This window comes from Mycobacterium sp. (genome assembly GCF_049608025.1).
In the GTDB taxonomy this organism is placed as follows: domain Bacteria; phylum Actinomycetota; class Actinomycetes; order Mycobacteriales; family Mycobacteriaceae; genus Mycobacterium.
Map to the genome: position 1 here is coordinate 1 of NZ_JBMYXC010000026.1, position 44,760 is coordinate 44,760.

Below are 44,760 nucleotides of genomic sequence, written 5' to 3' on the forward strand. Positions count from 1 at the left end.
ACAGGCGCAGCGCATTGGCGGCAGACAGCCCAGACGGGCCGATGCCCCGTCCGCCAGCAAGCCGGGCAGCCAGCGTCGCGGGGGAGGGCGATGCCATCCCGAGGGGTGTCTTGATTCCACGCCAGTACAGACCTTTACGGATGTGGCGCAGATCCTCGTTGGCCACCAGCTCAGCGAGCAAACGTTGCGCAGTGGACGGCGGCAGTTTGAGGTCGGAGGGCTTCCAGAACGTGTTCCGTGAACGCAGAATCTCACCGCGAACCTCCCGCGCTGCGGGGCGGTCGCAGTGGGTTGATCGCTGATTCATCGGGGGCCTCCCTTGCTGCAACATGATACGAGAATCTCTCAATTTGTGGCATGGGTGGCGCCGCCGCACCATGCACCTAAGGTCATCTTCGGGGCCCTAGATGCCCGGAATTGAGACACCCGGATATCTCGGGCTGATGGTTGATCGCCGCGTAGCCCAGTGTCCCACCAGTGTCCCAAGGCATGCTCAAACTAGCCGGATAAGGCGACATAGCTGAGACGGGCAAACCGCCCTGACCGGTACTAACGCGACGCGATGCAACAGCGGATCACGTTCTTGAGCTCCCTGGGGGTCAAGTGGTCGCAGGTTCAAATCCTGTCAGCCTGACAAGTAAACCAGCAGGTCAGAGTCGGTTTCGGAGGAATCCGGAGCCGCTTTTTTCATACCCCCCGGGGGTACGTACCACAACGCCATACCCCAACCAGCTCGAACGTGCGTTCTCACAGGCCGAGCGCCGAACCGTAGCCATTGACCGCGGCTCGTGTGGTGTCCACACGGTGCCCCACAGCGACCCGTCCCGAAAACACGACTGCCGCGGCTTCGACATCATCAACTGCCTCGACCGGCGCAGCGAGGGTGGAGGGTACCGTGGTCAGCCACCTGAACGCCGGACCTTGGGGCAGGTTGAGTTCGTTAGGGCCAGCAGTCTGATAATTCGATCCTGTCTATCGCGAGGGTGCGCTCCTTAGCCAGTGACTCCCCGGAATGCGCCGGGCTAGGCCGTCGTCGATCATCTGCTGGAAGTGCTCGGTGATGGTCTGTTCGACGGGCCGGTAGGTCAGTCCCAACTCGCTTCGGCTGCGGCTGTTGTCGAACGCGAGGGGGTAACCAACGTTGAGTTCAATGAACTTTCTCGTAAACCCGACTATTGGTGCGATTGCTTTCACCATCGATTTGTTTGCCGTCCCGCGGGGGAAGGGGTAGAGGGGGCCGAACCGGCGGCGCAGGATCTTGCCGATCTCCAGCAGTGTCAGTGATTCAGCGTTGACGATGTAGCGGCCGTGGGCCTCTGGGGTGAACCCGGCGCGCAGGTGGGCCTCGGCGACATCACGCACGTCCACCACACCCATGGTCAACGCGGGCGCTCCGGCCAGCAGGGTGCCGTCGGTGAACTGCTTCATTGTGGCTAGGCTGGCCGATTCGCTGGCACTGGTGAGTGAAGGTCCGAGCACCAGACCGGGGTGGACGGTGACCATGTCCCACCGGTCCTGGGCCTTCTGGTAACGCCAGGCCTCCCGCTCGGCCACGGTCTTGGAATACGGATACGGTTGGTGCTCGACGCTGCTGGTGGTATTCCAGTGCTCGTCGGTGAAGACGCCCCCGGGGACATCCCGAGACTCACAGTTATCGCCGTAGATCGCGACCACGCTGCTCGTCAGCACCACCCGCTTGACGGTTTGTGTACGGCCGACCGAGTCGAGCACGTTTCGGGTGCCCTCCAACGCCGGGCGGACCAGCGCCTCCTGCGCATCCTTGAATCCGGAGAGGATAAACGGCGATGCGGTGTGGATCACGAGTTCGCAACCGCCCATGGCTTTGTCGAAGCTGCCGGGGTCGAGCAGGTCGGCTTTGAATAGGTGGAGCCGACCCGGGTGAGCCTCTGACAGGTGGTGTAGATGCTCCAGCCCAGAAGTCTTTTGTGGGTTGCGCACCGTGCCGTGCACGATGTAGCCCCCCTCAAGGAGCGACCGGACGATCCAGCTGCCGATGTAGCCGCTGGCACCCGTTACAAGCACCGGCGCTACCGGGTCTATCGCCGTCGATGATCTGCTCACGGTAGTTTCTCTCCTTCGGGTCGACTCAGGGCTTGCGCTCAGTCTGGCAGAGCTGGCGGCGACGGTTCCCTCCCGATTCATCCCTTTGCGCCAATAGCCTTTGATCGCCGGCATCCACCCCGATCGGCCATCTCGATGATTCTCCCAACGCACCGCGTAAACATCGGTGCACAACGGAACAGATCGAAGAAGAACCGGACCTTATCGGCAGAGCCGGAGCTCATTGTCACTGGGGCGGTCGGAGCCCCGGTCAGTGTCGCCTGGTCACCGGCGGCCGCACGTGCCTGTTCCTCGCTCAATTGAAGCAGACGACGTAACCGCGCATTGTCGGCACGCAGGGTGTCAAGTTCACCCGGGAAACTCTCGATACCGTTAGCGATCCCTTCTCCCTGAGTGTCAGCTACTCGACGCCGCGGATGAGTTCGACAGCTTCGATCATGCCGTAGCGTGCCATTAAGTGGTCAAGGATCTTTTCGACGCTGGACAGAGGCCGAACAAATCGGGAAGCCATGGCAATCACCGCGTGATGGGCGGCGTCGGGGGAGACCGCGACGGTATCGGCCGCGAACTGCGCAGGTGAGATCACTTTGACTGGATTGGGGATTCGTTGCGGTGGAAAGTCTTTCAAGTTGCTGGTGACGATCACGTCCGCGCCTCCAACCAGTGCAGCCGCCACCACGTGTTCGTCGTCGATGTCGGGCAGCCCGAACGTGCCTTCCAAGCCTTCCCAATTCGCCACGATGGCGTCATCAAAGGCCGTACTCCTCGTGATAACTCAACTCATCGAGGATCGCAGTGGACCACAACGGCCGATACAACCCCTCGACCGCGAGCGAAAGCAGAAAGTCGCGCTGCAGGCTGGGCCACAGCACCGAGGTGTCCAACATCGCGGCGAACATTCGTCGATGTTGTCAGCGCGTTGGCGCCTTGGAACGCCGCCGTTCGGCGACGACCCTACGTGCTTCGCGCAGCCGCTCGCGAACGACTTCCGGATCGTCGTCAGCGTCGATTTCGACCGCTGTGGCCGCCAGCGCCTCGTACTGGCGATTGCGGCGCTGCTCACGGTAGGCGAGAACATCGTCGAGTAATAGTCGGTGACGATTGCCGATCCGCTCCGCCGGCAACGTCCCGTCGGTGATCAGGCGGACCACCGTCGGTCGGCTGACTCCTAACAGATCTGCCGCCTGTTGGGTGGTTAACTTCATCGTCTGCGGGGCGATGGTGACTGCCTTGCCGGCATGCAACGCCGCGACGACCTTGGCCAACGCTTGGTGTACTGAACGCGGCAACTCGATGCGGTCATGTTCACCGATCCCCACGAGGGCATAACTAGGCGATGCCACCGTTCCTCGGAGTCGTTCATGGGTAGCGAGAAACCCGACGACCGAAGCGAGCGCGTCAGGATCCTCGGGGATGAAGGTGGCTGTCTCTGCGGCCTCGGCGCTCATGTCCGCTCCCATCTGAACTATCCGAAATAATGTTTGGAACGTTCGAATAATACCGCAAGATGAGGGCCGCTGCGTTGCCGGTGCTTAACCCGAACACCTTCAAAGTCTGCGAAACCGCGCCATCGCTGGGACCATCCTGGGACCACACGTTATGCGCGATGCTGAACGACCTGCGCGTCCATGAACGTCACACACGGTGCTCTGACCGCGAAAACCAAACGTGAACTGGGAAAACGTCCTACCGCTACTTCCTGGGGGTCAAATGGTCGCGGGGTCAAATCCTTTCAGCCCGACATAGATAAGTGGGCCTTGGCGTGCGATAACACGGATTCTCGGCCCGATTCTTTGCGTGGTGTGTCGATCAATCTGGGACCAAACGGCTGTTGGCGGCGCGTTTACCGGACTCATCCAGAGGAGTTTTCGGCCGGTTCGACTGCACGTCATGCACGCTATGCGCGCCTATGCACTTGCGCGGCGCAGCGGAGGGCGCTGTCTTCGTCCTGTAGTTGAACGCTGGTCAAGTGGGGTAGTCGCAGGTCTATCTGCGCATTGTGCGTGGGTCGGGAACCAGTCCTGAAGTTTTCCAGGCTGTTGGGGCTCGCCGTGCTTCGGGAAGCCGTTGGAGATCGACTTCCGGGTCGTCCGCAGTATGGCAGAGGCGGTCAGCTCCCGCCGAGCGCCCTGCGCGCCAAAGCTGCTGCCGCGGGACTGACGATGTCCCGCCGCGTCCGGGTGACGGGCTGATCGGTCACGTTGATCAGAACGTCGTAGACGGGGAGCTGGCGCACGGCGGACTCCGAGATAGGCCGACCGTCGGAGTAGCGCCAGCCGAGTTCGGCCAGCAACGCAGCTATCGTGTCGAACGGCAGACGGGATCCGGTCGAAGCCGCTGCAAACGCCAGGACAAGCAGTGTTGCCTGCGCCTGAAACGTCTTGTCGGATTTGGGAATCAGCCGTTCGGCCAGATGCTCCCACAGTCTGCCGGTGTCACGTTGAGCCGCTACACCTGCCTTGGTCAGCAACAGGGTGCCCTTGTGTTTGCGCAGCAGCCCTAGTAACTGCATGCCTTCGCGGAACTGCAGCAATGGGTAGCATTGGATCTCACGGTTGTGCTTGCCGATCCAATCATTCATTGTCGGAACGACTTTGGCGGCAGCTTCCACGTCAGCCGGTTTGAGGTATCCGGCAGCCGTCAATGGAATGCCGCTGTCTTTGGCGCGGTCCAACAACCACTGGTAGGCACCAAGGTTGGCACCAACAGTGGCAGTGTTCAGCGGTCGCGAATCGGCCAGCGTGAGTGCTGCCGTCGTCAGGCCGTTGCCGTAGGAGGTGCACGCGAGCCGATGAACCAGGTCGACCAGGCGTAGGTCGATGCCTGCCTCGCGTAGCGCGAAGTACGCGTCGCCGAACCCTTTGTTGATCCGTTCCAGCTCGAAAAGCGCGGGGTCGGGAAGCACCTCGGCGAGGCCGTCGGCGTCGACAAGGTGCCCGCAGTCCTCCGGTGGGGCAGCGCGCTCACCATCGACGACGACCGCTGCAGGACAGTCGGTCTGCGCGGGAAGCACCTCTTCGAGGCGCAGCGTCAACTCCCAATTATCGCCGTAGTCGTAGAGGTAGTGCAGGACGTCGCCGGGCTCACCGAGGGTTTCGTCGAGTCGAGTCTCGGCGGCGGGTATCCCGTCGTCGTCCTCTGGCCACTCTTTGTTGTCCACGTCGTACGCGCAGAGGAACACTTGGCTGTGGTCATCGAAGGCGCCGCCGCCGAGTGAGAACCGATGCAGGTGCGAGTCGGTCCAATCGAACGCCACCTGCAGGACCTGATGCAGAATGTCCAGCGTCAGGTTCGAGCGCAGGTCCAGCCGGCGCCAAATCGTCGGATCGCTGCCATCGAGTTGCACCTGGACCCGGTAGACGACGACATCACCCCGTCGCGCGTGCCGCAGATCCGGGCGCAACTGCGGTTCGGGTACCAGCCGCAGGTATGGGCGAGCACTCATGGGGCCAACCTTAGGGTGTCGGTATGCCGTTGTCGGAGAGGGCGCTGCTGGAGGAGGCCGGTGACCGGAGCTTTGCCCGTGGTCAAGACTACGTCCGATACGTTCGAGGTCTCCGGATCACTGCCGAGAAGGCGTATGCCTCGGTGCAGGCCAAGCGGGTCTACATCGTGGAGCTGGACTGGTCCGGTCCGCAACCCGATGGATCGTGCACGTGCCCGCACCATGCCGACGGCAACTTCTGCAAGCACCTGGTGGCGGTCGGGCTCGCGGTGATCGACAGCGGCGCCATCGACGACGTCCCTCAAGCAGCATCGACGCTGGAAGCGACCGTGCAGGGGATGGACGTCGACGAGCTTCGCGAACTCGTCATGACCCTCGCTCATCGCGACGGCGAAGTGCGCAGGATGCTGGAGGTTCGTGCCACGGCCGCATTCGGCGACGACACGACCGCGAAAGCCGAGTTCGAGGCTCACGTGCGAAACGCCCTGGAGTTCCGCGGATTCGTCGACTATCGCGAGTCCTACGCGGTCGCACAGGAAGCCAGTGAAGTACTCGACGAGCTTGAGAACCATCTGAACTCAGGGGCCGCCGAAATCGTGCGACCGGCCTTGCGATGCGCATTGACCCTGCTGCGCGCGACCACCGAGCAGGCTGACGACTCGTCGGGGGCGATCGGAGTTGAATGCGAGCGGGCCGCTGAGCTGTACGCGCAAGCGTGTCGCCTCGGGGCGCCCGACCCGGCCGAACTCGCCGGGTGGCTGGCGAGTTTTCGTGCCACCTCTCCGGGATGGCCGACGCTGGTGCTCGCGGATTTCGTCGATGTGTTCGACGACCATGCGCTCGCAACCTACCGCGCGGCGGTCGCGGAGTTGGACCGTCAGCACGCCGGTCGCGACCACTTGAGCCGGTTTGAGGTCGACGCCATGTTGCTGGAACTTGCCGATCACGACGGCGACGTCGACCGGGCCGTCGCCCTGCTCAACGACCGGGAGCGCCGGCAATACGGGGCGATCATCGCTCGCTTGCGGGAGGCCGGACGCGACGACGAGGTGGTGGACTGGATCGATCGAGCGGTCGCCGAAGACCGAATCAGCAGCCAGGTCGGCGGAAATGACTATTGGCTGAGCCCATCTGCGGTCGCCGAGGCCTACCGGGAACTCGGCCGCATCGACGATGCGATCGATGTTCTACGTGGCGATTTCGTCCGGCAACCCACGATCCGCGCCTATCGGGCCTTGCTGGATTTCGCCGCCACCATCGATTGCGCCGATACCGAACGCGCCTGGGCGTTCGACCACGCGCGAAAATTGGCTGGTGGCCCCAGCGCCGGGTCGGTCCTGGTTCAGCTTTCACTGAGCGAGGGAGACGTGGACGCTGCCTGGGAGGCGGCCGACCGCTATGGTGCCGGCTGGGCATGGCAGGAACTCGCTACCCAGGGGGCGGAGGTTCGGCCGATAGCCGCTGCCGACCTGTACCGGCCGCAGCTTGAGAATGATCTGCAGCGCCCCAACACCAAGCTCTACCCGGGCATTGCCGCGACGCTGGCAACGATGGCCAAGCTATATGAAAGGGGCGGCCGCAGCTCTGATTTCGCCTCATACATCGCCAAGATTCGGCACGACTACGGCAGGCGCCCCTCGCTGATGAAGGCGCTCCAAGCGAAGGGGCTCTGAGCGACCTCACTCCTGTCAGCGCTCGCCGAGCGCTTTCGCCGCTGTGGACACCTTCATGACCAAACGGCGCTCGCGGTTACGGACGGGGACGAAGTGGTAGTGCTCGTAGAAGGATCGCGCCTCATCGTCTTTGGCATCAACGACGATGAGTCGGCCGCCGCCGATTTCCGATGCGGCGACGGCTTTGCCTAGCGCGTCGAGGAGCAGCTGCTCGCCATATCCCTGACCCCGCAGCGACCTGTCGATGGCCAGGCGGGCGATCAAGTATCCGGGAATGCGGGAGTAGTCGCCGGCCATGGATCCCGAGACGCCGTCGTCGTTGCGTACTACTTCGGTGGGGCAGATCGCGAAATAGGCGCTGGCTTTCTGTTCGCCGAGCGGGGTCCACACGTAGACATGTGCGACTCCGCTGCTATCCGCGCGACGCGCATGGGCGATGAGCCAGGCATTCAGCGTCTGCTTACCGCAGTCGAATCCTTCCAACGTGTGGTCGTCGGTGAGTCGCGTGGACTCGAACATTGTTTAACGCCTAGTGAAGACCGCTGCTTTGCGTGCGGCTGCCGCCAGCCGCGGTGCGTCGTCAGCAACATCGAGCGAGGACATCAATTTGTCGAACTGTTCGGGTTCCATTGCCGTTACCAGCTCCTGACGCAGGATGTCTTCGGCCCGTTGCATCGCCGCTTTTCGTACGAACTCCGATGTCTGCTCGTGGACAAGGTTGGCGGCGCGGTGGATACGATCCAAGGTCGCTTGCTCCGCGCGAAGCTCGATGCGCTTCGTTTTGACTGTCACAACGACGCCGCCTTCTTTCCTCAGTCATCTCTGCTCTGGCTATTGATAGCTTGATTGTACGGTGAATGTACGTACACGGCTAGTGAGGGTTTGTGGCTCGCCGCGGTTGCGGTTCTCATTGTGGTCATCGTCAAGGTAGGTTCTATCGCCCAAGAACGCCACGCTGAAGCCGAGGAGCAGGCGCGTGTGGAGCGGGCAGCACAAGCAGCTGCTGCCAAGCGGCAACGGGAAGAGCGATCTCGTAAGGAAAAGCAACAGCGCGTCGAGAAGCTCGGCGCCAAGAATGCCGCACGGGTCGACTCCGCGCAAGCTGCGGTGAAACAGGTTGTCGCATCAGAGGCTGCCCGCGCAGGATGGCTCGGCGATGTTGACTTCACCGCCGATATCCAGGGGATCACCGACAATTTTCAGAAAGTCCATGCGCTGCGCAAAATCGCTACGGAGTTGTCCACCTTGGACAAGCCCAGTGCTGATGACCGCCGAATCCTCGCAGAAGCCAAGAGCACAGCCACCAATCTGGAACGCACCGCTATCGAACGCGTGCAACTGATCGGCAAGTGTGCAACCGAAGCCCATCTCATCGACAAATCGCTGCGCACCGAACGCAAGGACGCTCGCACTGCCGAGCAACGTGCCGAGTTGCACGGCAAGTTGAGCGCCATGCTCTATGGGATTGAGGCAACCCCGGACACCACGCCGACGGATTCGGCCGCAGACGCGGTGATGGCGCGAGTCCACGCCTACCGCGAGATCAAGAACCAGATTCAGCGAACCCGCGACGGCGGGAACTGATGACGGGCGACAACCTGATGGCTCACCGTCACCCGGAGCCGGCAGCGACATCCAGACTATTGGGCAACGGTAACTACGCTGGCTCGATTCCATGGCCGGTCAGCACACGATAGAGGTGGTATTCATGTCGAAAATAATCGCGATCACGGTGTTGGCCATTTTTCACATTTTTGCCGTGCCAGCAGCAACGACTGCGGCACCGCGAAACTGCACGTCTGCCAATCCGTATCCGCCTTACTATTCTGTCTGCAATGGATACGGACAGTCGTGCTACCTGGCGTTCAGCAACTGTTCGACAGTAAAGGGCACGCCTGGAACATGGAATCCTGGTGGGTACACACCGTGTCAACATCAATACGGCTGTTGATCATCGAAGCGAGAGCCGATTTCGTTGGCAGAGTTGGTCACTCAACCGGTCCGCCCTCTAGATCTCTGCGGCTACAGGCGGCCTAGTGGCCGAGGCCGTGGTGGATCACCCGACGTCCCTGACGGGCGTCTTCTCCACGGTCATTCTGGCTGACCATGATCCTAAATCATTGCACAGCAGAGGAATTAGGCGTCCAACGCGGGGAAGACGACGCGCGATCCGTCGGCGCTACGCGCGATTTCGATCGCGACATCATCGCTAAGTGAATCGATGGTGTCGGACCTTCGGACAAGACAGCAATCCCGGTGCTGGCGCCGGAGTTAGCAGACCAGTGAAGCCGCGGCTCCGCCATTGTGTGCCCTGGCAGTTTCGAGGGCCGGACATCACCCGGCGCGGTTTCCGCGGGGACCATTATGGGAGCAGGATCTCACTGACGCGAACTCGATCCCACATTCGGTTGGCCGTATCGCAGGAATCATCGAGGACGGTAAGTTGCTGAGATGGGCACCGTGCTGCTACCGATCCCCGACCTGGACTTCGACCCGACCGAGGTCGCTGTTAGCTGGCTGGTGTTGACCCGTGACGGTCATCGGGTGATTTTCGCGACGGAGAGCGGCGCGCCGGCGTGTGCAGATGACATCATGCTGACCGGTCGTGGTCTCGATTTTTGGTCTGCCGTGCCGGTAATCGAGCGAGTCGCCGTCGTCGGCCGGATGCTTCGCGCAAACCCGGACGCGCGTCGGGCATATTCGCAGATGCTGCAATCAACCGAGTACCAACACCCGATCGCGTGGATGAACGCGACGCTAGAGGGCATCGACGCGCTGCTGCTGCCGGGCGGCCATCGCGCCCGCGGGATGCGCAGCTACATCGACAGCCCGACCCTTCAACGTCTTGTGGTCGATGCGTTCAAGCGCCAGTTGTTCGTCGCGGCGATCTGTCATGGGGTATTGCTGGCGGCTCGCAGCGTTGATTCGGCGACGGGCCACTCGGTGTTATACGGCCGCAAAACCACCTCACTGACATGGCAACTCGAACGCAGCGCGTGGCGAATCTCGCGCCTCACTCGTTTCTGGGATCCCAACTACTACCGGACCTACACCGAGGAGCCCGGCCAGCCCGCCGGGTACATGTCTGTGCAGGCCGAAGTGACCCGTGCGCTAAAAGATCCCGCCGATTTTAGTGATGTCGTGCGCGGCAGCGAGCAATGGCGGAAGAAGACCTGGGGACTTGCCCGCGACTCGATGACTGACTCACGTCCGGCCTTTGTCGTCGACGACGGAACCTATGTGTCCGGCCGTTGGCCCGGGGACACTCATACGTTCGCGAAAGTGCTGTCCCGCAAGCTCGGCGGGCGAGCGAGTTGAAGACGAATCTTTAGATTCGGGACAGCGCTGAGTCACCTTCAGTGTGCTGGCGCACGGGCACCTGGTTGCCGCCGGCTTGGAACTCGTAGTCGGCTAGAACAATTCGGCCGTCGACGGGTTCGGCCCGCAGGGTGGCGGGGAGGTTATCTTCGGCGGCCGCCCATGCCTCAGAGCACGCCTGGCCGTGAGTCGAGTTGGGCGTTGCCGGGTGTCTCGCACAGCGTGGCAAAGCCGCCCTGCCTTCCGCCGCCTGCTTCGGTGTGGACGCAACTCGGTAGGAGCGACTGTGTGGCGTGCGCAGCGTGCCCGGCATGCGCAGCTGGTGTGGCAGCGAGCGCAACTGGCGCCGCAGCGATCCCGAAAGAAGCGCCGCCAGCGACGAGCAGGGCGGCAAGCATATTGAGCGGAGCCTTCATCTCAATTCCTTTCGGTGTGCTTACGTTCCAAGTTACAGACTTCGCCAGAAATGAGAAGCAAAGGAGACAGCACTCACACTTCTGCGGGGGTGCTCGCTGTGACGCGATGGCTGTCATTGGCGGTCTGGTGGGCCGCTCTATTCACCAACTTTGTGCTCACCGCTAGCGCATGCGGCACACTGTTCGACTATTGACATCACATTGATTGCGCTAGTTGTCATCGCCCTGGTTCTCGGAGGTTTCGCCCTGTTCAGGCGGGGCCGGTTCGCGTTGTTCTTTCTCGCCGCCGGATTGTTCACCGCCCTAGGGGTGCTGGCGGTGGGGATAAACGCCGAGTGGCTGGCGGCGCTCGACGCGTCCGTTGAGACTTGGTTCGAGGCTCACAGATCCCGCAGGGGGCGTGTGGATGCGAGAGGGATCTTCCGTTTCGTGGGTTCACCGATGCACGTTGCGAGTGTCGCTGCGGTGTGCGGCGGGCTGCTCTCGTTTCGGGCGCGTTCGGTGATTCCGGCGTTCCTGGTGGTCGGCGGGGTCGGATTTGGCGTCGTAGCGGAGCACACGTTAAAGGCGATAGTGGGGCGGACGTCCACCGCGGTGGCGGAGTTGCAAGGAAGGTCGTCACCGTCTTACTTCGAGCACTCGTTTCCCTCTGGTCATGTCACGGCTAACGCTGCGCTGCTCGGCCTAATCGCGGTGTGCCTTGGGGTCGGTTGGAGTCGCGCTGCCAAGACAGCGCTAGCGGTGCCGGTGGTTGCCGGCGTTCTGGTCATCGCCTTCGTCGCGGTGTACTGCGGAGCGCACACCTTCAGCGATGTCATCGGCGGGATGATTCTTGGCGGGGCGATAGTGACCCTGGGCGCCGCGACCTTGAGTGCCACGAATCAGCGCCGGTCTGCTGCTGCACAAGGCGGCCAATCGGGACCCACGGGCAAGAATGATGTTCGGCCCGGGCGTTAGGCCCTGCGTACCGGCGGTGGGGTCCAGGCGCCGTCGAGCACCGCACGCGTTGGCGCATAGAGCCGCATCGTCACGCCGAGCGGGCCCCGCGGGGCTGGGAGCCAGTTCGACTCCCGTTCCGGTCCTGGATTGGTGTGCTGCAAGTACAAGTCCAGCGAGCCGTCCGTGTTGTACCTCAGGGCGTCGCGATCACCGATAGCGAATCGATTGATTTCGTTGGCCACCTGGTAACCCTCTTCGTCGTACATCGTCACTGACCAGAACGCATCGACCGGCGGCAGCTTGTCGGCGTCAAAGCGGATGACGTAGTCGTTCTCCCCGGATGGCTGCTGGGCGGTCGTGTCTGTGAACAGCAGCGGGTAGACCGCATCCTCGGGGGGGTTGGCGCCTAGCCCGACCAGCGTGACCTGCGCACGGCGGAAGTAGGAGTTTCCGTAAACCCCCATGTTCTCGGTGACACTGATCCAGCCGTCGATGATGTTGCCCAGCGCTGTCGCGCCGGACTGTAGCGCCGTCAGCGCGTCCTGCTTGCCGGCCTCAATCTCGGTCCGCTCGGCTGCAGTGAATCGCCCTGCGTCGAAGGGCTTACCCGGATAGATGCCGATATTCGCCAGTCGGGCAATGATCGAAAAATCCGTGGTGTGAGGCGGATTCACTGCGAGCAGATCGGCGGCATAGGTCAGGTAGTCCAGCGCAGCCATGCTGTTGACTTTGCGCGGCGGCTCAGTCGATACGTCGAAGCTGTCATCCTTTACGTGAGGCGCCGGCGGCGTCAGCGGAGTGATGGAGTAGCCGTCCTGCACGGCATGCACTGCGGAGTAGTCGTCCGGGCCGTTGGTCTGAGTACGACCGATGATCCACGCGTAGGGCGTCGGAGACTTGATGACCGGGATGCCGTCAGGCAGTGGCCCCGTTGATCCTGGCCCGACCACTACATACTTCTGCTCACCTGTGCCGGAGGTTCGCTTGCCCGGGTTGGCGAAGACATCGGTCCACATATCGAGTAGCGGCAGCATGAAGTACCGATCTCCGGTGTCGGGGACACCAAGGATGACCGGGCCACCAGTCAGGTCCAGCCAAGTCGTGGAGTAGAGGGTGTCAAAGTTAGGTCGCACCACGGCGCGGAAATCAGCGTCTGGGTAGGCACGGATGTGCTGAAACTGGTTCGGGGCGCAGGCCAATGGGCCGTCCGCCCGGTTGATGGCCTGCAGTCGGGTGATGTCCATCGTCACCAGCGGATAGAAGTAGATGAAAGCCTCGTAGCTGAGCGTCCGCAGGTCGGTTGACAACGTGGTCACGACATCGTCCCCTTTTCAATTGACTGACTGTGCAGTGGCGCGGATGTCGAATCGCCCAACGTCCGCCCGCGCCGCCAAGCCTATCCGCACCTCTTGGTGTGATAGCGCGTCAGGAGACATCACCCACAGCGAGGGACAACGGTGGCGAATAGCGCGACAGCAGCAGGTATCGGTAGGCCAAGAAACAAGCCACAGCGCGCCGTGGGCGGGCGGGACTTCGTGCTCTATCAACGCACCTCGGAAAATGATCGGATAGCAGTAGGTCTTTGTGATGTGGGCATCAGATGGAGGCAGGGCAATGAACGTTTCACAACAATCGCAGACCAGGACGCGCATGTTCTGCCGTGTGATCGGTCCCTACATTGTCATTGCCTGCGTGGCGGCGGTGGTGCGCGCCTCGGACATGCAAGCATTGTTTTCCGAGCTTGACGCCAATTCAATGGTGAGCTGGTTGAGCGGCGTATTGGCTCTGCTGTTCGGCCTTGTCGTTGTCGCTTTTCATCCATATTGGCGAGGGGCTGCGGCGATTATCGTGTCCGTGGTGGGCTGGCTTGCCGTACTGGAGGGGCTGTTGTATCTGGTCTTCCCCACGCCCGTCGTTTCACTTGCTGACGGCATGATCGGCGCGCAAGCACTGTGGGTGGCGTTCTGCATCGTTTTCGGCCTGGTCGGGCTGTATCTGACCTACGTTGGCTGGGCCCCTACAGCCACTGAGCCGACATCACCAGACGCCAGCTCAACAAAGGATGATCTGCCCAGTACTGCCTGATCGATGGCTCGACCTCGCTCAATATTTTCCAATCAACGTGACAGTGTCCGCTCGGCGCAGACTCCGACTTGGGCGATGATTGACGTTAGGTCGTCGCGATGAAGTCACGCACCAGGTCGGCGAAGCGGTCCGGTTCATCGAGGTGCGGGAAATGGCCGGCTCCGTCGAACAACTCGATGCGACACCACGGCATCGACCCCTGTGCACTGATCGCGTGCCATGCCGGGATCATCCGGTCCCGGGAGCCCCAGACGATGAGCGTCGGAATCGGCAGGGTGTCGGGCAGGTAGTCGTGGGCGTTGACAGTCTGGCCCCCGGGGTCGATGACGGCGCGGGTCGTGGCAAGGAAGGCGCGCCGGCTCGCCGCATCGCCGAGCGAGGTGAAGCCCCGCCAGATCGCGGTGATGTCCGAGCTGGGTGTCCAGCCCACCTTGGCCAGGGCCCGCCCGACGCCCTCGGCCCGCGAAAGCATCCACCGCGATGCGAGGACGGGCAGGACCCATCCGGCCCCGGGCAGCGTCGCCGATCGCAGGATCGGGTTGACCTCCCGGCCAAGCCCGCCGCTCCCGACAAGCACGATCCGATCGACGCGCTCCGGAAACAGGTAGTAGAACACCATCGCGATCCCCCCGCCGAGGGAGTGTCCGACGAGGTTTACCCGGTCGATGTCGAGGCGGTCCAGCAGGTCGCGCATCGTTGCCGCTTGGGAGCCGAGGGAATAGTCTCCTACCGGCTTGTCTGACTCGCCGTGCCCGAAGAGGTCCGGCACGATCACCCGGTGGCCGTCATCCATCCTGTCGATGAGGTGGCTCCACTGCTGTTGCGAACCGAGGATCCCGTGGATGAACAGCAGCACCGGGCCCGTGCCGCTGTCCAGGTAAGAGAGCTCGTGGCCGCGGAGGGTCAAGGTCCGACTTGTCAGCGGTTCCATGACATCTCCCCAACGGTTGTCGCAGTCCACCTTCACAACCCTGGCTGAATGCTAGGCGATTTGGCGTTTGGTCGGCTAGCGGTTCGGTGGCCTGATATTCGGCGGCGCCGCCGTTTGAGACGCCAGGGCAAGCCTTCGTTCAGGAAGACTCGCGCTCCGGACGTGCCGGCGGCGGTCCCGCCGCTTCCTTGAGATCCTTGTAGGCCTGCAGCGTGTGGTGGGCGAGTTGAGGGAGGTCGTCGATCGTCGCGGCGTTGGCGACGAACCCGAAGTCCATGCAGTCGTGATACGAGGACAATGTGGCGTTGAGCCCAACTGAGGCGGCGAGTGCGGAGACCGGGTAGATGCCGAGGAGGCGTGCACCGTTGAGGTACCGGGTCTCCTTGGCGCCCGCAATGTTGGATATGACGAGGTTGCATGCGGGGTGCCCGACGCGGTCCAGGTGGGTGGAGGCAGCCAGGCCCGCGAGCGCGACGAGTCCGACCGCGTAGGTCATCGCCGCGCCGGTCGACAAGCCGGCCAACTCCTTCTTGGCCGTGGCGACCGAGTCCACCACTTGGTGGATCCGCTCCGTCATGGTCGCGCCAGGCGCGCCGAGTCGTACGAAGATCGCCGACACTCGGGTGCCGATCGCTGTGTCGCCGTCGGCGCGCAGCGACACAGGACACATAGCGATGAACGGGTGTGCGAAGGCGCGGTCGGTCTCGCGCAGGTAGGCATGCAGCCCCGCGTCGATGACGGTGACCGCCACGTCGTTGAGGGTCGCCCCGAAGTGCCGACCGACCTCGTGCATCTCCTCGAGCGGAAGCGAGAGTGTTGCGAAGGTTCGCCCGATTTTCAGCGGCTCGTTGGTCGGGGCGTGCTGCGCCCCGAACGGCAGGCTGCCTTCGAGATGCGATCCCACAAGCCCGCCGAGCACCTTGCGCAGCGCGCCGACCGAAATCTGGTTGAGTGCCTCGACCTGCGTGAGTGCCCCGCGGATGGTGCCGGCGATTCTCTCCGTGAGCGGGGTCGGCGGGTGTGGCGTGGGTGCCGGCACGTCGAGTGCAAAGCCAGGTTTGGGGACGGTGTGCCGATCGGATGTGCTCAGGCCTTCGTATAGCCGTTTCAGGCCGGATTCACCGTCGATGATGGAGTGATGAGTCTTGGTGTAGATCGCGAACATTCGGTCCGGCACTCCATCGATCACCCAGCAGCGAAAGAGCGGCCGGTCGCGATCGAGTTGCGGCTCGTGCAGATCGGCGATGAGCCGCAGCAGGTCGTCGTAGGAGGCTCGGGCGGGGAGTGCCAGGTGCTCGATGTGGTAGCGCGGGTCCCAGTTCGTCACCTCCCGGAAATGGGGCCCGCTGCGACCCAGGAGCTCCGGCACATAGTTGAACGGCGGCGCCGGCGGGTACGCGCGGTACGTCTCCACGATCTCGCGCACGATGGGCGCGTGACTGGTCGGCTTTTTGAACAACAGCATCGCGCCGACGTGCGTCGTGCCGGCTGGTGATTCGATCAGCAGCCAGGAAAGATCAAGCGGTGGAATCGGTTTGGTCATGACCTGTCTCCCATCGGAGGTGCTGGCAACCGCAGACCGACATTTGAGCCGGTCAATCAGGAAATCCTAATAGTGACGCCGAAGGGGGGAGCCACGGCGATGGCCAAACGCATGACGACGGTTATCGGTGCGCGGCAGATGGCAGTGCGCGTGCCACCTAATCGCAGTACCACGCGTAATCTCCTGACGGTTAGCCTCCGTATTGCGACACCCGGCTGGGTTGGGTGCCCAACCGTGACTTCGGTGGCGAATGGCCAAGACGTATAGGGAAAGACGTATAGGGAGTAGTAGACCGATGACGGTATTGATGACTGGTTTCCCTGGATTTCTCGGTAGCGCTCTGTTACCGCATATCTTGCGACGGACGCAGGGCGTCGCGGTGTGTCTGGTGCAAGCCAAGTTCGCCAGCATGGCGCGGCGACGGGTCAGCGAGCTCACCGGGTCGGACCCCTCGTTGGAGGGGCGGATCCGCCTGGTCGAGGGCGACATCACGCAACCCGGGCTGGGTGTTGGCGCAGATGTCATGGACGGCATTACCGAAGCGTGGCACCTGGCCGCGGTCTATGACCTGGCAGTGAGCCGGCCGGTGGGGGAGCGGGTAAACGTCGATGGCACACGCAATGTCCTCGACGCGCTCGAAGGCTGCTCGAGTCTGACGCGGCTGCACTACTTCAGCACTTGCTACGTCAGTGGCCGCTTTTGCGGTCCGTTCGGCGAGGACGACCTCGAGGTCGGGGCACCGTTTAACAACTACTACGAGGAAACCAAGCACCTGGCGGAGGCCGACGTACGGCGAAGGATGGCCGGCGGTATGCCGGCGACGATCTACCGCCCGTCAATCGTGGTCGGTGACAGCCGCACGGGTGAGACGCAGAAGTTCGACGGGCCGTACTTCATAGCGCAGTGGCTGTTGCGGCAGCCGCAGCATGCGGTGGTGCCGGCTGTTGGCGATCCAACGATGACGCGCGTCAACGTCGTGCCGCGGGATTTCGTCGTCGACGCAGCCGCCTACCTCAGCGGCCTGTCGGTTTCGGAGGGCCGGACCTATCAGCTGGCCGATCCGCATCCGCTCACCGCCGACGAGCTGGCAGAGGCACTGGCCGAAGCGACCGACCGCAAGCTGGTCAAGATTCCGCTACCACGGAAACTCGCGAAGGCGGCACTCGTCCGTGTCCCGCCGCTGTATCGGCTGATGCGTATCCCGCCTGAGTCGGTCGACTACTTTGCACATCCCACTCACTACCTCACCGACCACATGCGCGCGGACCTGGCGGGGAGTGGAATAGAGCCGCCCCCGCTACGTGGGTATGTCGATCGGCTGGTGGACTTCATGCGCCGCCATCCGGAGGTGGGCTCAGAGGCGATGGTCTGACCGCACCGACGCGCGCTTCGGCACGGTTCAACTCTGGTGTTCCGATAGTCCGATTCGACCACGAGGTGAGGTCGCGCCGACCAGTTGAGGCCAGGCCTAGCGAGATAAATTCATCGCTAGGACGAAACATTCGCCTGCGGCATTGCGCTGCCCACCTCCGTCAACCGAGCGGAAAGTCCAGCCGCAGAACGAATTTCGGCGAAGGCGCGGATCAGGGCAGCAGTCGCCTCGTGTGGCTCGCTGAGCGTTCGGTCGTCGGCAAGCACCGAGATGTTGAGCTGATCGACATAGCTCCACACCGTGATATTGATGCCTGCTCCGACAGCCACCGGACCTACCGAGTAGATCTCGGTGACGACCGCACCGGCGATGCAGCCGCGTTTCCGCGGACCTGGAACATTCGAGATGGTGAGGTTGAACGAGTTCGCCGTCTCACGCCCTGACATCCACCGCATGATCGCTATCACCGCCACGGCCGGCGAGTACTCGATACTTGTGCTGATCGTCCGTCGCCCCAGCAACTCTTGGTCTTCCTTGGCATTCGTTGTGGACACGTTGATCAGGCGCACTCGTTCAAGAGGATCCGCAACCTGCACCGGCAGCGATACCGACATCATGCTCAGCTCGTTGCCGGCGATGCGATCGGGTGACAGGTCGATACTCGCCGGCACGGTGGCGATGAGCGGCTGGTCTGCCTGCCCGTCATACTTCAGTAGCAGGCCCCGCAGAGCTCCCGAGGCGGTAGCCAGTATGAGGTCGTTGATCTTGATGCCGAGATGCTTGGCCGTTTGTTTGACCTCTGCCAGCGACAGCGTCGCGGTGGCGAACGTGCGCCGCGACGACAGCTTATGGTTCATGAAAGTGGCCGGCGGGCTGAAGTCCCGGGCGAGGTCCGGGTGTTGCCCGCGTTCACGCACTCGCTGCTGAAGGCGCGCGAGGCCGCCGAGGCCGGCCGTCAATGCCTGCGGGAGTCGACGCAATTGGGCCACGTGGTCCACGCCGGCGGCGAGTAGCAACTCGGCCGTCGACGGGGCCGGGTCGGCGACATAGCCAGCCCGGTCGTCGTCGACCGATTCCGGCCATTCCATGGCCAGCGCCATCAGGTTCGCTGACGCGACCCCGTCGGCGAGTGCATGGTGGACCTTGGAGATGATCGCGACCCGATGGTCTGCCAGGCCTTCTGCGTAGTAGATCTCCCAGAGTGGATAGTTGCGGTCCAACGGCGTACTGGCGATCTCGCCAATCACCGCATCGAGTTCCCGGCGCCCCCCGGGTGAGGGCACCTGCACCCGGCGCAGGTGATAACCAAGGTCGAGCTCTACTCGCTCGCGCCACATTGGGCGGTGCAAGTGCAGCGGAATGTCGACGAGTTGGTAGCTCAGTGGTTCCAGTCGATGAAGTCTCTGCTCGAAGGTTTCCACGAACACGTCGAACGTCGCCTCATCTGCGAAGTCCGTCGTGTCCACGACGGCGATCTTCAACGTGTGCTGGTGCACGTTCGGCGTTTCGATGTACAGAAAGAACGCGTCCCAGGCGTTGAGTCGCTTCATCGGCTCCACCCCGCTCCCAGAGGAATTGATGCAAAGCTACGCCTTGAATGGCCGTGCCGGGGCGTTGGCCTAGGTATACCTAGCTGCGACACCGTCCTGGACGACGAAGTCGAGTAGGTTTCGCGACCGCCTGGCGGCGCTGCTCGAGTGCTTGCTTCGGATCGCAAATTGACTGATGGGCCATATCAGCCCTGCGTTGCGGCGAGCTCGCGCTTGAGGATCTTGCCCGACGGGTTTCGTGGCAGATCGTCGAGGAACACCACTTCGCGCGGGGCCTTGTAGCGCGCCAGGTTGTCTTTGACGAACTCCTGTATCTCCTTCGCTGTGATGCTGCCTTCGCCCAGGACGACGAACGCCTTCAACCGCTGGCCGAACTCCGCGTCCTCGACGCCGATCACCGCCACATCATCTATCGCCGAGTGGGTAAGGAGCAGCTCCTCGACCTCACGTGGGAACACGTTTTCGCCCCCGGAGACAATCATCTCGTCGTCGCGGCCGTCGATGTACAGCCGCCCCTCGTCGTCGAAGTGACCAACGTCGCCGGTCGACATCAAGCCGTCGATGACGTCCTTGCCGCCGCCGCCGGTGTAGCCCTCGAACGGCGACGTGGTTCCGACGAAGATGCGTCCAGTCCCACCCTCGGTGACCGCCTTGCCGTGATCGTCGAAAAGTTTGACTTTCACCCCGAGCATCGGTTTGCCGACCGATGTCGGCGCGGCGCGGATATCGGCCGGCGTCGTCATCGTCGCAAGCGAGACTTCGGTTGTCCCGTACATGTTGTAGATCACGTCGCCCAGCACATCCATCGACCTGACCGCAACCTCGGCCGGTAGCTGCGAGCCGGCACAGAAGACGACCCGCAGACTGGACAGGTCCCGGCGGCGGATCTCGTCCTCGCCGAGCGCAAGCACACGTTGCAGCATGATCGGCACGACGCACCAGGTTGTTGCGCCATGCGCGGCCGAATCATCAAGGAAGCGCGCAGCGTCGAACTTGCTGCGCAGGACGAGCTTGGATCCCAGGCCGATCGAGAGCAGCGCGACCGTCAAGCCAGTGCCGTGATACAGGGGTGGGCCGATCATGGAAGCCTCGCGGGCACGCATCGGCATCCGCTCGAGCAACGCACCCGGCAAGGTGAAACCGCGCGGCTCCGACCGCGGCGCTCCCTTCGGCGTTCCCGTCGTTCCGCTCGTCAACAGGACCATCTTGCCCGGATGTCCCGGCGCAGGCGGAGGAGCCGGATCACCACCGGCGATGAGCTGCTCGAGTTGGTCGGCGGCGGGATCCGCCGTAGCAGTCACGACCTTCCCGTGAACAGGCTCGACGCCGGCCGCGGCCTCGGCCAGCGCCTCGTCGTAGACGAGCAGCTCGACGCCTTCGCGTTCGGCGACCTCCTTGGCCTGGCGTGCCGAGAACGCGGTGTTCAGCCAGATCCCCTTCATCCCCATGCGCGAAGCAGCGAAGCCGGCGATCAGCGGAGAGCGATGATTGCGGCACAAGATGCCGAGGCTCGAGCCGGCATCCAACCCTTGGGCGCGCAGTGCGCTGCAGAGCCGATTGACCTGCTCTTCGAGCTCCAGGAAGGTGAGCTCGCCGCGCTCGTCGGCGATCGCAGGATAGTCGCCATGGCGCAACGCGGCGATCCGCGGCGCGGCCCCCATCGGACCGTAATCGTTCACTGCGCTGATGATCCGCAGCAACCTATCGGGCGGCTCGATGCCCACCAAGCCGGCACGCACCATTACCGCCAGCGACCGCGCCTCTAATCCCGCGCGGCGCGCCGGCTCTGCCAGCATCCCGACCAGATCCATGTGCACCTCTTCAGTTGACTGCCTTGAGCTACTAGTACACCCCACCGGTGGCGTCTGCGAAACGTTCCTGTGTATTGAGATCGGCTCGTCGGATGCGGCTCCCTTCTTGCGGCGGGCTGCCGCCGGGTCTTTGAACGAGTTGAATCCACCGCTGCGCACCCCATCTGTGCCATAGGGCTTGTGTCCAGAGGTTATCTGCGGCTTGTGAATCCGAACCTGACGCGCAGCCGAACGGGTCTACAACAGACGCCGACCCCACTCTGAACTGCCCCGGGTTTCGTGCGCACCTTCTCTTGTGGGAAGGCTCTTGTGGGAAGGATGGCTCGATGCCAAGCAAGTACACCCCCGGGGGGATGAGCGCTCCGAGAACCTACTACGCCTGGCGTAACCGGGCTCCGTCGCAACGGGCGCTGTGGGATACGGCGATCACCGAAATCCTGGCCGACTACTAACGAGCCCGACGAACACGGCCGGCGTAAGCCGGAGTCGCTCTACGGCGCCACGAAGATGTGAGCCCACCAGCAGCGGCACCAGAGTTGTTCGACACGCTTTGGTCGAGATCACCTACGCGTCGTTCTCTGAGATACTTAATCCGTCATCGCGACCATGCCCGCAGGGAGGACATACCGAGCTTGTTCGGCAGAATCCGCGTGCTGCTGCTGACAGCACTAGCTCTGGCCGCTCTAGCTTTCGCCGTCCTCACGTTGGTGGTAAGGGCCAACACGGCGTCGAACATGCCCGCCCTGGTCGTTGCCGTCGGATCACCGTATACAGCGGTGGGCGCCCTTGCGGTCCTGGTTCTTTTGGCGCTGCGCCGTCGAATTTTGCTGTCGATTATCGCCGCAGTGGTGGCGACAGCCAGCCTGGCGGTGCAGGTGTCCTGGTACTACTTTGGTGGCCCACCTGAAGTCGGCGACCACGCCACCATTCGGATGCTTTCGTCCAACCTCTTCAAAGGCCGCGCCGACGCGTCGTCACTGGTCAAGGTTGCCGAAGGAAACGCCGATGTCATGACCGTCGCGGAGCTGACGCCAGAAGCGGTCGCACGCCTCTCGCAGGTCGGTATCGACGAAACGTTCGCTCATTCACTTCTGATGCCCTCCTCAGGCGCCGGGGGAATCGGCATATGGAGCAGATATCCCCTGACAGCACTGTCGGCACCCAAACTGTGGCGGGTCCAGATGCCCGGCGCGCGTCTGCGCGTCCCCGGTGTGCGATTCGATCCGCTTGTCGCAAGCGTGCATGTCATGTCCCCGGTGGCGGGAGACCAGAACACTGTCGACGATTGGCGTCTCGGCATGGCCAGCGCCAAGGAGCAGTTGGCCTTCTTCGGTCGCGTCGCCGACCCGGCGGCGGTGATCATCGGCGGCGACTACAACAGCACACCGGACCTGCGTCAGTTCCGGGATCTATTGGCCGATGGCTACCGCGACGCAGTAGAACAGACGGGGGCCGGCTTCGCGCCGACCTATCCCTCCAACAGGTGGTATCCGCCGGTCATAACCATCGACCACGTGCTCACGCGTAACGCCGCCGCCACATCGATCCGAACCGTCGACATCCCCGGCTCCGATCACCGTGCACTGCTGGCAACCATCCAGGTGCCGCTGGACCCAACGGCGTCCTAGCCACCGGCGATATGGTGCGGCACCGGCGCGAACGGAACATGCTTGTCCGAACATGCCTGTTCGGTGAACCCTGATTGCTGCACGTACTCACCGGCAGGTACCGCCTGCCGTGGCAGGTTTGCAGGCGGGATCAGGTACGTCTCGCGCCGGCCAGAGTTTCGCAGCCGTGTCCTGATCATCCGGCTGGGCGCGCACCATGACGCTCCACCGGGTCGAACTGTCGGTGCGGGGGCCGGTAGTCTGACCGTCCATGTTGCTTCTCGCCCTGATCGTCTTTGGTATGTCCATCGGCTGGGTTGCCCAGCTCATCATGGGCCGCCGCTCGACCCAGATCGACTGGACCTTGGCACTCGTCGCAGGGATCCTTGGGTCTTTCGTCGGAGGACTATTGTCCAGCCTGATCGCGGGTGACGGACTGGCCATCAGGCCCAGCGGCGTGATCGGATCGCTGATCGGTGCGCTGATCGTCACGGCCGTGTGGCAGGCGATCGCGAAGAAGAGACGCGATCGCATCGCCGACGCAAAGCCCTGAGAGAAATAGCCGCGGATTCCGCCGTCTCGGTGGCCGCCGCCACCGGCCGCACCGCTAATCGGCGCCGTCCTTGTGCTCTGCCCTTGGTAGGAAACGGTTTGAGAGGCGGCGCATGTTGTAGGCGATGTACGTCGTCAAGATACCGACGCCGGAGAAGATGTAGAAGGTCGTGAAGACCTTCCCAAACGCCGTCTGCGGCGACAGGTCCCCGTATCCGACGGTGGTGAGTGTGACCACGCTCAGGTAGTACGCATCCAGCCAGGACATGTGTTCGACGAGGCGGTAGACCACTGTGCCGATGCCAATCGTGACGGCAGTGATGCCAAGCAGCACCCGATAGATATGGCGATCAAATGTCTGATTCGTATCGCTCATGCGTGTGTTCCTTTCCTGGGCGATGAAATTGGTGTAGCCATCGGCGACATCATGATCCACGAGAAACCGACTTGGGAAGCAACTCCCCATTGCGGCCCCGGCCAACGCAGAAACCGCGCGGTGGTCGGGGCCAACTCAGTGGACAGGCGTTGTGAATCCGACGCTATCAGCGCACCGGCGGAACGAACTTGTGCTGCTTCGCGATCAGCGTCAGTTGAATGCGCCGGGAACCTGGCCGTAACTGCCGCCCTGGCATGGGATCCAGAAGGGCATCGCAATGCATCTCGCGTCGTTCGCATTGTTTGGCGGGTCAGATGTGCCAACGTCTCCCGCGTTGCCTGGATCTACGGGGTTATCGGGTTGAGCCACAGCGGCCGGAGCGGCAAAGATAGCCGACGCCGCGAAGAGGCCGCCGGCGATGAGGTGTCGCAAGCGGGTGGCATTCATCTTCAAATGGTAGCCACTCCCACCCTGTTTCGGTTGCGTTGCCGCACATGTCGTAGTCGACGCCAACACCATCCTTGCTCACGGTTCCGACGACGACCTCCGGACGGACGGAGGGGGCAAGTGGTCGCAGGTTCAGATATTCAGGATGCTGAGCTGCGGTATCACAGGCTCTCGGCTAAAGCAGAAGTTTGGACGCGTCGGCCACTTCGATGTGCTTGGTCCCCTGCGAGCGATACCGGGCCGCTGATCGGCTGTCGCTGGGTTCTTTGGGAGCAGGACGTTACGCACCGCGCCATCGAGACCGGCCCGTAGGACTGTGTAATCTGGCGAATCGTGGCAGCAGACGGGGCGCACATGTGCTGCGGGTTGGGCTCGGCCACCAAAACTCCGGCAACAGCGGTGGCCTTCACGACCGATAACTGCGATCCCCGGACGCGGGTCTCATGAATCCATTCTTGGGTGGAGGAAGGTTCTAGTAGTGACGAAAAGGCGGGCGGGATCGATTTGTTTATTGTCGATGGCAGCCGCTTTCCCGGCGATAACACTTTCAGCGCCAACGGCTAAAGCCGATGAGTGCCAGTATCCCGCTGTCGGCATTGGCGTGAACGCGGTCCTCGGGGGCGGTTTCTTTTGTAACTTCCCCACCGAGATCAACGGGAGTCATCTGCAGTGCGAGGCCGGCAGCAGTGTCGGTTTCGGCCGGGGAGGCTTCGGTGGCGACAGCACGTTCGGCGCGGGCGGAGCGAGTTGCACCTGGAGGTGTCCCGACAACACGTTGGCACCGGCACCGAATCCTCCCGGAGCCTGGAAAACGTATATGACCCCTCAGCCGAATGCCTGCGCGGACCACATGGAACCGATTGGGCCTTTCTCCGAGCCGGTGCGGGCTGACGAGGGGGTCCCCCCCGAGGGCAGCCCTGAAGTTGCGCGACCAATCGAATTACCGAAAAGGACACCATCAGCACCGGGATTTCCTGATGCATTCGACCCGGAGGACCCCAGTCCATGACGTTGTGTGCAGTGTTGCTCCATCGGGGAGTCGGCTCAGCTTCGTAACTCGTCTAATTGCTTGAACACCCGTCTCCTAAGCTTGGGATCGTCGGGCATCTCCAGCATTACCGGTTCGACCGTGATGTCGCCTACTGCCCACCGCACGACGTCGGGGAACTCTTCGACGCGTTTGACGAGTTCGTCGATGAACTCGCGGAACCCGCGCAGCGGAATGGCCAGCAGGAGCGCACAGTCCCGTTGCAGGCCCCTGTATCGCAGCGGGACGTGGCAACTGCGGCATACTTCGGAACACGCCAAGAACTGATCGTGATAGTCCATGAACCGATGCGCAATGTGGACAACATCTTCGGGCCTGCCGTCCTCGTCTGAACCCTGGAGCGCCACCCTGAACACAGCCGAGTCGGCCAGTGTTTGGAGATCACCGAGGGTTTCGGACATCTTGGCGAGCAGAACCGTCAGGGTCACACCTAGCTCATCGGTATCGCAGATATCGTCACCTGTTGGGTCGATGTAACCGAGTTCGGCGTCGAGCAACGCCGATCCACTTATCGCTCGTCGCTGCACCAGCACGGAGGTGAATGCCGCGGCGCGCCATCCGGGCGGCTTGTCCACCAGCATTTGATCGATGTCGTCAGGGTCATCTACGACCGCCGCGGCTGAGACATCATCCTGTGCCTCGACCGCCGCATCGGGTGTGGCCGGTACCGGGAGCCCCAATACCGAACTCATCATTTTCGCTCCTTCGGGGCCGTAAATCCCTCTGCTGTCGCCCCGTAGTACCCACTGATTCTGTTGTTCTGCATGCTGTTTGAGCTCTCGGCGACGTCGCCGAAATTCGGGGCTGCGCTCGCGGAGCAGACGGAGAATTGGCCGACTGCCGAAACCCAGGCCGGCTACCGCCGCGGTGATCATTAGCCACCAAGAAACTGGCGAGTGCCAGGTGAGCACCGCAACCATGACCCCGCAGACAACTCCTCCCACCACGGCGGCCCATAGCCCCGACCGACGCCGATTGCCATCCATGGTGGACAGGCTAGGCCTGGGGTCTGACACCGCTCCTCGGCCGCTACTGGCCTACAAAACCGCCAGCTGTCCCGAACCCGCAGCTTTGGTGTTGCCGACAATCGGCGCGGGCATGGCTCCGCCGTGCGTGATAGTCATGCTTCTGTACGTGATAGTCGTGCTTACCGTCCCGCCGGTGGTCCTGCAACAGTCCCTGTCCCTTTAACGGCCGGCGAGCCCCGCATCGGTGACAGCGGGGATTAGGTTGGTCCCGTGAGGATTCCGACATCGGACATCACGGCGTTAGTCGGGGCGAAGCATTCGCCTCATGGGTGCGCCCGGAGCACCCCCGGCAGCGCTCGACGGGCCACTACGCAATGGGGCACGTGTATTTTCTTGCCACGTCCATCAACCGCTGTTGCGCTCCAGGGCCGACGACCCCCTGCGCAACCATCTCCCATCCGATAAACCCCGGTATGCTGCCTTCGCACGCCTGGTGAGCGACGCGCCACGCGGTGTCAGGGTTCAAGTTGAACCCGTTGCGTTCCAAACCTTGCATATAGGCGTCGAATTCAGGCGTGCCCTGGTCCGGCACGGCACCAGCCGCGCTGGCTAGGGCGACAGCGGTAACCACTGCTGCGATCAGAGCTGTCATCGCACGTCTCATGTCCATCCCCTTTTCCCTTGGGGGTCGCATCCGGCCCTCCCCCCATTACATTCGCACGACCCAGTGACACAGACCGCTGGATCGGCGTAAACACCGGCCCAGCGGGTTGCCCGCGTGCACCGGGCCTACCGCAACCGGTACAGCAACGCACCAGACTTCCCGGGGGCACGCGTAACACACCGGCAGGCCGCTATCGGTAGGTCTAATCTGGGATTGGGATCGCGTCGGATGAACAGGGAGACAACCGATGATGGGCGCCCCAGGCACGGATAAGGACGACGGGTAGTGGCTCAACGATTCGATGGATGGTGGGGCGAACCTATGCCCGGTGGCGTCCCTGCCGGAGCGGTCCCAGGAGCAGTCCCAGGAGGAGTTCAACCATGAAGCTGGCGATTATCGGCGGCGGTCCGATCGGTACGGCCGCCCTCGCCCACGCCCTCGAACACAACCTCGAGGCGACTCTCTTCGAAGCCTCCCACGAAATCGGACACGCAGTCCGCCAGTGGGGGCACGTGAAGATGTTCAGCCCGGCGGCCTGGAACATCGACCGGTCCTGCGCTCTACTGCTCCGCCAGAGCGGCTGGAGTCCGACGAATCTGCCGGTCTACCTGACCGGCGGCCTCCTTGTTTCGGACTATTTGGAGCCTCTGGCGCAACTTCCAGCAATGGCCGATCACATCCGCTTTGGCCACCACGTGCATCGCGTCGAAAGGCGGGCGGACTCAAGTTTTCTACTGCACTTCTCAGATGAGGAAAGCGAGACGAGCTTTGAGTGCAACTACGTAATCGATGCCAGCGGAACCTGGTTCAATCCCAGGCAACTGCGCCTGTTCGACGACAACGTGAACCCGCTGCTGCACTATCACATCCCTGACAAAGCGGAGGCACGGAACTACTGCGACAAGACCATCGCAGTGGTCGGTATGGGCGACTCAGCATGCAATTCCATTTTTGAGCTCACCGCCCTGGGATGCGTGAACGTGATCTGGTTGCAGAGCGGGGCCAGCGTGGACGAGATCCTCGACCGAAAGAAAGACACCGTCGGCGTCCTCAAGGAACACGCTGACAAGTTGAGCAGATTGATCCAGGAGGGCTCCCTGGACATCATCAACGAATTCAACGTTGAGTCAGTCTGCTGCCGCTCGCATGACGGAGCACGGATCATTGTGCGGTCCGAAGCAGGAAACGAGGTCGTGGTTGACGAAATCGTCGCCAACATCGGATTCCAACCGGATCTCGATCTCTACAACTCCCTGGAACTCGAGATCGACCCGCGACTCCGCTGCCCTGTCGGAGTCGGCAAACGCCTTGCCGACTCCGGCGGAAGGAGCGCCCTCACCATCGACGGCGCCAAACTGGCTGCTTATGCGATGGACTACGACGCGGCAGAGCTTCGAATCGACCCTGGTGGCCGGCTCTTCGTGGTCGGCATGAAGAGTTACGGCACCCATCCCGGGTTCCTGCTCAAGAACGGATACCAACAGGTCGAGGCCGTCATCGGCGCTCTCGCTCGCCAACGCGAAGGGGCATGAGACCAGCTGGGCGGGCGGTTTCTCCCTCCGGGAGTCCGCAGAACCTAGCCATCTGAGCTAGTCCGGCGGTCCGATGTTGTTGATATCGATGGACCGCGGTAACCACGTCGGCATCGTTCGACAGCCCAGGCGGTACGCGGGCGGGGTGCAGGTTGGTGCGGTCGGCCCACGCCTTGATGTCAGGCTCAGCGCAAAACCGCGAGAATGCATGCTCGGAGAGGACTTGCGTACGCACCCAATCGGTAGGGCTGTTGGGGTATGGCAAAGGCGGGCAAAGCCGGTTCTTCTCGTCGTCGCTACCGCGTGTCGCCTCGACATAGCCGATGAGTGCAGCACCGAAACACGGTAGGGCGTTCCCGACCAGCTGGACGGTAATCGCCTGCTCGCCCCAGACCGGCACCAGGGGTGGGCACTTCAATCCAGACGCAGCGCAGTGCACGACGATTGCGTCCGGCGCGATCGGAAGGTCGCCTTCAGCGAACTGGATGTGCCCCGGTGTGACTGCGCGGATGTGGCCCTGCCGGATCACGTTCTTGATCGACCGCAATTCATTGAGCTCCCATTGGCTCACGGTGGCCGTTCTCGCCATGGTGGGCGTCACGGCAGGGTCGATGCGAAACATGATCCCGGCCGCCTCTAATTCCAGAAATAGTTGGTCGGGTGTTGCAGCGTTGGCCGCCGCTTCCATCATGCCCGCAGACATCCCGAAGAAGACCGCAGGATCAGGTTGGAATACGGCGCGGTTGAACATCCACGGATCACGGGGACGAATCCAACAAATGGCTTCCGGATCCACGCCATTGCCCAACAGCCATACGCAGGCGTCGGTGGCCGTCTTGCCGGAACCGGCGATCACATACTGGCTGGGGGCCTGACTGATTCCGACGAGATCATTGACCGCGATCGCCCTCGCGCCGTCGGCCACCCTGAACGGAGGGGATGTACAGGCCGGAATGTCGGGGGACAGGTAGCGGGCATCAACCACTCGGCAGTTGGGCGACACTTCGTATTGCTGCCCTGAAATCCGGGATACAAAGCGCCCATCGCCGAGATATTCGCAGTTGGGATGGAAGCTGACTTTGCCTGAGGCCGTCAATCCGGCCATGACGTGTTGGTAGTAGGCGTCGATCTCGGCTGCTGACGCGCGGGCGGGCAAGCCTGCTTCCGGTCCGTCGACCTGGACCTGATTGCCCCCCAGCAGTGTTGATGCGACACCGTACAACTCTGAAGGCAGGTGCAACCGGACGAACGGGTACGCGTCGAGCCAGTGCCCGCCCGCACGGTGACGGCGATCAATCATCGTCACGTGTACGTTGGCTGCACCGACGAGGGCATCCGTGAAGGCCATCCCCGAGGCTCCCGCGCCGACTACGAGATAGTCGCTATCCACGGTCGTGCTGACCACTGCCACGGCTCAACGGTATCTGAGGATGATCAAGCAAGGACATGCCGAGGCGTTCCCGGGCCAGATGCACAGTTAGCAATTCCATGGAAGTTCCCGGCACTGCCTCACGTACCGCTTTAGGCGGTGCGTCTCAGAGCATCTGCAATGTCTGAGACCGCTCCGTGTGCCGGCAGGTTCCGCCGTTGCGTGAAGTTTCAATCCGCAAGAGCCACAACGGAGACGGCACCAGAACCCAGAGCTACGTGCAAGACGCCAATCAACATCGCGGCTGACGTCGATCAGCACCTGCCCGAGCGGCTGAAGCCATGGCTCGATTTCTACCTGCATGCACGGAATGCGTTACAGGTCATGCTGGCACCAGCCCACTGAGGGGAGGCGGTCAGGCTCGTCCTCCCCAGCAACCCGACCGCCTCCTTGGTACATTTAACCTCATCGGCTGCACTCAGCACACATCTGATCGACTTAATTTGGCCTTCCGACTAGCTATCTATCCCTCAAGGCCAGGTAGCGTGGCAAACGATCAGCCAGCTGCGGAGTGAGCGATCGCTACCCCCGTTTGACGAGGCGCCGTGCTCCATGGCAAATTCTCCGCACGTTCTGGTCACGCCCGGAGGCCCTGAAGATGGGCCGGGCGGCGCCCGAGAGCAGCACCGCCCGGCGTTGCGGAAACTGCGATTCGGACGTGCTCGGCAGTGGGCCTCGGGAGCACGTCAAGGTGCTCTGGGTTATGCAGGCAGATCGCCGACCAGGCTGCTGTAGATGGCAAGAATCTTCGTCGTCTGCACGGACTGGAGCGGAATGTCGGGGTGAGCCGAAACGATGTCGCTCATCTCCCTCAACCTGGCCCGGTCGTCGGTGACCAGTCCAATGGCCGCCGCGATCGCGGCGGGGGAGGGGTCGGCGGCGAGAATTCCACCGGCCTCGGGAACCGTCTCGCTCAGGGCGGGGTCGCAATAGATCGTGGGCAATGACATCGCGGCCGCCTCCAGCAAGACCAGCCCTTGGGTGTCGAATCCGTAGGATGTGAAAAGCATTGCGCTGCTTGACTTCATAGCCATGAGGCATTTCTCGTGATCGACCGGACCATGCAGCCGGATCCGTCGGGAGAGGCCAGCAGAATCGATCGTCTTTCTCAGCGACGCCGCCAACTGGCCTTCGCCGTAGATGTCGAGCGTGCAACCATCCACCAGAGCAACGGCCTCCACTGCGGCGAGGACTCGCTTTTCTGATGACAAGCGGCCGCACCAGATGAGACGAAGCGGCTCGGTGTCGGGTGGGACCACAACCTCGGCGGCCATCGCACGTTCGATGAGGTCGTCGTCAATACCGTTGGAAATGACGGTAATTGGGCGGCTGACTCCACGATCGACCAGCGAGCGCGCGAAGTGTTTCGTCGGTATGATGACGTGGTCTGCCGCTTGTGCGTGCGCGACCATGAAACGCCAGGCAACGCGTGCGGCCAGTCCTTCTGACCTCGGCGTATAGGCGACATCCCTGGCGAGATAGGGCTTTTGCATGCGGCTCACGACGGCCGCGAGGAAAAGCGGAGCGGGGGTGGCTTGTTCGAAGTACGCGTCATAGCGGCTGTGTTTGGTTTGAACAACTGGAATGCCGTGCCGACGCGCGGCTTCTACGCCGGCCACCGCTACACCCAGGTCGCCCTGGGCGTGCACGATGTCAAAGGGCCCCCGCGCGCGGAACGCCTCGTCGATGATCGCGCCGTTGGCCCGGGAGGGCCACACGAGAACGAAGTCGTCGTATCTGCCCAATGTCCGCGCGAGCTGAGCGATGACGGGCACCGGTTTCAGCTCGACTACGCGGGGATCGGGATCGGGAGTCTTCGTCAGCGGTGGGGTGAACACCGTGACCTTGTGCCCGAGTTGTTCGAGAGCGTGACGCTGGCTGGACACAGAAATCTGAGCTCCCCCGAGAGTCGCAGGATGAAGATCTGTGAACAGCGCGACATGCATCTGAACCTCTCAAAACGTCGAGCCAGGAGATCGTCAACGGCGAGGCCGCCGCTGCACTGCACGGTCAGGCCCTGGTCGCGATGCGCTCGTTGGCGGCTTGGTAGTGGGCGAGCCTAGCGCGCGGTGGGTACACCGAATTCAGCCCCACTCCGCGCGGGCAGGCACCCGGCGGCACTGCTCTGGGTGACGCACGCAGAACTAGGCCGTGACCTGGGTGGCTTTGTCGGCGCCGGTTTCGATGCTGGGTTCGGTTGCCTCGGGGACCTTGGTGGTGTCGACGGTATGGGGGTACCAGCGGCGTAGTCGGCTGGCGTTGCCTACGACAGACAGGCTCGAGGCTGCCATGGCGGCGGCCGCGATCATCGGGCTGAGTTGGATGCCGATGACGGGGTAGAGCACTCCGGCGGCGATGGGGATGCCGATGCCGTTGTAGATGAATGCCAGGAACAGGTTCTGGCGGATGTTGCTCATGGTGGCCCGGCTCAAGGTGATGGCGGTGACTACGCCGTCGAGGGCGCCCGAGATCAGGGTGATATCGGAGGATTCGATGGCGACGTCGGTGCCGGTTCCGATGGCGAAGCCGACGTCGGCTTGGGCTAATGCGGGGGCGTCATTGATGCCGTCTCCGACCATCGCCACGATGCCGCCTTCGGCCTGAAGTCGGCGGACCTCGAGGGCTTTGTGTTCGGGCAGCACCTCAGCCAGGACGCGTTCGACTCCGACCTGGCGGGCGATGGCGGCGGCGGTGCGGGCGTTGTCACCGGTGATCATGGCCACGCTGATGTCCAGGGCCCGCAGTGCCGCGATGGCCGCCGCGGACTCTTCTTTGACGGTGTCGGCTACCGCGACTACGCCGCCAGGGGCGCCGTCGACGGCGACCAGCATCGGCGTTCGCCCCTCTTCGGCGAGTCGGTCCATCTCGGCGGTGAGGGCGGTGGTGTCGACATCGGCGTCGTCGAGTAGGCGCTGGTTTCCGATCAGGATGTCGCGGCCCTCCACGGTGGCCCGGATTCCCTTACCGGTTACGGAATCGAATTCGGTGGTGTCGGCGAGGGCGAGGCCGCGGTCTCGGGCGCCGTTGACGATGGCCTGGGCCAGGGGGTGCTCCGAGGACTGTTCGGCCGAGGCGACAAGGCGCAGCAACTGGTCCTCGCTCAAGGTGCCGGCGGCAAGGACGTCGGTCAGGGCAGGTTCGCCGCGGGTGATAGTGCCGGTCTTGTCCAACACGATGGTGTCGATCTTGTGGGCGGTTTCCAGCGCTTCGGCGGAGCGGATCAAAATGCCGTGTTCGGCTCCTTTTCCGGTCGAAACCATGATCGACAGCGGTGTGGCCAGACCGAGGGCGCACGGGCAGGCGATGATCAACACCGCGACGGCCGCCACCAACGACAAAGTGAGGGCGGGCTCGGGGCCGACGGTGAACCAGACGGCGAACGTGACGACCGCGATCGCCATCACCGCAGGCACGAAGTAGGAGGACACCAGGTCGGCGAGCCGCTGGATGGGGGCTTTGGAGCCCTGAGCCTGCTCCACCAGCGTGATGATCTGAGACAGCATCGTGTCAGCGCCGACGTTGGTCGCTTCGAATCGGAAGGCGCCGGTCTGGTTCATCGTCGCTCCGATGACAGTGGCGCCGGCTTCCTTGGCCACCGGGATGGACTCGCCGGTGACCATGGACTCATCCAGTGTCGAGCGTCCCTCGATGATCACCCCGTCGACGGGGACCTTCTCACCAGGGCGAACGAGCACGAGGTCGCCGGGCAGCAGGTTCTCGACCGGGACCTCCACCTCGGTGCCGTCTCGGACGAGGGTGGCGGTCTTGGCCTGCAGGCCAATGAGTTTGCGGATGGCGTCTCCGGTGCCGGCTTTGGCCCGTACCTCCAACAGCCGCCCCAACAGGATCAACGTGATGATCACCCCGACGGCCTCGTAGTAGACCTCACGCACGTGTTCGGGTACCGCCGAGGGCGCCAGCGTCACGAGCAGGCTGTAGCCGAAGGCGGCGATGGTGCCGATCGTGATCAGGCTGTTCATGTCGGCTGCCCGGTGCCGCAGTGTCAGCCAGCCGGTTCGATGGATCGGCCAGCCGGAGTAGAACATCACCGGTGCGATCAGGGCCAGCTGGAACCACGGGTTCAACATGAACTCCGGTACCCAGTCGGCGCCGAACAGATCTTTTGCCATGACCGCGACCATCACCGGGGCGGACAGGACCGCGCCCAACGCCACTCGCCTTGACAGGTCGGCGATCTCGGCTCGGCGTTCGGCGGATTCGGTGTCTGCGGTGTCAGTTGATCCCTGGCCCGCCCGAAGCTCCAATCGGTAGCCGGCATTGCTCGCCACGGCTTGGATTTCGGTGGCGGTGATGTTCGTGGAGTCGAAATCGACGGTAGCTCTCTCAGTCCCGAAGTTCACCTCGACCTTGTCCACCCCGGGCAGCCCCCCGAGGACCGACTCGATGTTGACCACGCACGACGCGCACGACATGTTCGAGACGCGGAACTCGACGCGTTCGGTGGGGACGGTCTCCTCGGTGGATGGGCCGACGCCGACTGCGGCGGCGAGCTCTCGGCCGCTGGCACCGGTTGTTGAGGGGGAGCCATCGGGAGGTTCGACGATCAGGGTTCCGTGGATCATGTTCATCCCGCAGGCGAAATCGAACTCGCCGATCTTGTCCGGCGTGAACTCCAGGGTGGCCGTGCCGAACGCCGGCAGCGTCTTGGAGGCGTTGAAGTCCGGGAACACCACCCGCGCCGTGCAATCGCCAGACTCCTGGCGATCGAACCGCAACCGCAGCGGCACCCCTTCGGTGACCCGGATCACCGCGGGGGAGTAGCCGCCCTTGACCGTCACGTCGACCTCCTGGATCCCGCTCACCAATTGGGCTCGGCGAGCGGTCTTGGGCCCGAAGAAGAACCACCCCAGGAACCCTAGGATCGCGGCAGCGGCGACGATCACGATGACGTCGGAAATCCCCATATCAGCGCCTCTTTCGTTGACGTACCCAGTGTTGTACCGGATCCGTTCACGGTCCGTTCTACCGGGATAACGAGTTCGGCGATAGGGGAAAGGTGCCGGACACGTGATGACGATGCCCCCGCACGGTGCGGAAACCTCCATCTGCCTAACGGTGATGACGTGTCGATCGGTCTGCGCATCCGGTACCGTCGCCAGTTATGGCCGTTGTAGACAGGGCCGCCCAGGTCCTCGCCGATGCCGCGAAGTTCCCCTTGCGGATCGGGTCGCTGGCCGCCGGCGAATCTCTCCGGACGGGAATGCGCCTCGGGGACGGAGTAGTGGCGGCCGGAGTGAAGGCCGGCGGTGAGATCGAACGCCCCGCGGTGGCCGCGATGCGCTCCGCCGGCATCGAAGTGGAGTCGCTTCACACCAACGATGGCCGCAAGATCAACTACGACTTCTTCGCCGGTGTGCCACCTGAAGTCCTCAACCCCGGCGGCAACCTGCCCGGCGCCAATGAGTGGGACCGGCCGCTGTCCACAGCCCATCCCAACCCGGTGGTGCTGATGCACGGCACCGCAGGAGGCGGCCAAACCAACTGGGGCGCCTACGTGCCACTGTTGGTGGCCGAGGGGTTCTCGCCGTTCACCCTGACATTCGGGGCGGTCAAAACCGCCCCCTGGCCTCTCTCGGCACTGGGCGGAATGGCGCCCATCGAGGATTCGGCAGCCGAGTTCGGTGAGTTCGTCGACAAGGTGCTGGCAGAAACCGGCGCCCACCAGGTCGACGTGATCGGGCACTCACAGGGCACTCTCGTGCCCGGCTACTACGCCAAGGTGTTGGGCGGAAAAGACAAGATCGGCAAGTACGTGTCGCTGGCGCCGCTGTGGCAGGGCACCGAGGTGTTCACCAACAAGCTCGCCGGGCAAGTCGAGTTCCATGTCGCCCTGGACATCACCCACCATGTGCACTTCGCTTCCGCACCGCAGATGATCCGCGGTTCCGAATTGCTTCAGACGCTCAATGATGGTGGCAGCCCGTACGTTCCGGGTATCCGATATGTGAACATATCGACTCGCTACGACGAATTCGTCCGCCCCTACACCAGCGGGCAGGTACCGGGCGGATCTGGCGAAGACGTGATCAACATCGTTGTACAGGACACCTGCGCCCATGACTTCAGCGACCACTTGGCCATCGCGGGCTCGCGCCGCGCTGCGACCATGGTGCTCAACGCTCTGGACGGAAGCAAGGCCCCCGCACACGGCCCCCGTACCGTGCCCAGTGAAATGGTGCCGCCCGTATGGGGGTAACGGTTCGACGGCTGCGCTGAACGACCCCCTCTCTGGGCCGCGGGCGGGGCTATTCCGTTGGGGTGTCAGCGATGAGTTTGTCAGCGATGAGTTTGTCGGCGGTGCGGTCGGCGAGCGCCATGATGGTCAGCATCGGATTGGTGCCCGACGAGGTCGGGAACGCGCTGCCGTCGCCGATCCACACGCCGGGCGTGTCATGCAGCTGCCCGTTCGGATCGGCGACGCTGATCTGCGGGTCGACGCCCATCCGACAGCTGCCCATCTGGTGGGCTGAGAACATCTGGTATCCACCGGCACTGAACGGAATCGACTGCGCATTGGCGATGAATTCATCGAGGTCATCACCCTGTTGCCAGGTGGGCAGTCCGTCGGCGAGCACGAAGATCTGCTGTGCTCCCGCCGCCTGGTGGGCGCGAGCCATCGCATCGACCCCGGCGCGCAGGTTGGCCAGATCGATCGGGTCGGTCACCGAGTAGGTCACGACAGCTCGACCGCCCTCGTCGATGGTCACTTCGCCAGAACCGTGATCGCGCATGATCGCAATCGCCCAGGAGATCTTGGACAGGCCGCTCATCACTGTCTTGTGCGCCGTCCCGCCCGTGAAGGGGATGAACGCCGAGGAGGAGGCGGTGGTGAACTGTGGCGCCTGAATGAGAAACCCGTAGCCGTGCTCGGGGCGTTCGAATTCCTCGATGCATGCCGTCATGCACGGTCCCCACCAGGCTTCTTGGTCTTCAGGGAACTCACTGATGGCCGCGATGACCGGGTGCAGCCGCAAGTTCTTTCCCACCGCCGGACCGCCGATGCCGGACCGGAGCAGAAGCGCGGGGGTTTCCAGGGCGCCGCAGGCTACGACGACTCGCGGCGCACGGACGGTCACGGCTGCGGTCGCGCCGGTCGTCGGGTCGGTGTGGGTAGCGGCGACACCGGCGGCGCGGCCGTTGCCGTCGAGGAGAATCTGTTCGGCTGCGGTGCGCACGAGGATCTTCGCGCCGGCGTCGAACGCGTCCTGCAGATAGGTCTTCATGGTGCCCTGCTTGGAACCGGTGGGATCGCCGAATCCCAAGTAGCCGGCAGTATCTGGTGAGTACCGAGCCTCGTCGGTGTTGCGCGCCAGCCGGGTGACGGCCCAGCCCAGGTTGGCCGCCGCGTCCTTGAGTCGCTGGTTGGGGCCGTTGAAGTCCGAGCATCTGTCGTTGACCGACATCCGCGCGGAGACCGCGTCGAGATGGTGGTCGAACTCCGGCCCGGCGACCCCGTCGAGGCCATATTCCTGCGCCCATTCCTGCCGAACCCATGGGCGGGTACGCAGGCAGTTTGTCCAGTTGATCGTGGTACCCCCGCCTAGGCCGGTGCCGGCCTGCACGGTGAGGTTCATGTCCGCGGTCGGCGTCGGCCCGCCCCGCCAGAAGGTGTTGCGGTAGGCGTGCAGTTCGATCTGGTCGAAGTCTTCCTCGTCGAAGTAGCCGCCGGCCTCAAGGACCACCACGCGTCGGCCCGCTTGAGCGAGCCTTGCCGCGATCACACCGCCACCAGCACCGGAACCGACCACGATCACGTCGGCGGTGAGTTCGACGTCACCCTCGGGCACAACAGGAGTGATTGTCTTGGTTCCGATCGGTCGCTGAACTGTCGGCCCGGGGTAGCCGAACCGCGCCCACATCGGGTTGCGTCCGGTCGTGGGGTCGGTCAGGCCGTAGCTGTACATGAGGATGAGCTTGGTCAATATGCTCACCCCGACCGCGGGGGCCGGTCCGAGCTTCGCGGTGGCGGCCAGCAACTCCTCGCGCGATTGCCGTGGCGCGGCCGCGATGCCCTGGGCGGCCAGCGCGTCGACCAGCCCGAGTAGGGCGTCTCGCTGTTCGGCGGGCATCGCTGCGAGCGCGTCCATGAGTCCGAGGTCGGCGCCCAGATCGCTGCCCGAGCGGGCCCAGAAGCCGTCCGGATCCTCAGCGCGCTCGATCGAGGGTACGACGGTGTCGCACAACGCCTTCAGTGTCTGTCGACGCTGCTCGCTCAGCCACGCGGCGTCGAGGTTCATGATGGGTTCCTTTCGGTGGTACGGCGCTGGCGGCGACGTCGGCAGCGCGGAACGCGATCAGTCCCGCCCGCGATACAGCAGGCGCAGCAGCCGGCCGATGAGGCGAGTGCGCCGGTTCGAATAAGGGTGCATGTGGATATCGCGGCGCGGATGCAAGCGCGAGATGAGCAGGGCCTGTGGGCGGCAGTACTTGCGGATTCCACCGGGTCCGTGACGGTAGCCGACCCCGGAGGCCGGCTTGGCCCCGCCCATCGGCAGCTCCATCGCGGTGTAGTTCACCAGCGCGTCGTTGATGGTGACCGCACCCGCATTCACCCGCCGCGCCACCTTCTCCGCACGGGCCAGATCTCGGGAGAACACCGCCGCGCACAAGCCGTACTCGGAGTCATTGGCCAATCGGATCGCCTCCTCCGCGTCGGCGACCTTCATGATCGGCAACGTCGGGCCGAAGGTTTCTTCGCGCATGCAGTCCATGTCGTGGTCGACGTCGACCAAGACAGTCGGCTCGAACCAGTACCCTTCGGTGCGCCCCCGGTGCCCCCCGGTCAGCGCCTTGGCCCCGCGCTCGAGTGCGTCGGTGACGTGGCGCTCGACGATGTCTACTTGCGGAGGGAAGGTCAGCGATCCGACATCGATGCTGCCCGGACCGGCGGGCACGCCCTGGCGAATCGCCCGCACCTTCTCGGTCACCCGCGCAACGAAATCATCGTAGACAGGCGCCTCGACATAGCAGCGCTCGATCGAGATGCAGGTTTGGCCGCAGTTGAACATCGAGTAGTAGGCGGCATGGTTGGCCGCGCGTTCGATGTCGGCGTCGGCGAGCACGATCATCGGATCCTTGCCGCCCAACTCGAGCGATGAAGGGATCAGCCGCTCGGCGGCGCGGACCGCGACCTTGCGGCCGGTGGCAGTGGACCCGGTGAACATGATCATGTCCACCTCGTCGATGAGCGCCACGCCGGTAGCGCCGCGCCCGGTCGCCACAGCGAACACGTCGGCGGGCAGCCCGCAGCTGGCCAGCCCGTCGGCGAGTAGGAGTGACGTCAATGGCGTGATCTCCGAGGGTTTGAGGATCACGCTGTTGCCGGCCGCGAGGGCGGGAATGCAGTCACCGAACGAGTTGGTCAGGGGGTAGTTCCACGGTCCGATGACGCCGATCAGCCCTAACGGCCGGTAGCGCTGGACGAGCCGCTTACCTTTGACGAAGAAGGACGAGGACCGGATCCGTTCGTCGCCCAGATAGCTCTGCGCGTTGTCGGCCCAGAACCCGAACGCTGCCGCACCGTAGATGTGTTCGGCAATCTGAGCATCTTCGTAGGCCTTGCCGGTTTCAGAGCAGATCATGGTGATTACCCGGTCGGCGTTGTCGATCAACCACCGCTGCATCCGCTTGAGCACCAGCGCGCGACCGTCGAAGCCCAACGCTTCCCAGCCCGGCTGCGCGGCCCGGCCACGCCGCGCCAGCTCGGCGACCTCTTCAGATCCCATATCCGGCACGTATCCGATAACTACACCGGTGGCAGGGTCTTCCACCGCGATCTGCGGATGTCGGTCATCCCGGCCCATTTCCGGTTGGGTAGTCATGCTGTGCATTTCGTCTCCGGGGTATGTCGGTGGAATGGAATAGCCTGCAACTGGCAGCGCCGACTGGCGATCGGGCTGATAGCTCGATTGTTCACCGCAATCGAGCTCATTTCTAGGGCGTGTTCATCGGAAGTCTGAAGCCGCTGCGGTGCTAGGGGCTTGGGAGCCCGTTGGGGGCCGATCTCAAGTGTTCTGCGTGCACATCGCCCCCTGCGGGCAGCCGCCGTGCGACCATATCGGTCGTGTGCTTCTCGATGACGGCTGACTTGGTGGTAGGTACCGCGCTGGTGCCGGTGGCAGTGCTGTCGTTGAGGGAGGTCAGACACCGGCGGGAGTTGCCGTTCGCGCTATTGCCCGCATTGTTCTCGATACATCAGTTCCTCGAGGTCGCCGTGTGGGCAGGCCTGGACGGAGACGTTTCCGCCGGCGTGGCGGATCTGGCAATGCGCGCGTACTTATTCATAGCCTGGCCGCTGCTGCCCACCTACGTCCCGATCGCTGTGATGCTGCTCGAGCCTCGGTCCGCTCGCCTCCGGGTGGCACCGTTCGTGGCACTGGGCGCCGCGGTGTCCGTCTACCTGTCCTTCGTGGTTCTGGCCCAGCCGGTTGAGGTGATCCGGCACGCAAACGGCCTCGAATACGCCACCGAGGTTCATCATCCCATCGTGTGGGCGGTGCTCTACATCATCGCGGTGATCGGGTCACCGCTGATGTCGGGCTACCGCACGATCGTCGCATTCGGCGCAGTGAACCTGGTGGGGCTGGTGCTGGTCGCCGTGTTCTACTTCCAGGAGTTCGCGTCGCTGTGGTGCGTCTTCGCCGCTGTTTCCTCGATACTCATCCTCGTGCACATGATTCGGCGGCGACGGCTCCCCGAAGCGGAGCGAATGGATGGTGAATTGGTGCCCACGTCCTGAGACCGGCGTCGGCCAGGTCGGCCGGGCGCCGCTACGTCGGCTTGGCGCCGGGGGCGCGGACAACCATCGGAACAGCAGGGAAATACGCCGCTATCTCCGAACGCGACCGCCGGAGCGCGGCGGTACCGTAGCCCTTCTTCCGGTGTTCGGGGTGAATCCAGATCCTGAGGTTCACCTCGCCTCGCTCGAGCTCACCGAACACCATCCCGACTTTCGCCGTCTCGACGACAGCGACGAACCAGGCGGCATCCTCCTGGTCGATGCGGCGCTGGGCGAAGCGGATCTCGTCGTCGAGCGGTTGTGCGGGCTGGCCGGATCCATCGCCGGTGACGCCGACCTCTTCCAATCTGGTGGCGAAGATATCCCGGTCCGGATCACCGGCGAACGGGCGCAAGGTCAGGCTGTCATCCGTACTCGCCGGTCGCTCGTTCTGCATGAATGTCAGCTGACTGTTGAGATCATCGAGCTCTGCGGCGATCTTGCGGCGCGAGTCCTTCGTCAGTTGATCGAACGCCATACCGATGACCGCCTCACCGCCCCGGGTCGACGTGCCCAACAGCGCTGCGATGGCCGCCACCGCGGCCGGCCTGTCGTCGGCCTCCACGATCACGTCGAGAACTTCATGGCGATTATTGAGCGCGGACAGCAGAGCATCGGCGATTTCACGGCGGGCGGCCGTCTGATCCTGATCGGTCATGACGTCACCCTAGTTCCGTATACCGCAACTGCGCATCGATCCGGCTCGGATTCGATGCGCACTGGCGGCGGCCGGCGATCTAGCGGGCCTGCGGGATGCTGTTGACGATCTTGCTGACGGCGGCCAGCAGGTGCTTGCCGGGGTACCAGGCGTCGGCCGCGGCCGGGGTGACCGAGGTGGCCGGGGCGACCGAGGTGGCGAAGGGAGCGGTAGCGGCCGGGATGGTCGTATTGGAGACGGTGGTGATGACGGGGGCAGCGCCGGCCTTCTTGCCGCAGGTCGGCCACGCGCCGATGCCTTGGGTGGCGAGCACATTCTCGGCGACGCGGATCTGCTCCTCACGAGTGGCCTGCGCCGGATTGCCGAAGCCACCATTGGCGGCCCAGGTGGCCTGCTTGAACTGAAGACCGCCGAAGTGGCCGTTACCGGTGTTGATCGCCCAGTTGCCGCCGGATTCGCACTCGGCGATGGCGTCCCAGTTCACGCTGTCTGCGTGAGCGGTGCCTGACGACATTCCGGAAATCCCCGTCAAGGCCATCAGCGCGACGACGAACGCACCGGTGAAGGCTGCCAGCGAGATGAACTTCCGGATGTTTTTCATGTCTGGTCTGTCGCCACACTCGACTCAGGCGTTACTCCGGTCACAAACTTTTTGGCTAAGAGTTTTCTGGCACTTCTTACACCGGGCCAATCCGAACGAGCCCCTGCCTCGTATCCCAATCGCAGTCCGGTGTTGACCGGGGCAACCGCTGTGAAGCCAACGAGAGGCAGATCCATGAAAAATCAATTGCGTCGAAGCGTTCGGGCCGCAGGGGCCGCTCTTCTGGCGGCGGCGTTTCTGAGCGCGCTTCCTGCCACACCAGTCGCGAACGCCGACCCCCGCCTGGATTTCACCGGGACGACCCTGTCTGGTGCGCCGTTCAATGGCTCCAGCCTGCAGGGCAAGGCCGCGGTGCTGTGGTTCTGGACCCCGTGGTGCCCGTTCTGCAATGCCGAGGCACCCTCAGTCAGTCGGGTCGCCGCCAGTAATCCGCAGGTGACTTTCGTGGGTGTGGCGGCACGCTCCGATGTCGCGGCGATGCAAGGATTCGTCGCGAAGTACAACCTCGACTTCACCAATCTGAATGACGCAGACGGGTCGATCTGGCAGACCTTCAACGTTCCGTGGCAGCCTGCCTTCCTGTTCGTCAAGCCGGACGGCACATCGACCTTCTCCAACAATCCGACATCGGCGATGTCCGAACAGGAACTCGCCGATCGGGTGGCCGCGCTGGCCGGGTAAGGACGGCGCCGGTGAATCACGAACTCCTCGGTCTGGCGTTCGCGGCGGGTCTGGTGGCCGCGCTCAATCCCTGCGGTTTCGCCATGCTGCCGGGATACCTGGCCTTTGTGGTGGGTGACAGTGTCGATGGTGGGGTCGGAGGCCGACCCGCCGCGGTTGGGCGTGCGATTGTGGCGACACTGACCATGACGCTGGGGTTCCTCGTGGTGTTCGCGGCCTTCGGCGCGGTGACGCTGTCGGTCGCCTCGACCCTGCAGCGCTACCTGCCGATCGTCACCGTCGTCATCGGGATCGCCCTGATGGGCCTCGGCGCGGCGCTGTTGGCCGGGAAGGAGTTGAAGGTGTCGCTGCCCACGGCGGCGACATCTGCCCGTTTGGCGCCGACGGCACGACTGTGGTCGATGTTCGGCTACGGCGTGGCGTACGCGGTGGCCTCACTGGCGTGTACCGTCGGTCCGTTTCTGGCGGTCACCGCGGCCGGCGCGCGCGGTTCCCTGTCCGACGCGGTCGCGGTGTATCTGAGCTACGCGGCCGGTTTCGCCTTGATCGTGGGAACCCTTGCCGTAGCCGCGGCGCTCGCCAGCGTGACCGTGGCCGCGCGGATGCGGCGGGTGCTGCCCGCGGTCAACCGGATAGGCGGCGCTCTGGTGATCCTGATCGGCGCCTACGTGACCTACTACGGCAGTTACGAGCTCCGGTTGTTCCATGGCAATGCCGACACCGGCGATGCGGTGATCGCCGGGGCGGGGCGATTGCAGGGTGCGGTAGCGGGCTGGGTGTATCAGCAGGGCGGCTGGCCGTGGGCACTTGCGCTGGCTGTGCTTCTGGTCGCCGCGACCGGGTGGGCGCTTCAGCGCCGATCCCGGCGCAAGGTCTGAGGGCAGCGTTTCAGATCGCTGCGGCAACTTTGTCCAGCCGATTGTGGCCCGGGGCCGGGGTTATGCTGAAGCGATGCCGCTATCAGGTGACTACGCTCCCGGCCCGGTGGTCTACGCCCGTGAACAAGCCGAGGCGTACATGGCATCCGGCGGCAACGCTGCCACCGAGCTGGACGGGAAGCCCGTCATCCTTCTGACAACGGTCGGGGCGAAGACGGGAAAGCTCCGGAAGACCCCGTTGATGCGGGTGGAGAACAATGGTCAGTACGCGATCGTCGCGTCGGCGACGGCGGCCTCGGTAGCAGAAGGCGAGGCCGAGACGGGTTCGCCGACGTCGGCGATCAAGCCTCCGTTCTGGTACTACAACGTCAAGAAAAACCCGCGGGTGGAGCTCCAGGACGGTCCGGGCAGCGGTGACTACGACGCCTGCGAGGTGTTTGGTGACGAGCGGGCCACCTGGTGGGCGCGGGCCATCGAGGCATGGCCGGACTACGCGATGTATTCATCCAGGACCGGGTTCCAGATCCCGGTGTTCGTCCTGACCCCGGTTGGCTGAAGCTGGTCTGCCTGGACGGTCTACCCTGTCTGAGGCATACCTAGCTGGACCGAGTTCGGTCCCCACAGCGAAGGATCGTTGGTTGACCATCCGGATTACCAGGGTGCGCTCGTCGCTTGGGCGAACAGGGTGCGGTGCCGCGGCCGCAGTCCTGGTTCTGGCGCTGTCGATGGTGGGCGACGTCAAGGCCGATCCGGCGGCTGACGCACTGGCCAGGCTCAACGAGTTGTCCGTTCAGGCGGTGCAGACCCGTGCCGCCGTCAGCGCCGCCCAAGACGACCTCGACGCCAAACTCGCTGTTCAGGCGACGGCTGAAGCCCGTCATCGCGTCGACATGATGGCCCTTGAGGCCTCCAGGGCCCAACTGGACACCCATCAGGCCGCCGTCGACAGGGTGGCCGCGATGACCTATGTCAGTGGACGCACCGGTTGGTTTGCGGCCGCGTTGACCGCAGGCTCCCCGCAACAGCTGATCGACCAGGTGTGGCTGGAACGGTCTCTCGGCGTGAAGATGGCCGATCAGATGAAGGCGTTTCAGGCAGCACGCGAAAACGCGGCCGGTGCCGCTCGCGCCTCACAGGATTCGGCCGCCGACGCCGGCGCCGCGGCCGAGCGGTCTGCCGCGGTGTCCGCGGACCTGCAGGCCAAGTGGAGCGAACTGCAACGACAGATCGCCGCCGCGGAAGCGCAGTACGCAGCGCTGACACCGCAGCAGCGGGCCGCGTTCGACAACCCCGCCACACCTCCGCCGCCACCGAACGCCCCGCCGCCACCGAACGCCCCGCCGCCACCGAACGCCC

At 63.6% G+C, this 44,760-nt stretch carries 37 protein-coding genes and 3 pseudogenes; 16 read left to right on the plus strand and 24 right to left on the minus strand.

Going from position 1 to position 44,760, the window contains the following annotated elements:
• The 6 genes and pseudogenes from ACPGXI_RS10475 to ACPGXI_RS10500 all read right to left on the minus strand — a co-directional run.
• Positions 1–307, minus strand: a pseudogene (locus tag ACPGXI_RS10475) (hypothetical protein); the annotation flags it as partial.
• Positions 308–972: 665 nt separating this feature from the next.
• Positions 973–2,082 (minus strand): SDR family oxidoreductase, encoded by a 1,110-nt coding sequence (locus ACPGXI_RS10480; protein ID WP_526652535.1) that lies wholly within the window; start codon positions 2,080–2,082, stop codon positions 973–975.
• A gap of 400 nt (positions 2,083–2,482) precedes the next feature.
• Entirely contained in the window at positions 2,483–2,821 is a 339-nt protein-coding gene (locus ACPGXI_RS10485; protein ID WP_526652537.1) for a hypothetical protein, read from the minus strand.
• A gap of 10 nt (positions 2,822–2,831) precedes the next feature.
• Positions 2,832–2,981, minus strand: coding sequence for a hypothetical protein (locus tag ACPGXI_RS10490; protein WP_526652539.1), 150 nt, complete (start codon positions 2,979–2,981; stop codon positions 2,832–2,834).
• 12 nt (positions 2,982–2,993) lie between these two features.
• A complete protein-coding gene (locus ACPGXI_RS10495; protein WP_526652541.1) occupies positions 2,994–3,530 on the minus strand; it encodes a helix-turn-helix domain-containing protein in 537 nt (178 codons plus the stop codon).
• A 662-nt stretch (positions 3,531–4,192) separates the two neighbouring features.
• Positions 4,193–5,527: an IS1096 element passenger TnpR family protein gene (locus ACPGXI_RS10500; protein ID WP_526652543.1), complete on the minus strand. Its 1,335-nt coding sequence runs from the start codon at positions 5,525–5,527 to the stop codon at positions 4,193–4,195.
• A 23-nt stretch (positions 5,528–5,550) separates the two neighbouring features.
• Between ACPGXI_RS10500 and ACPGXI_RS10505 the strand changes: the two genes are divergently transcribed.
• Positions 5,551–7,200, plus strand: coding sequence for an SWIM zinc finger family protein (locus ACPGXI_RS10505; protein ID WP_526652545.1), 1,650 nt, complete (start codon positions 5,551–5,553; stop codon positions 7,198–7,200).
• Between the two features lie 15 nt (positions 7,201–7,215).
• On the opposite strand, the gene ACPGXI_RS10510 is transcribed toward ACPGXI_RS10505, so the two are convergent.
• On the minus strand, positions 7,216–7,719 hold the full coding sequence (locus ACPGXI_RS10510; protein WP_526652547.1) for a GNAT family N-acetyltransferase: 504 nt from the start codon (positions 7,717–7,719) through the stop codon (positions 7,216–7,218).
• A 3-nt stretch (positions 7,720–7,722) separates the two neighbouring features.
• Complete coding sequence (locus ACPGXI_RS10515) at positions 7,723–7,992, minus strand: type II toxin-antitoxin system TacA family antitoxin (protein WP_526652549.1); 270 nt, start codon at positions 7,990–7,992, stop codon at positions 7,723–7,725.
• A gap of 120 nt (positions 7,993–8,112) precedes the next feature.
• Here ACPGXI_RS10515 and ACPGXI_RS10520 point away from each other — a divergent pair, with 120 nt between their 5' ends.
• Positions 8,113–8,784 (plus strand): hypothetical protein, encoded by a 672-nt coding sequence (locus ACPGXI_RS10520; protein ID WP_526652551.1) that lies wholly within the window; start codon positions 8,113–8,115, stop codon positions 8,782–8,784.
• A gap of 867 nt (positions 8,785–9,651) precedes the next feature.
• Positions 9,652–10,518 carry a type 1 glutamine amidotransferase domain-containing protein gene (locus tag ACPGXI_RS10525; protein WP_526652553.1) on the plus strand — a complete coding sequence of 289 codons (867 nt, stop codon included), beginning with the start codon at positions 9,652–9,654 and terminating at the stop codon, positions 10,516–10,518.
• Positions 10,519–10,685: 167 nt separating this feature from the next.
• Here ACPGXI_RS10525 and ACPGXI_RS10530 read toward each other — a convergent pair whose 3' ends face one another.
• Positions 10,686–10,934, minus strand: coding sequence for a hypothetical protein (locus tag ACPGXI_RS10530; RefSeq protein WP_526652555.1), 249 nt, complete (start codon positions 10,932–10,934; stop codon positions 10,686–10,688).
• Between the two features lie 201 nt (positions 10,935–11,135).
• Here ACPGXI_RS10530 and ACPGXI_RS10535 point away from each other — a divergent pair, with 201 nt between their 5' ends.
• Positions 11,136–11,891 (plus strand): phosphatase PAP2 family protein, encoded by a 756-nt coding sequence (locus tag ACPGXI_RS10535; RefSeq protein ID WP_526652557.1) that lies wholly within the window; start codon positions 11,136–11,138, stop codon positions 11,889–11,891.
• On the opposite strand, the gene ACPGXI_RS10540 is transcribed toward ACPGXI_RS10535, so the two are convergent.
• Complete coding sequence (locus tag ACPGXI_RS10540) at positions 11,888–13,189, minus strand: DUF1254 domain-containing protein (protein WP_526652559.1); 1,302 nt, start codon at positions 13,187–13,189, stop codon at positions 11,888–11,890. The two genes, ACPGXI_RS10535 and ACPGXI_RS10540, sit on opposite strands and share 4 nt — an antisense overlap.
• Positions 13,190–13,487: 298 nt before the next feature.
• Here ACPGXI_RS10540 and ACPGXI_RS10545 point away from each other — a divergent pair, with 298 nt between their 5' ends.
• Entirely contained in the window at positions 13,488–13,958 is a 471-nt protein-coding gene (locus ACPGXI_RS10545; RefSeq protein WP_526652561.1) for a hypothetical protein, read from the plus strand.
• Between the two features lie 85 nt (positions 13,959–14,043).
• Here ACPGXI_RS10545 and ACPGXI_RS10550 read toward each other — a convergent pair whose 3' ends face one another.
• Together ACPGXI_RS10550 and ACPGXI_RS10555 are read right to left on the minus strand one after the other, a co-directional pair.
• The gene (locus ACPGXI_RS10550) at positions 14,044–14,889 is read right to left on the minus strand and encodes an alpha/beta fold hydrolase (RefSeq protein ID WP_526652563.1); all 846 of its coding nucleotides are present in this window, start codon (positions 14,887–14,889) and stop codon (positions 14,044–14,046) included.
• 139 nt (positions 14,890–15,028) lie between these two features.
• On the minus strand, positions 15,029–16,432 hold the full coding sequence (locus ACPGXI_RS10555; RefSeq protein ID WP_526652565.1) for a wax ester/triacylglycerol synthase family O-acyltransferase: 1,404 nt from the start codon (positions 16,430–16,432) through the stop codon (positions 15,029–15,031).
• A 295-nt stretch (positions 16,433–16,727) separates the two neighbouring features.
• Between ACPGXI_RS10555 and ACPGXI_RS10560 the strand changes: the two genes are divergently transcribed.
• The gene (locus ACPGXI_RS10560) at positions 16,728–17,804 is read left to right on the plus strand and encodes an SDR family oxidoreductase (protein WP_526652567.1); all 1,077 of its coding nucleotides are present in this window, start codon (positions 16,728–16,730) and stop codon (positions 17,802–17,804) included.
• A gap of 116 nt (positions 17,805–17,920) precedes the next feature.
• On the opposite strand, the gene ACPGXI_RS10565 is transcribed toward ACPGXI_RS10560, so the two are convergent.
• Both ACPGXI_RS10565 and ACPGXI_RS10570 read right to left on the minus strand, forming a co-directional pair.
• A complete protein-coding gene (locus tag ACPGXI_RS10565) occupies positions 17,921–19,354 on the minus strand; it encodes a WS/DGAT/MGAT family O-acyltransferase (protein ID WP_526652569.1) in 1,434 nt (477 codons plus the stop codon).
• 185 nt (positions 19,355–19,539) lie between these two features.
• Positions 19,540–21,165 (minus strand): class I adenylate-forming enzyme family protein, encoded by a 1,626-nt coding sequence (locus tag ACPGXI_RS10570; protein WP_526652571.1) that lies wholly within the window; start codon positions 21,163–21,165, stop codon positions 19,540–19,542.
• Positions 21,166–21,524: 359 nt separating this feature from the next.
• On the opposite strand from ACPGXI_RS10570, the pseudogene ACPGXI_RS10575 reads away from it, so the two are divergent.
• The 3 genes and pseudogenes from ACPGXI_RS10575 to ACPGXI_RS10585 all read left to right on the plus strand — a co-directional run.
• Positions 21,525–21,675, plus strand: a pseudogene (locus ACPGXI_RS10575) (IS3-like element ISMysp3 family transposase); the annotation flags it as partial.
• Between the two features lie 140 nt (positions 21,676–21,815).
• Positions 21,816–22,793, plus strand: a complete 978-nt coding sequence (locus ACPGXI_RS10580; protein ID WP_526652572.1) for an endonuclease/exonuclease/phosphatase family protein — start codon at positions 21,816–21,818, stop codon at positions 22,791–22,793.
• A gap of 250 nt (positions 22,794–23,043) precedes the next feature.
• On the plus strand, positions 23,044–23,325 hold the full coding sequence (locus ACPGXI_RS10585; RefSeq protein ID WP_526652574.1) for a GlsB/YeaQ/YmgE family stress response membrane protein: 282 nt from the start codon (positions 23,044–23,046) through the stop codon (positions 23,323–23,325).
• Between the two features lie 54 nt (positions 23,326–23,379).
• Here the strand turns inward: ACPGXI_RS10585 and ACPGXI_RS10590 are convergent, their stop codons facing one another.
• The 3 genes from ACPGXI_RS10590 to ACPGXI_RS10600 form a co-directional block, all read right to left on the minus strand.
• Positions 23,380–23,700 carry an ion channel gene (locus ACPGXI_RS10590; protein WP_526652576.1) on the minus strand — a complete coding sequence of 107 codons (321 nt, stop codon included), beginning with the start codon at positions 23,698–23,700 and terminating at the stop codon, positions 23,380–23,382.
• A gap of 1,491 nt (positions 23,701–25,191) precedes the next feature.
• Entirely contained in the window at positions 25,192–25,887 is a 696-nt protein-coding gene (locus ACPGXI_RS10595; protein ID WP_526652578.1) for a hypothetical protein, read from the minus strand.
• A gap of 643 nt (positions 25,888–26,530) precedes the next feature.
• Positions 26,531–26,833, minus strand: a complete 303-nt coding sequence (locus ACPGXI_RS10600; protein WP_526652580.1) for a DUF732 domain-containing protein — start codon at positions 26,831–26,833, stop codon at positions 26,531–26,533.
• A 374-nt stretch (positions 26,834–27,207) separates the two neighbouring features.
• Between ACPGXI_RS10600 and ACPGXI_RS10605 the strand changes: the two genes are divergently transcribed.
• Positions 27,208–28,359 (plus strand): NAD(P)-binding domain-containing protein, encoded by a 1,152-nt coding sequence (locus ACPGXI_RS10605; protein WP_526652582.1) that lies wholly within the window; start codon positions 27,208–27,210, stop codon positions 28,357–28,359.
• Here the strand turns inward: ACPGXI_RS10605 and ACPGXI_RS10610 are convergent.
• The 3 genes from ACPGXI_RS10610 to ACPGXI_RS10620 all read right to left on the minus strand — a co-directional run bounded on the left by ACPGXI_RS10610 (position 28,322) and on the right by ACPGXI_RS10620 (position 34,713).
• A complete protein-coding gene (locus ACPGXI_RS10610; RefSeq protein WP_526652584.1) occupies positions 28,322–29,770 on the minus strand; it encodes an NAD(P)-binding protein in 1,449 nt (482 codons plus the stop codon). The two genes, ACPGXI_RS10605 and ACPGXI_RS10610, sit on opposite strands and share 38 nt — an antisense overlap.
• A 719-nt stretch (positions 29,771–30,489) precedes the next feature.
• Positions 30,490–31,734, minus strand: coding sequence for a glycosyltransferase (locus ACPGXI_RS10615; protein WP_526652585.1), 1,245 nt, complete (start codon positions 31,732–31,734; stop codon positions 30,490–30,492).
• A 198-nt stretch (positions 31,735–31,932) separates the two neighbouring features.
• Positions 31,933–34,713, minus strand: a complete 2,781-nt coding sequence (locus tag ACPGXI_RS10620) for a heavy metal translocating P-type ATPase (protein ID WP_526652587.1) — start codon at positions 34,711–34,713, stop codon at positions 31,933–31,935.
• Between the two features lie 197 nt (positions 34,714–34,910).
• Between ACPGXI_RS10620 and ACPGXI_RS10625 the strand changes: the two genes are divergently transcribed.
• A complete protein-coding gene (locus ACPGXI_RS10625; protein WP_526652589.1) occupies positions 34,911–36,005 on the plus strand; it encodes an esterase/lipase family protein in 1,095 nt (364 codons plus the stop codon).
• Positions 36,006–36,054: 49 nt separating this feature from the next.
• On the opposite strand, the gene ACPGXI_RS10630 is transcribed toward ACPGXI_RS10625, so the two are convergent.
• Both ACPGXI_RS10630 and ACPGXI_RS10635 read right to left on the minus strand, forming a co-directional pair.
• Complete coding sequence (locus ACPGXI_RS10630; RefSeq protein ID WP_526652591.1) at positions 36,055–38,046, minus strand: GMC family oxidoreductase N-terminal domain-containing protein; 1,992 nt, start codon at positions 38,044–38,046, stop codon at positions 36,055–36,057.
• Positions 38,047–38,103: 57 nt separating this feature from the next.
• Positions 38,104–39,639 (minus strand): aldehyde dehydrogenase family protein, encoded by a 1,536-nt coding sequence (locus ACPGXI_RS10635; protein ID WP_526652593.1) that lies wholly within the window; start codon positions 39,637–39,639, stop codon positions 38,104–38,106.
• A 245-nt stretch (positions 39,640–39,884) separates the two neighbouring features.
• Between ACPGXI_RS10635 and ACPGXI_RS10640 the strand changes: the two genes are divergently transcribed.
• The gene (locus ACPGXI_RS10640) at positions 39,885–40,547 is read left to right on the plus strand and encodes a DUF6629 family protein (protein WP_526652595.1); all 663 of its coding nucleotides are present in this window, start codon (positions 39,885–39,887) and stop codon (positions 40,545–40,547) included.
• A 31-nt stretch (positions 40,548–40,578) separates the two neighbouring features.
• On the opposite strand, the gene ACPGXI_RS10645 is transcribed toward ACPGXI_RS10640, so the two are convergent.
• Together ACPGXI_RS10645 and ACPGXI_RS10650 are read right to left on the minus strand one after the other, a co-directional pair.
• Positions 40,579–41,244 (minus strand): GNAT family N-acetyltransferase, encoded by a 666-nt coding sequence (locus tag ACPGXI_RS10645; RefSeq protein ID WP_526652597.1) that lies wholly within the window; start codon positions 41,242–41,244, stop codon positions 40,579–40,581.
• Positions 41,245–41,323: 79 nt separating this feature from the next.
• Positions 41,324–41,845 carry a transglycosylase family protein gene (locus ACPGXI_RS10650; protein WP_526652599.1) on the minus strand — a complete coding sequence of 174 codons (522 nt, stop codon included), beginning with the start codon at positions 41,843–41,845 and terminating at the stop codon, positions 41,324–41,326.
• Between the two features lie 174 nt (positions 41,846–42,019).
• Between ACPGXI_RS10650 and ACPGXI_RS10655 the strand changes: the two genes are divergently transcribed.
• The 4 genes and pseudogenes from ACPGXI_RS10655 to ACPGXI_RS10670 form a co-directional block, all read left to right on the plus strand.
• Entirely contained in the window at positions 42,020–42,526 is a 507-nt protein-coding gene (locus ACPGXI_RS10655) for a protein disulfide oxidoreductase (RefSeq protein WP_526652601.1), read from the plus strand.
• An 11-nt stretch (positions 42,527–42,537) separates the two neighbouring features.
• The gene (locus ACPGXI_RS10660) at positions 42,538–43,404 is read left to right on the plus strand and encodes a cytochrome c biogenesis CcdA family protein (RefSeq protein ID WP_526652603.1); all 867 of its coding nucleotides are present in this window, start codon (positions 42,538–42,540) and stop codon (positions 43,402–43,404) included.
• Between the two features lie 73 nt (positions 43,405–43,477).
• A complete protein-coding gene (locus ACPGXI_RS10665) occupies positions 43,478–43,960 on the plus strand; it encodes a nitroreductase family deazaflavin-dependent oxidoreductase (protein WP_526652605.1) in 483 nt (160 codons plus the stop codon).
• Positions 43,961–44,054: 94 nt separating this feature from the next.
• Positions 44,055–44,760 (plus strand): annotated as a pseudogene (locus ACPGXI_RS10670) (glycoside hydrolase); the annotation flags it as partial.

Bases quoted from the DNA above. Each gene is read 5' to 3' on its own strand.
- ACPGXI_RS10510 (WP_526652547.1), bottom strand. From the start codon at position 7,719: ATGTTCGAGTCCACGCGACTCACCGACGACCACACGTTGGAAGGATTC.
- ACPGXI_RS10590 (WP_526652576.1), bottom strand. From the start codon at position 23,700: ATGAGCGATACGAATCAGACATTTGATCGCCATATCTATCGGGTGCTG.
- ACPGXI_RS10570 (WP_526652571.1), bottom strand. From the start codon at position 21,165: ATGGATCTGGTCGGGATGCTGGCAGAGCCGGCGCGCCGCGCGGGATTA.
- ACPGXI_RS10630 (WP_526652591.1), bottom strand. From the start codon at position 38,046: ATGAACCTCGACGCCGCGTGGCTGAGCGAGCAGCGTCGACAGACACTG.
- ACPGXI_RS10640 (WP_526652595.1), top strand. From the start codon at position 39,885: ATGACGGCTGACTTGGTGGTAGGTACCGCGCTGGTGCCGGTGGCAGTG.
- ACPGXI_RS10605 (WP_526652582.1), top strand. From the start codon at position 27,208: ATGAAGCTGGCGATTATCGGCGGCGGTCCGATCGGTACGGCCGCCCTC.
- ACPGXI_RS10545 (WP_526652561.1), top strand. From the start codon at position 13,488: ATGAACGTTTCACAACAATCGCAGACCAGGACGCGCATGTTCTGCCGT.
- ACPGXI_RS10530 (WP_526652555.1), bottom strand. From the start codon at position 10,934: ATGAAGGCTCCGCTCAATATGCTTGCCGCCCTGCTCGTCGCTGGCGGC.
- ACPGXI_RS10615 (WP_526652585.1), bottom strand. From the start codon at position 31,734: ATGCATGTCGCGCTGTTCACAGATCTTCATCCTGCGACTCTCGGGGGA.
- ACPGXI_RS10650 (WP_526652599.1), bottom strand. From the start codon at position 41,845: ATGAAAAACATCCGGAAGTTCATCTCGCTGGCAGCCTTCACCGGTGCG.
- ACPGXI_RS10555 (WP_526652565.1), bottom strand. From the start codon at position 16,432: ATGACCAAACCGATTCCACCGCTTGATCTTTCCTGGCTGCTGATCGAA.
- ACPGXI_RS10505 (WP_526652545.1), top strand. From the start codon at position 5,551: ATGCCGTTGTCGGAGAGGGCGCTGCTGGAGGAGGCCGGTGACCGGAGC.
- ACPGXI_RS10635 (WP_526652593.1), bottom strand. From the start codon at position 39,639: ATGCACAGCATGACTACCCAACCGGAAATGGGCCGGGATGACCGACAT.
- ACPGXI_RS10565 (WP_526652569.1), bottom strand. From the start codon at position 19,354: ATGAAGCGACTCAACGCCTGGGACGCGTTCTTTCTGTACATCGAAACG.
- ACPGXI_RS10620 (WP_526652587.1), bottom strand. From the start codon at position 34,713: ATGGGGATTTCCGACGTCATCGTGATCGTCGCCGCTGCCGCGATCCTA.
- ACPGXI_RS10625 (WP_526652589.1), top strand. From the start codon at position 34,911: ATGGCCGTTGTAGACAGGGCCGCCCAGGTCCTCGCCGATGCCGCGAAG.
- ACPGXI_RS10665 (WP_526652605.1), top strand. From the start codon at position 43,478: ATGCCGCTATCAGGTGACTACGCTCCCGGCCCGGTGGTCTACGCCCGT.
- ACPGXI_RS10585 (WP_526652574.1), top strand. From the start codon at position 23,044: ATGTTGCTTCTCGCCCTGATCGTCTTTGGTATGTCCATCGGCTGGGTT.
- ACPGXI_RS10550 (WP_526652563.1), bottom strand. From the start codon at position 14,889: ATGGAACCGCTGACAAGTCGGACCTTGACCCTCCGCGGCCACGAGCTC.
- ACPGXI_RS10500 (WP_526652543.1), bottom strand. From the start codon at position 5,527: ATGAGTGCTCGCCCATACCTGCGGCTGGTACCCGAACCGCAGTTGCGC.
- ACPGXI_RS10645 (WP_526652597.1), bottom strand. From the start codon at position 41,244: ATGACCGATCAGGATCAGACGGCCGCCCGCCGTGAAATCGCCGATGCT.
- ACPGXI_RS10525 (WP_526652553.1), top strand. From the start codon at position 9,652: ATGGGCACCGTGCTGCTACCGATCCCCGACCTGGACTTCGACCCGACC.
- ACPGXI_RS10560 (WP_526652567.1), top strand. From the start codon at position 16,728: ATGACGGTATTGATGACTGGTTTCCCTGGATTTCTCGGTAGCGCTCTG.
- ACPGXI_RS10495 (WP_526652541.1), bottom strand. From the start codon at position 3,530: ATGAGCGCCGAGGCCGCAGAGACAGCCACCTTCATCCCCGAGGATCCT.
- ACPGXI_RS10600 (WP_526652580.1), bottom strand. From the start codon at position 26,833: ATGGACATGAGACGTGCGATGACAGCTCTGATCGCAGCAGTGGTTACC.
- ACPGXI_RS10655 (WP_526652601.1), top strand. From the start codon at position 42,020: ATGAAAAATCAATTGCGTCGAAGCGTTCGGGCCGCAGGGGCCGCTCTT.
- ACPGXI_RS10490 (WP_526652539.1), bottom strand. From the start codon at position 2,981: ATGTTCGCCGCGATGTTGGACACCTCGGTGCTGTGGCCCAGCCTGCAG.
- ACPGXI_RS10595 (WP_526652578.1), bottom strand. From the start codon at position 25,887: ATGAGTTCGGTATTGGGGCTCCCGGTACCGGCCACACCCGATGCGGCG.